The organism is Streptomyces sp. NPDC001381 (assembly GCF_042895685.1).
Lineage (GTDB): Bacteria > Actinomycetota > Actinomycetes > Streptomycetales > Streptomycetaceae > Streptomyces.
Genome location: NZ_JBIAWO010000009.1, coordinates 169,403 through 225,571 on the forward strand (window position 1 = coordinate 169,403; position 56,169 = coordinate 225,571).

Here is a 56,169-nt window from a genome sequence, read left to right on the forward strand (position 1 = left end):
TGCCGGCGCTCGGCGACGGTCCCGACGTCCAGCTGTGGCCGCATCTGCACGGCACCGACGCCATGTACCTGGCGCTCATCCGCCGGACCGGGTGACCGGCTCCGGTGCGCTCGGGGCCGGCGCCCGCCCGTCGTCCCGGGCCAGCCGGTGCGGCCACCACACCTTCGGACCCACGTCCAGGAACAGTGCCGGGACCAGCACCGACCGGACGACGAAGGTGTCCAGCAGGACGCCCAGCGCGACCGCGAAGCCGATCTCGGCGAAGGCGACCATGGGGAGCGTGCCGAGGGCGGCGAAAGTGCCCGCCAGCACCAGGCCGGCCGAGGTGATGACCGAGCCCGTCGTGGCGAGTCCCGTCACCACGCCCTTCCGGGTGCCCTGGCGGGCCGCCTCCTCGCGGATACGGGTGGTCAGGAAGATGTTGTAGTCGATGCCCAGGGCCACCAGGAACACGAAGACGAACAGGGGGAAGTCCGTCGACTCGCCCGCGTAGTCGAACAGGTGGCGGAAGGCCAGCGCGCTGATGCCCAGGGCCGACGCGAAGGACAGGATCACCGTCCCGACCAGCAGCAGCGGGGCGACGACGGCGCGCAGCAGGGCGCCGAGGATCAGCAGGACGACGGCCAGGACCAGCGGGATGATCAGCAGGTTGTCGTGCGTGGTCGCCCTGTCCATGTCCAGCAGGGCCGCCGTGCCGCCGCCGACCTTGGCGTCGGCGTCGGGCACCGCGTGCACGGCGTCCCGGACCCGCTCCACGGTCTGTTTGGCGGCCTCGCTGTCCGCCGGGGCGGCCATGGTGGCCTCGAACAGCACCTTGCCGTCGTAGAGGGGTTTCGTGCCCTGGGGGAGGCCGAGCGAGGTCGGCACGACGCCCTCGGTGGCGGCCACCACCTGGCCCACCTGCCGGGCCTGGGCCTGGTCGGACACGATGACCAGCGGGTCGCCGCTGCCCGCCGGGAAGTACTCCTCGGACACCTGCTGGCCGGTGATCGAGTCGGGTTTGCCGGTGAAGGCGTCCGCGTTGCTGATGCCCTCGGCGCGCAGCTGGATCAGGCCCAGGGAGCAGACGGCCAGGACGAGCGCGGTCACCGCCCAGATCATGCGCGGGTTGCGGGCGATGCCGCGGCCCGTGCGGGCCCAGACACCGCGCTCCGTCGGATCCGGCGTGCCGAAGTGCGGGATGACCGGCCAGAAGATCCAGCGGCCGCAGATCACCAGCAGGGCGGGGAAGAGGGTCATCATCGCGAGCAGGGCCACCGCCACGCCGATGGCCGCCACCGGACCCAGACCGGCGGTGGAGTTCATCTCGGCGGCCATCAGCACGAGCATGCTCAGGACCACCGTGGCGCCCGAGGCCAGCACCGCCGGGCCCGCCCGGTGCAGGGCCAGCGCCATCGCCTCGTGGCGGTCCTCGTGACGGCGCAGCTCCTCCCGGTAACGGGCCACGAGCAGCAGGGCGTAGTCGGTTCCCGCCCCGAACACCAGGACCGTGAGGATGCCGGCGCTCTGTCCGTTCACCGTCAGGCCCCCGTGCTCGGCCAGGAAGTAGATCAGGGCCTGGGCCGTGAACAGGGCGGCCACCACGCCGAGCAGGGGGACCAGCAGCAGGGTGGGACTGCGGTATGTGATCAGGAGCATGACGATGACGACGGCCATCGCCGACAGCAGCAGCGTCGAGTCGATGCCCTCGAACGCCTCGGAGAAGTCGGCGGACGTGCCGCCCGGCCCGGTGATGTGCACGGCCAGACCGGCCCCGCCCTTGCCGGTGACGTCCCGGATCGAGTCGACGGCCGGGGCGATCCGCTCCCAGCCCTTCTCGTCCATGGTGATCGGCACGTAGATCTGCGCGGCGCGCGGGTCCGCCTGGCGGTCGTAGACCGGGCCGCGGGTCTCGGCGCCCCGGATGCCGTGGTCCGTGAGCTGCTTGAGCCGACCCGCGTCCGCGGTGATCTGCGCGCGGTCCTGGGCCGTCAGGCCGCCGTCACGGGCGTAGACGACGACCGCCGGGATCTGTTCCGGCCGGAAGTCCTTGGAGATCTCCAGGACCTGCGTGGACTCGGCCGAGCCCGGCAGCCAGGAGGCCGCGTCGTTGTCCTGGGCGTCGGTCAGCTTCGAGGCGAAGGGCGCCACCAGGAACAGCACGACGAGCCACAGGGCCAGCACCAGCCACTTGGCACGCCGGCCGCAGACGAGATGCGCGATCCCTCGGTGCCCGTTCATACCCACCCCCGCGACAGCGCTCCACGGGCGCGGGGCTCCGACCCGCGCGGCCGCGCCGCGCGGGTGCGACCGGCCACCGACGGCCCGCACCGTTCGTACGACGGTATCCATCCGGGACCGGTGCGGCTAACCCCTGGAGGGCATGGCAGGCTTGGGTCATGGCCGTGCAGATCAACCCCAGCATTCTGTCCGCCGATTTCGCCCGCCTCGCGGACGAGGCGAAGTCGGTGGAAGGAGCCGACTGGCTCCATGTCGACGTCATGGACAACCATTTCGTCCCGAACCTCACGCTCGGTGTGCCGGTCGTAGAGTCCCTGGCCCGTGCGACGGAGACTCCGCTGGACTGCCATCTGATGATCGAGGCCCCCGATCGCTGGGCCCCGCAGTACGTCGAGGCGGGTGCCTCGTCCGTCACCTTCCATGTCGAGGCGGCCGCCGCGCCGGTGCGACTCGCCCGCGAGATCCGCGCCAAGGGCGCCCGCGCCTCCATGGCGCTCAAGCCCGCGACGCCCATCGAGCCGTACGAGGACCTGCTGCCCGAACTCGACATGCTGCTGATCATGACGGTCGAGCCGGGCTTCGGGGGCCAGGCGTTCCTCGACATCATGCTCCCGAAGATCCGCCGCACCCGCGAGTTGATCAGCAAGCACGGCCTCCAGCTGTGGCTCCAGGTCGACGGCGGTGTCTCGGCCTCGACGATCGAGCGGTGCGCGGAGGCCGGCGCGGACGTGTTCGTCGCCGGTTCCGCCGTCTACGGCGCCGAGGACCCCGCCGAGGCGGTCCGCGCCCTGCGCGCCCAGGCGGAGGCGACGACCGCGCAGGCGAGCTGGGCCTGCGCCCACTGAACCGCCCGCCTTCTGAACAGGGGGCGGACGGCATACGTAGCCCACGGAATACGCGGCCCACGCGGCCACGGGGCCACAGGTACGTGAACGGCTCTCATCAGGGCTGATCAAGTGCGCCGGATCTGCAAGGATGAACGGCGTATCCAGAGTGTGAACAGCAGTGAGGAGATCGCCGTGTCGGGTATGTCGGCGGGCCGGTCAGCCATGCGGATGGGACCCGCAGAGCTGGTGCAGGCGGCGGCCATGGCCCGCCGCTTCTACCTCGAGGGCAAGTCCAAGATCCAGATCGCGGAGGAGTTCGGCGTCAGCCGCTTCAAGGTGGCCCGGGTCCTGGAGACCGCTCTCGAACGGGATCTCGTACGGATCGAGATCCGCGTGCCGGCCGAGCTGGACGCGGAGCGCTCCGACGCGCTCCGCGCCCGGTACGGCCTCAGGCACGCCGTGGTGGTCGAGTCCCCGGCCGAGGCCGAGGACTCGCCCGACCCCGAGAACCTGGGAGAAGTGGCCGCCGACCTGCTCGGCGAGCTCGTGAACGAAGGGGACGTCCTGGGCCTGGCCTGGGGCCGCTCCACCATCCACATGGCGGCGGCGCTGGACCGGCTGCCGCCGTGCACGGTGGTGCAGCTGACCGGCGTGTACGACGCCGGCACCGCCGAACGCGGCTCGGTCGAGGCCGTCCGCCGCGCCGCCCAGGTCTCCGGCGGCGACGCGCACCCCATCTACGCGCCGATGCTGCTGCCGGACGCGGCCACCGCGGCCGCGCTGCGCAACCAGACCGGGATCGCCCGGGCCTTCGAGTACTTCGACAAGGTCACGGTCGCCTGTGTCTCCATCGGCTCCTGGGAGCCCGGCATCTCGACGGTGCACGACATGCTCAGCGACGAGGAGCGGGCCCACTACGCCTCGCTCGGCGTCGCCGCCGAGATGTCCGCGCACCTCTTCGACGCCGAGGGCCGCCGGGTCGGGCGCGACCTGGGCGAGCGGTGCATCACGGTCAAGGCCGACCAGCTCCGCCGTATCCCCGAGGTCGTCGCGATCGCGGGCGGGCAGCGCAAGGCCGCCGCGATCGACGCGGTGCTGCGGTCCGGGCTCGTCACCAGCCTGGTGACGGACACCTCCGCGGCCGACTACCTGATGACGGCCGGCCCGACCCCGAAGCCGGCCCTCAACCGGGCGGACCCGGACGGGATCTGAGGGAAGACCAGAAGGGGGGCGGTCGGCACGGCCGTCCCCCTCACGCCGTAACGACGACTCGCTCAGGACGGTGCCCGGATGACCGAGCATGTGCTCACGCTGGACCTCGACGGGGTCATGGACAAGGCGGCGCTGATGGACCGCTGTGTCCGGGACCTGGAGTTGCCCGACTGGTTCGGCCGCAACTGGGACGCCCTCGCGGACAGTCTCACCGACCTGCCGGACGGACCCGAGGCGGGACCGGTGCTGGTCGTCGTACGGAACTGGCAGCCGTACGCGAAGGTGCGGCCGGAGGAGTGGGAGATCGCGCAGGAGGTCTTCTCGTCGGCCGCGAACCACGTGCCGGCGCTCTCCGTCGTGCTCGCTCTCGGAGGATCCTCCTAACAGCCCTGTGAGCTGCTTGGATGTTCTGTCCGGCCACTGCGTCGCGGTCGTCATGGGAGAATGAAGTACGTGCTCTTCCCCCTGGCTGACCTGTCAGGGGGTCACCTCTGATCGACTGGGATGTGCAGCACGTGCGTTTCCTCAACGACATCCAGCCCGCCTACGACCTGACCTACGACGACGTCTTCATGGTGCCGAGCCGCAGCGCGGTCGGATCGCGTCAGGACGTGGACCTCTCCTCCCCGGACGGCACGGGCACCACGATTCCGCTGGTCGTCGCCAACATGACGGCCGTCGCCGGCCGCCGGATGGCCGAGACCGTGGCCCGGCGCGGCGGACTCGTCGTGATCCCGCAGGACATCCCGATCGACGTCGTGACCGACGTCGTCAGCTGGGTCAAGAGCCGTGACCTGGTCCTGGACACCCCGATCGTGCTCGCCCCGCACCAGACCGTCGCCGACGCCCTCTCACTGCTGCCCAAGCGCGCGCACAACGCGGGCGTCGTCGTCGACGAGGACTTCCGGCCGGTCGGTGTCGTCACCGACCGGGACCTCAGCGGAGTCGACCGCTTCACGCAGCTCGAGGTCGTCATGTCCCGAGACCTGCTGCTCCTCGACGCCGACATCGACCCGCGCGAGGCCTTCAACACCCTCGACGCGGCCAACCGCCGGTACGCCCCGGCCGTCCACAAGGACGGCAAGCTCGCCGGCATCCTGACCCGCAAGGGCGCCCTGCGCGCCACGCTGTACACGCCGGCCACCGACGCGCGGGGCAAGCTGCGCATCGCCGCCGCCGTCGGCATCAACGGCGACGTGGCGGGCAAGGCCAAGCAGCTGCTGGACGCGGGCGTCGACACGCTCGTCATCGACACGGCACACGGCCACCAGGAGTCGATGATCAACGCCATCCGGACCGTGCGGGCACTGGACCCGAGGGTGCCGATCGCCGCCGGCAACATCGTCGCCGCCGAGGGCGTCAAGGACCTCGTCGAGGCGGGTGCCGACATCATCAAGGTGGGCGTCGGCCCCGGCGCCATGTGCACCACCCGCATGATGACCGGCGTCGGCCGCCCGCAGTTCTCGGCGGTCCTGGAGTGCGCCGCCGAGGCCAGGAAGTACGGCAAGCACGTCTGGGCCGACGGCGGTGTCCGGCACCCCCGTGACGTCGCCATGGCGCTGGCCGCGGGCGCGTCCAACGTGATGGTCGGCTCCTGGTTCGCGGGCACCTACGAGTCGCCGGGCGACCTCCAGCACGACGCGGACGGCCGCCCGTACAAGGAGTCCTTCGGCATGGCCTCCGCGCGCGCCGTGCGCAACCGCACGTCGGAGGAGTCGGCCTACGACCGCGCCCGCAAGGCGCTGTTCGAGGAGGGCATCTCCACCTCCCGGATGTTCCTCGACCCGGCCCGGCCGGGCGTCGAGGACCTGATCGACTCGATCATCGCGGGCGTCCGCTCCTCGTGCACCTACGCCGGCGCGGGCTCCCTCGAGGAGTTCGCCGAGAAGGCCGTCGTGGGCATCCAGAGCGCGGCCGGATACGCGGAGGGCAAGCCCTTGCACGCCAGCTGGTAGCCCATCGGCCGAACCGGGCGGGGCCGTCCGTCCGCCGCGGGCCGCCGCGGGCCGGCGAGGGCCGGCCGCGCACTTCCCGCGCCCTTTCGAGGGTGCGTTAAGACGGCCTGCAACGAAAAGCGCGCCTTCGTGCCGTGAACGCAACGATCTTGCGTGGGTGCGCAAGGTTGCAACATTACGACCGCTACGTCCCTGCTCATAGGGTCGTGCGCTGTACGTGGCGTGGCGGGGACCCCGCTCGGTGGGTTCCTGTCTGCGCAGGTGTGCCCGCCGGTCCCCCTCGCGTCGAGAGGCACCGACGAAGGAGTCAGCGCGTGCTCGACCAAAGCGCACCCCCGAAAGACCGCACCCAGGCCGCCCCGCCGTCCCAGGGGCTCGGCGCGCGCCTCATGCGGCGCAAGCCCGTGGAACACCTGGTCGCCGAGGGCGGCCAGGGTGAGGGAGGGGCGCTGAGGCGTTCCCTCGGGCTGTGGCAGCTCACCATGATCAGCATCGGGGCGACGCTCGGCACGGGCATCTTCGTCGTCCTCGGCGAGGCCGTCCCCAAGGCCGGCCCCGCCGTCACACTCTCGTTCGTGATCGCCGGTCTCACGGCGCTCTTCTCGGCCCTGTCCTACGCCGAGCTGGCCGGCACCATCCCGGTCGCCGGATCCTCGTACTCGTACGCGTACGCAACGATGGGTGAACTGATCGCCTGGGTCTGCGGCTGGTGTCTGGTCCTGGAGTACGGCGTCTCGGTCGCCGCCGTGGCGGTCGGCTGGGGCGAGTACCTCAACGAGCTGCTCGACGGGACCCTGGGCGTCACCATCCCGGACGCCCTGTCGGCACCGCCCGGCGACGGGGGCGTCTTCAACCTCCCGGCCCTGATCGTCGTCATGCTCGCGATGGCCTTCCTGCTGGGCGGGGCCCGGGAGTCCGCGCGCGCCAACACCGTGATGGTGGCCGTCAAGATCGCCGCACTGGTGCTGTTCTGCGCCATCGGCGTCCAGGGCTTCCGCTCCGGCAACTACGAGAACTTCATGCCGCTGGGCATGGCGGGCGTCAGCGCGGCCGGCGCCACGCTGTTCTTCTCGTACATCGGCTTCGACGCCGCGTCCACGGCCGGCGAGGAGGCGAAGGACGCGCAGCGCGATCTGCCGCGGGCCATCATGCTCTCGCTCGTCATCGTCACCGCGCTGTACGTCCTCGTCGCGGCCGTGGCCGTCGGCGCCAAGCCCTGGCAGCGGTTCGGGGACTCCGAGGCCGCACTGGCGCAGATCATGCGCGAGGTGACCGGACAGGGCTTCTGGGGAACCCTGCTCGCCTTCTGCGCGGTCATCGCCATCGCGAGCGTCGTCCTGACCGTGCTGTACGGCCAGACCCGCATCCTCTTCGCCATGTCCCGGGACGGGCTGGTGCCCAAGGTGTTCGCCAAGGTCCACCCGAAGACCGGTACGCCCCGCGCCAACACGCTGATCGTCTCCCTGTTCTGCGGCGTCCTCGCCGCGGCCATCCCGCTGGGCCAGCTGGCCGACGCCACCAGCATCGGCACGCTGTTCGCCTTCGCGCTGGTCAACGTGGCCGTCGTGGTGCTGCGCCGGACCCGTCCGGAGATGCCCCGCACCTTCCGGGTGCCGCTCTCACCGGTCCTGCCGGCCCTGGGCTTCGGCTTCTGCGTGTGGATGATGGGCAGCCTCTCGGCCGTCACCTGGGTGGTCTTCGGAGTCTGGATGGCCGTCGGCCTCGTGTTCTACTTCGTGTACGGCCACCGCCGCTCCCGACTCGCCACCCCCGCACCAGCTGAGAAGTGATCAACCGACCGTGCTGAACGATCTCGACGAACGCATCGTGCACGCCCTCGCCGAGGACGCCCGCCGCTCCTACGCGGACATCGGGCACCTGGTCGGCCTGTCCGCGCCCGCCGTGAAGCGGCGCGTGGACCGGCTGCGGGCCACCGGAGCCATCACCGGATTCACCGTACGGGTGGATCCGGCGGCCCTCGGCTGGGAGACCGAGGGGTTCGTCGAGATCTACTGCCGGCGCAACACCTCCCCGGAGACCATCCAGCGGGGCCTGGAGCGCTACCAGGAGGTCGTGGCCGCCTCCACCGTCACCGGGGACGCCGACGCGGTCGCCCAGGTCTTCGCCGCGGACATGCGCCACTTCGAACGCGTCCTGGAACGCATCGCGGGCGAGCCCTTCGTGGAACGGACGAAGTCGGTGCTGGTGCTGTCCCCGCTGCTGAGGCGCTTCTCCTCGGGCTCTCCCACCTGACCCGCCCCACGCGGCGGCCGGCGAGGCCGGCTCCTCCCTCCAGGGCACCGCGACGGCCGCCGCAATTCGCTGGGCAGCGGGGCAGGCGCTGTCTACCATCGGTGGCATGACCTGGCGACATTGATCCACGACCGGCCCCGGTACTCGTCGACTGACCGCCACGCTGTACGCGTACGCGTTCCTCGACGAGTTCGTGCTGCTCTACCCGGTGTACGCGCTGCTCTTCGCGGACACCGGGCTGTCCGTCGGGCAGATCTCCTCGCTCTTCGTGCTGTGGTCCCTGACCGGCGTCCTGCTGGAGGTGCCCTCCGGCGCCTGGGCCGACGCCGTCTCCCGACGGGTACTGCTGTGGCTCGGCCCGCTGCTGGGCGCCGCGGGCTTCGCCCTGTGGGTGCTCGTCCCCTCGTACGCGTCCTTCGCGGCCGGCTTCGTCCTGTGGGGCGCGCGCGGCGCGCTGGGCTCCGGTGCGCTGGAGGCCCTGGTCTACGAGGAGCTGCGGCGGCTCGGCGCCGAGGGCCGGTACGCCCGGGTGATGGGCCGCGCCCACGCCGTCGGGCAGGCCGCCGCGATGGCCGCCATGGGCCTGGCGGGCCCGGTCTTCGCGTACGGCGGTCATCCGGCCGTCGGCGCGGCCAGCGTGCTGGCCTGTCTGCTCTGCGCCGCGACCGCGACGCGCTTCCCCGAGCACCGCGCCCCCGCCACCGGGGGCGAGGGCGGGGACGAGGACGACGGCACCGGCTGGGCCGCGACCCTGCGGGCCGGACTCGGCGAGGCCCGCCGGGACCGCTCGGTCCGCGGTGCCCTGCTGCTCGTGCCGGCCGTCGCCGCGGTCTGGGGCGCTCTCGACGAGTACACCTCGCTGCTGGCCCGGGACACCGGAATCCCGGACGCGGCCGTCCCCTACCTGCTGATGCTGATCTGGGCCGGCGTCACGGCCGGCAGCCTGCTGGCCGGGCCCGCCGAGCGGCTGGGCCGGACCGGGTTCGCCGCGCTGCTCACGGCGTCCGCGCTCGCCCTCGCGGCCGGCGCCCTGACCCGGACGCCCGCCGGGTTCGCTCTCGTCGCCCTCGCCTTCGGCGGCTTCCAGCTGGCCACCGTGCTGGCCGACGTCCGCCTCCAGCACCGCATCCAGGAGGGCGGCCGGGCCACCCTCACCTCGGTCGCGAGCCTGGGCACGGAGGCGGTGACCATCGGCGTCTACGGCACCTACGCCCTCCTCGCCGCCACGGGCGGCCACGCCCTGGCCTTCGCGCTGTGCGCGGTGCCGTACCTGGTCACGGCGACGGCCGTGGCCCGGGGAGGGAAACGGGGATGAGGCGGAAGAAAGCGGGGGCGGAAGAGCCGGGGGCGGGGGCGGAAGGGAGCGGGGGTGAGGGTGCGCAACGAATCGCCGCCGGACGCCCGTGGCACGCAACGATCCGCTCATCGGCGCGCAACGGCTCCTTCTTGTCCGGCCCGCGCGGCCGACCGTACCTTCTAGGAGACCCCGAACCCCCTCGTACCGGTGAGGATCCCGCATGCGCACAGCCCTGCTCCAGAGCTCCGGCCGCCCCGGCTCGGTCGTCGAGAACCTCAAGGTCCTCGACGAGGCCGCGGGCCGCGCCGCCGCCGCCGGCGCCGGGCTGCTCGTCGCGCCGGAGATGTTCCTCACCGGGTACGCGATCGGCGACGACATCGCCCGGCTCGCCGAGCCCGCCGACGGCGACTCCGCGGACGCGGTCGCCGAGCTGGCCGCCCGGCACGGGGTGGCGCTCGTCTACGGCTACCCGGAGCGGTCCGGCGAGACGGTCCACAACTCCGCGCAGCTGATCTCCGCCGACGGGACCCGTCTCGCCAACTACCGCAAGACCCACCTCTTCGGCTGCTTCGAGCGCGACCACTTCACGCCGGGGGAGCAGCCGGTCGTCCAGGCCGAGCTGGGCGGCCTCACCGTCGGCCTCATGATCTGCTACGACGTCGAGTTCCCGGAGAACGTCCGGGCCCACGCCCTGGCCGGCACGGACCTCCTCGTCGTCCCGACCGCGCAGATGCACCCCTTCCAGTTCGTCGCCGAGTCGGTGATCCCGGTGCGCGCCTTCGAGAGCCAGATGTACGTCGCCTACGTCAACCGGGTCGGCCAGGAGGGCGAGTTCGAGTTCGTCGGGCTCTCCACGCTCGCCGGTCCCGACGGGGTCGCCCGCGCCCGGGCGGGACGCGGTGAGGAACTGGTCCTCGCCGACGCCGACCCGGTCCTGCTCGCCGCCTCCCGCGAGGCCAACCCGTACCTGAAGGACCGCCGCCCCGGCCTCTACGGGTCCCTGGTCTGAACCCCCGCCCTTCCCTGACGCAGTTTTCTTTGTCGCAAGGAGTCCGTACCCCATGACGTCCACGGTGCCCAACGCCGTCGAGCACGCAGACGAGCAGCAGCCGCCGATCACCATGTTCGGCCCGGACTTCCCGTACGCGTACGACGACTTCCTCGCCCATCCGGCGGGGCTCGGCCAGATTCCGGCGACCGAGCACGGCAGCGAGGTCGCCGTCATCGGCGGCGGACTGTCGGGCATCGTCGCCGCCTACGAGCTCATGAAGATGGGCCTCAAGCCGGTCGTGTACGAGGCCGACCGGATCGGCGGGCGGCTGCGGACCGTCGGCTTCGACGGCTGCGACCCCTCCCTCACCGCCGAGATGGGCGCGATGCGCTTCCCGCCCTCCTCCACGGCCCTCCAGCACTACATCGACCTGGTGGGCCTGGAGACCCGGCCCTTCCCCAACCCCCTTGCGGAGGCGACCCCTTCGACGGTCGTCGACCTCAAGGGCGAGTCGTACTACGCCGAGACGATCGACGACCTGCCGCAGGTCTACCGCGATGTCGCCGAGGCCTGGAACAAGTGCCTCGAAGAAGGCGCCGACTTCTCGGACATGAACCGCGCGATGCGCGAGCGGGACGTGCCGCGCATCCGCGAGATCTGGGCGAGGCTCGTCGAGAAGCTCGACAACCAGACCTTCTACGGCTTCCTCTGCGACTCCGAGGCGTTCAAGTCCTTCCGGCACCGCGAGATCTTCGGCCAGGTCGGCTTCGGCACGGGCGGCTGGGACACGGACTTCCCGAACTCCATCCTGGAGATCCTGCGTGTCGTCTACACCGAGGCCGACGACCACCACCGCGGCATCGTCGGCGGCAGCCAGCAGCTCCCGCTGCGGCTCTGGGAGCGCGAGCCGGAGAAGATCGTCCACTGGGCCCGGGGCACCTCGCTCGCGAGCCTGCACGAGGGCGGCGAGCCCCGCCCGGCCGTGACCCGGCTGCACCGCACCGCGGGCAACCGGATCACGGTGACGGACGCGAACGGCGACATCCGCACGTACCAGGCGGCGATCTTCACCGCCCAGTCCTGGATGCTGCTCTCCAAGATCGCCTGCGACGACTCGCTCTTCCCGATCGACCACTGGACGGCGATCGAGCGCACCCACTACATGGAGTCCAGCAAGCTCTTCGTGCCCGTGGACCGGCCGTTCTGGCTGGACAAGGACGAGGAGACGGGCCGCGACGTCATGTCGATGACGCTCACCGACCGCATGACCCGCGGCACGTACCTCCTGGACGACGGTCCGGACAAGCCGGCCGTCATCTGCCTCTCGTACACGTGGTGCGACGACAGCCTGAAGTGGCTGCCGCTGTCCGCGAACGAGCGGATGGAGGTCATGCTGAAGTCGCTCGGCGAGATCTATCCGAACGTCGACATCAGGAAGCACGTCATCGGCAACCCGGTGACCGTCTCCTGGGAGAACGAGCCCTACTTCATGGGCGCGTTCAAGGCCAACCTGCCCGGCCACTACCGCTACCAGCGGCGTCTGTTCACCCACTTCATGCAGGACCGGCTGCCCGCCGACAAGCGGGGCATCTTCCTGGCCGGCGACGACATCTCCTGGACGGCGGGCTGGGCCGAGGGCGCCGTGCAGACCGCGCTGAACGCCGTCTGGGGCGTCATGCACCACTTCGGCGGCGCGACGGACGCGACCAACCCGGGCCCGGGCGACGTGTACGACGAGATCGCGCCGGTGGAACTGCCGGAGGACTGACGGCGCTCACAGCGGTGTGAGCAGCATGCGGCCCGCGAAGCCGACCGCCGTGTCGAGGCGTTCGGTGAACTCCTCGGCGACGTCCGGGAGCCGGCGCAGGGCCCACAGCGCCCGGGCCGCCGTCCAGGTGGCGTCCCGGGCGCGCTCCAGACTCCACGAGCCGAGCAGATGGGTGAGCGGATCGGCGAGCTGGAGCAGGTCGGGGCCCGGCATCAGCTCCTCGCGGATGCGTTCCTCCAGCGCGACCAGGAGGTCGCCCACCCGGTCGTACTCGTCCTCCAGGTCGGCCGGTTCGCAGCCGAGGCCACGACAGGCGTCCACGACGGCGAGCGCCAGGTCGTGCCCGATGTGCGCGTTGATGCCCGCGAGCGCGAACTGCAGCGGACGTACGCCGGGATGGCGGCGCATCTGGAACAGCGGGCGCCAGCAGGCCGGGGGGCGCCGGTCGGCCGTGGCCGCGTCCACCGCGGCCAGGTAGCGGTCCGCGAACAGGACGTCCAGCGTGCGCGCGGCCCCCGCGTCCGTGAACCCGCCCGTGTCGATCCGCCGGCCGACCTCCCGGGTCACGGCAAGGTAGACCCGGTTGAAGACCGCCACCCCGTCGTGGGGCGGCAGGACCGCGTCGAGGGCGCGCATCCGGGCGAGCACGTCGGGCACGTCCGTGTCGAGAGCCCGGTGCGGGGCCATGTCTACGGTAGGGGTGAACTGTTCCCATTGCGGCATGGGGGAAGGGTCCCAGCCCTGGGCCGGCCCGCGCGCCGGCGAGCCCGGCGCTTCCCCGGAACGGGGGAACGGGCCTGTCACGCGGGAAGGGGACAGCACGGTGTCGGGGTCACACGAGCGGCGGGTCACACGGCGCGGTGTCCGGGTCGCGGCCGCCTCGGCGGCCGTCGCGCTGGGCATCGCCGCCGCGGCGACGGCCGTGTTCGGCGGGGGAGACGGCGGACCGGAGGACCCGAGGCGGGCCGGGGCGCGGGAGAGCGCGTCGGTCGTGTCCGCGGCGCCCTCTCCGGCGCCGTCGAGCGGCCCGGCGACCCCGAGCGCCCCGCCGTCGCGGCCCGTGCCCACCGAGTCCCCGCGCCTCTACCGCCATCCCGACTCCCAGGTCCTCGAATGGGTCCGCACCCATCCCGGCGACCCGCGCCGCCCCGTCATCGAGTCCCGGATCGCGAGCCGGCCGACGGCCGTGTGGTTCACCGAGTACGCGCCCGGCACGGTCACCTCACGGGTCCGCGCGGTCACCTCGGCCGCCGCGGCGCAGGACCGGGTGCCCGTCCTCGTGGCGTACGCGATCCCGGACCGCGACTGCGGCGGCGCCTCCGAGGGCGGGGCACCCGACCTGGACGCCTACGACGGCTGGATCGACCGGTTCGCCGCGGGACTCGGCTCCGGCGAGACCGTCGTCATCCTGGAGCCCGACTCGATCGCCCAGGCCGGGTGTCTCCCCGAGGCCCGGCGGGCCGACCGCTTCGCCTCGCTGGCCCGCGCCGGGCGCGTCCTGAAGGCGGCGAACCCCCGGGCCCGCGTCTACTACGACGCAGGCCACTCCGGCTGGAACGCCCCGGAGAAGCAGGCGGCGCTCCTGCGGCAGGCGGGCGCCGCCTCGGCCGACGGCGTCTTCAGCAATGTCTCCAACTTCCGCGGCACGGCCGACGAGAGCGCCTACGACCGGCGCGTCCTGGACGCCCTCGGCGGTCCGCCGGACCTCGGCGCGGTCATCGACACCAGCCGCAACGGGAACGGGGCGCCCCGCGAGGGCGAGTGGTGCGACCCCGCCGGGCGGAGGATCGGCCGCGCACCCACCTTCGCCACCGGCGAGGCGCGCATCGACGCCTACCTGTGGGTGAAGCCGCCCGGGGAGTCCGACGGCTGCCGGGGCGCGGCGGGCGAGTTCAGCCCCTCCTACGCCTACGAGCTCGCCTCGTCGTAGGAGCTGGTGCCCTCGTCCAGGAGCGGTTCCTGCGGCTTGAGGTGGCCCGGGGCGAGGACGCGCAGGGTGTGGTAGCCGGTGACGACGACCAGCGTGCCCAGCGCGATACCGCTGAGCGAGAACGTGTCGGTGAACTTCATCGTCACGTTGCCGACGCCGATGATGATGCCGGCGGCGGCCGGGACCAGGTTCAGCGGGTTGCGCAGGTCGACGCCCGCGTTGAGCCAGATCTGGGCGCCGAGCAGGCCGATCATGCCGTAGAGGATGACGGTGATGCCGCCGAGGACGCCGCCCGGGATCGCGGCCACCACCGCGCCGAACTTGGGGCACAGGCCGAACAGGAGCGCGAAGCCGGCCGCGGCCCAGTAGGCGGCCGTGGAGTAGACGCGGGTCGCGGCCATCACGCCGATGTTCTCGGAGTAGGTGGTGTTGGGCGGGCCGCCCACCGCGGTGGACAGCACCGAGCCGAGGCCGTCGGCCGAGATCGCCGTACCGAGCTTGTCGTCCAGCGGGTCACCGGTCATCTCGCCGACCGCCTTGACGTGTCCGGCGTTCTCCGCGACCAGGGCGATGACGACGGGCAGCGCGACCAGGATCGCCGACCACTGGAAGGCCGGGCCGTGGAAGTCCGGCAGCCCGACCCAGTCGGCCCGTCCGACACCGGAGAGGTCGAGCCGCCAGTGGTCGGTGACCTTGCCGCTCGCGTCGGCCGAGTGGATCCGGCCGAAGATCCGGTCGAAGGCCCAGGAGACGCCGTAACCGAAGACCAGCCCGAGGAAGATCGCGATCCGGGACCAGAAACCGCGCAGACAGACCACCGCCAGAGCGGTGAACAGCATCACCAGCAGGGCCGTCCACTGGTCCTGCGGCCAGTACGTGGAGGCGGTCACCGGGGCGAGGTTGAAGCCGATCAGCATCACGACCGCGCCGGTCACGACCGGCGGCATCGCCACGTGGACGATCCGCGCCCCGAACCGCTGCACGGCCACCCCGACCAGGAACAACGCGACGCCCACGACGAGCACCGCGCCGGTGACGGTCGCGCTCGTGCCGCCCTGCGCCCGGATGACCGCCGCCACGCCCACGAAGGAGAGCGAGCAGCCGAGGTAGCTGGGCACCCGGCCACGGGTCGCGAGCAGGAAGATCACGGTCGCGACGCCGGACATCATGATGGCGAGGTTGGGATCGAGGCCCATCAGGACGGGTGCGACGAAGGACGCCCCGAACATCGCCACCACGTGCTGGGCGCCGAGGCCGGCCGTACGGGGCCAGGAGAGCCGTTCGTCGGGGCGGACCACCGCGCCGGGCGCCGGGGTGCGTCCGTCGCCGTGCAGTTTCCAGCGGACGCCGAGATCCATGGTGTGGGTTTCGCTTTCGTGCGGGTGCGGGTGTTCTTGGGGGTTGGGGGGTTCCTGGTGGGGGTTACCTCTGTCCGGATCATTCTCATGTGAGTGGAGAGGGTGAGCGACCGCTTAGGATAGGTGTCGTTGCCCCATACACCCAGGAGTCCCGCCCGTGACCGCCGAAGCCCCGATCGCCCCCGCCCTGTCGTACGGCCGGCTGATCCCCGTCACCGTCCACTTCGACGACCTGGACGCGCTCGGGCTGCTGCACAACGCCCGCTACCCGCTGATGGTGGAGCGTGCCTGGACCGAGCTGTGCCGGGAGTACGGCGTCCGCTTCGAGGGCGACTGGGCGACGGCCGGCGACGCCTGCAACGCGGTCAGGGAACTGCGCGTCAGCTACGAGGCGCCGGTCACCCGGCCGGGTGCGTACGCCGTCCACCTCTGGGTGGAACGGCTCGGCACCACCGGCCTGACGTACGGCTTCCGGTTCTGCTCGCAGGACGGGACGGTCACGTACGCGCGGGGCACCCGGGTCCTCGTCCGGCTGGACGCGGCGACCATGCGCCCCGCGCCCTGGAGCGAGACCCTCAGGGCCGCGGGTCGGGAACTGCTGCGGCCCGCGGACTGACCTCCGCGCTCCGGCGGCCGCCGGTCCGCAGCACCCCCGCGAACACCACGAGCCCGAACGCGAGCACCGTCACCACGGCGAACGACACCATCAGGCTGGTCGCCTGCGCCACCCCGCCGATCAGGCTCGGGGCGACCAGCCCGGACGTGTAGGTGATCGTCGCGACGCCCGCGATGGCCTGACTGGGGTTCGGCCCGCTGTGCCCGGCCGCCGCGAAGCACAGCGGGACGACGACGGCGATCCCCAGGCCCAGCAGCCCGAACCCGGCCATCGCGACCGCGGGATTCCCGGCGAGCACGATCGACAGCCCGCCCAGCGTGGCGAGAAGGCCGCCCGCCCGGACGGTGCGCACCGCGCCGAAGCGGTTCACCACCGCGTCGCCCGCGATCCGGGCCGCCGCCATCGTGAACATGAAGCCGGTCGTGCAGGCCGCGGCCAGCCCGGCCGACGTCTCCAGCTGGTCGCGCAGATAGACCGCCGACCAGTCCAGGCTCGCGCCCTCCGCGAACACCGCGCAGAACCCGACCGCGCCGATCAGCAGCGCCGAGCGCGGGGGCAGCGCGAACCTCGGGGGCGGCTCCTCGTCCTCGGTGGGCCGCAGGTCCAGCACCCAGTGACAGGCCAGCAGGCCCAGCACGGTGAGGACACCCGCCGCCAGCGCGTGGTGCACGCGTGCGTCGGCGCCCAGGTGCGCGGCGAGCGTGCCGCCCGCCGAGCCGATCAGCGCGCCCGCGCTCCACATGCCGTGCAACCCGGACATGATCGACCTGCCGAGCTGCCGCTCCACCTCCACACCGAGCGCGTTCATCGCCACGTCGGCCGTGCCGGAGGTCGCGCCGTACGTGAACATCGCCAGGCACAGGGTGAGGAGGTTGGGCGCGAGCGCGGGCAGGACCAGCGACAGCGTCCACAGTGCGAGCAGACCGCGCAGGGCCGTACGGCTGCCGTGGCGGTGGGTGATCCGGCCGGCCAGCGGCATCGCGCACGAGGCGCCCAACGCCGTGAAGGCCAGGGCGAAGCCGAGCTGTCCGGCGCTCACTCCGGCGTGGTCCTGGATCCACGGCACACGGGTGGCGAAGGAGCCGGTGACCGCGCCGTGCACGGTGAACACGGCGGCCACGGCGTACCGGGCGCGCCGTACCTCCGTCGGTGCCTGGACCACCTGGCTCATTCTCCCGCCTCCCACGGTTCGGCACCGCCCCGCCGCGATGCCGTCGCAAACTATCAGGAACCCTGCCTGATAAAAAGAGAGTGTTCGGCCGGTCCCGACCGTCCGGCCGTGGGAGGATTCCCCGCATGCCCGCATCCCCGAGCACCGCCCGGGCCCTCAACGACCGGCTCGCCCTGCGGCTGTTGCAGGACGAAGGCCCGTTGACGGCAAGGCGGTTGAAGCAGCTCACCGGCCTGTCCCGGCCGACGGTCGCCGACCTGGTCGAGCGCCTGGCGGCCGCCGGGCTGATCGAGGTCGTGGGAGAGGCGGGGGAGCAGCGGCGCGGACCCAACGCCAAGGTGTACGGCCTGGTCGCCGACCGCGCCCACCTGGCGGCGCTGGACGTGCGCACCGAGGGCGTCGCCGTGCGCGTGTCCGATCTGGTGGGCCGGGTGCTGGCGGAGGCCTCCGTGCCGATCGCCGGCGACGCCGGCACCGGCCCCGCCGTCGAACAGGCGGTGACGCTGGTCGAGCAGGCCGTCAAGGAGGCCGGCGCCGACCGGCTGCACACCGTGGGCATCGGCGCGCCCGGACTGATCGACCCCGCTCTCGGCGAGCTGCGGAACACCACGGGCCTGCCCGAGTGGCACCGCCGCCTGGTGGCCGCACTCCAGGAACGGTTCCCGTACGCGCGCGTGAGCGTCGAGAACGAGACCAACCTCGCCGCCCTCGCCGAACAGCGTGAGGGCGGCGCCCGGGACCGCGCCACCTTCGTCCTGCTCTGGCTCGGCCACGGCACCGGCGCCGCCGTCGTCCTCGACGGCACCCTGCGCCGCGGCGCCTCCGGCGGCACGGGCGAGATCGGCTTCCTGCCGGTGCCGGGCACGACCGGCCTGCCGTCGGCCACGGACTGCGAGGGAGGCTTCCACTCGCTGGCCGGCTCGGCGGCGATCGTGGCCCTGGCGGGCCGGTACGGTCTGACCGCCGTGGCGGAGGGGGACGAGCCGCCTGCGGCGGCGGTGGTGCGGGAGGCGGTACGGGCGACGGGGGCGCGGGACGAGGCTGAGGGCCAGGGCGAGGGTCAGGCCTCGCCCGCCGGCCGGTTCCTGGAGGCCCTCGCCGACCGCCTCGCCCTCGGTGCCGCCTCCGTCGTCGCCGTTCTCGACCCCGGGTGCGTGGTCCTCGGGGGCGAGGTCGGGCAGGCGGGCGGAGAGGAACTGGCCGGGCGGGTCGCGCGGCGGCTCCGGCGCATGACGCCCCTGCCCACCGAGGTCCGGCCGGGCGTCCTGGGCGGCGGCGGTGTCCTGCGCGGAGCACTGCTCACGGCCCGCGAGTCCGCCCAGGAAGACCTGTTCGGGGCGCCCTGACGAGGGGACGAAGGGGCACGCGTGGGCGGTCACGGTCCGGTACGCGCGCCGGCGTTCACAGTCCGGTACGCGCGCGTGCGTTCCGGTTCGGTACGCGCGCGCGTGCGTTCACCGAAGGTATGCGCGTGCCTCGGGCACCCTCACCGGGCGGTGCGCGCGCGGGCCGCCAGGTACTCCTCGAACGTCCTCTTCCCCACCGCCCGCTCCGGCGCCAGGTGACCGCCCGCGCGGAACGCCCGGTAGGCCGCGCCCCACAGCGGCACGTTCACCACCCGGCGCCGCTTGCCGCTCGCCCTCAGATACGCGCGGGCCAGCGACTCGAAGGTACGGACCTCGGGCCCCGCCATGTCCTCGGCGCGCCCCGCCGGCGGGCCGGCCGCCAGCTCCGCGAGCCGGTCGGCGACCTCGGCCACCTCCACCGGCTGGTCGCCGACCCCGGCCGGCAGGAACATCACCGGCACCCTGGCCAGACCCTCGAACAACTGGAGCAGCAGATCGTGGAACTGGGTCGCGCGCAGCACGGTCCAGCCCAGCCCCGACTCCTCCACCAGCTTCTCCACGGCCAGCTTCGCCCGGTAGTAGCCGAACGGCACCCGGTCCACCCCGACGATCGAGATGTAGACCAGGTGCCGTACCCCCGCCTTCCGGGCCGCCTCGATCAGATGCGCCGCCGCCCGCTCGTCGCCCCCGCGCGGGGTGCTCGCGCAGTGCACGACCGTGTCCACACCGGCCAGGGCCTCCTCCAGCCCCGGCCCGCCCTCCCGCAGGTCGACGGCGTACGGCCGGCTGTGCCGGCTCAGCACCCGCACCTCGTGGCCGTCCGCGCGCAGCCGCTCCGTGACGAGCCGGCCGAGGGTTCCGGTGCCACCGGTCACCAGGATCGTGGTCATGCTGTTCAGCCCCTTCGGACGCCGGACGCTCCCGGGTGGAACGTCCTCGTCAGCCGAGACCGGGCAGCCCCCGCGGAATGTGACAGTCCCGCGCGATCACCCGAGCTGACGCCGCACGAAGTCCAGCTTCTCCGGGTTCACCACGGCCCGCACATCCGTGATCCCGTCGTCGCCGCAGTCGAAGGCGAGCGCGGCCAGCAGCGTGTCGCCGTCCCAGCCGAGGACGCCCGGGGCGCCGTTGAGCTCGACGACGGTGAGCGTGACCCCGGCGGCGAAGCCCTTGAACGCGCCGGCCAGGAACCGCAGGACCTTGTCGCGGCCCTCGATCGGCCGCCGTGCCGCGGTGACCCTGCCGCCGCCGTCGCTCCACCACGTCACCTCGGCCGAGAGCGTCCGCTCCAGGGCGGCCAGGTCACCGTCCCGGGCCGCGCTGAGAAAGGAGGCCACCAGTTCCTCGCGCCGCCGGGGGGCGACGTCGAAGCGCCCCTTCCCGACCGCCACCCGCTGCTCCGCCCGGCGGTACAGCTGACGGCAGTTGGCCTCGCTCAGGTCGAGCGCCTCGGAGATCTCCCGGTGGCTGTAGGCGAACGCCTCCCGCAGCACGTACACCGCGCGTTCGGTCGGGGTCAGCCGCTCCAGCAGGACCAGCATCGCGAGCGAGACGGCGTCCCGCTGCTCGGCCGACTCCAGCGGGCCGAGCGTGCCGTCGGAGGTGACGACCGGCTCCGGCAGCCAGGGCCCGGCATAGCTCTCGCGCCGCGCCCGCGCGGAGGTCAGCCGGGTCAGGCAGAGGTTGGTGACGGTCTTCGCGAGCCAGGCCGCCGGGTAGGTGATCGCGGCCCGGTCCGCCCCGCTGAACCGCAGATACGCGTCCTGGACCGTGTCCTCGGCCTCCTCGGCCGAGCCCAGCATCCGGTACGCGAGCCCGAACAGCCGGGGACGGTGGGTCTCGAACTCGTCTGCGGTCGCGGTCGTCGTCATGGGGTCACCCTGCCAGAACCCCGAGGTGGGAGCGGTGGGACCCCGGCATGGGGAGGCCCGGCGACGGGCAAGGGCCGTCGTCACCGCCGCCGGACCGCACCCGTCGACCCTAAGAGGACTAGACCAATAGGTCAATAGGTCTGGATCAAGCGTCAGATCCGCTCCGGATGCGGCGAGTTGGGACCCCGGCCCGCCTGACAAGTCCAGTGACACGCTCTGTGAGCCACTCCACACGCTTCGCCCGTATGGACGACGATCCGGCGTGGCACACTGGCCCTGTACCTAAAGCAGCGCACTCCGGGGTCGGTGAAAGTCCGAACCGGCGGTTACAGTCCGCGACCCGGTCACGTCCAGTGACCGGTTGACCAGGTGAAATTCCTGGACCGACGGTTAAAGTCCGGATGGGAGGCAGTGCGCGGCGGGCGGGCATTCGTGCGCGCCGCCGTATGTGTACTCGTCCAGGCGGACGAGTCTGTCGGCGTCGCCCCCGGTGTCCCCGCTCGTGTCCGCTGTCGTCATCGACAGGCCCCGGAGTCCGTGCCCTAGTGAGGCAGGAGGACCCGGGAAGTGTTCACCGGAATCGTCGAAGAGCTGGGTGAGGTCACCGCCGTCGAGGACCTCGGCGACGCCGCCCGCTTCCGGCTGCGCGGCCCTGTCGTGACCGACGGCGCGAAGCACGGCGACTCCATCGCCGTGAACGGGGTCTGTCTCACCGTCGTGGAGCACGAGGGCGACGAGTTCACCGCCGACGTCATGGCGGAGACCCTCGTCCGCTCCAGCCTGCGCACCCTGACCGTCGGCTCCCGCGTCAACCTCGAACGCCCCACCGCCGTCGGCGCCCGCCTCGGCGGCCACATCGTGCAGGGCCATGTCGACGGCACCGGCGAGGTGTTGGAGCGCAAGCCGTCCGAGAACTGGGAGATCGTCAAGATCTCGCTCCCCGCCGACCTCGCCCGGTACGTCGTCGAGAAGGGCTCCATCACCGTCGACGGCATCAGCCTCACGGTCGTCGAGGCCGGTTCCGCTCACTTCACCGTCAGCCTCATCCCCACCACGCTCGCCCTGACCACGCTCGGCCTCAAGCAGCCCGGCGACCCGGTCAACCTCGAGGTGGACATCGTCGCCAAGTACGTCGAGCGCCTGCTGGCCACGACGACCGGTCAGGGAGCGGCGCAGTGAACTGGCTGAACTCCGAGGCCTTCGTCGCCTTCGACCAGCACATCATCTGGTCGGACATGATCGGCAACATCCTCGGCCTGATCACCCTCGCCCTGGGCTGGCGGCGCTCGCTGCTGACCTGGCCGGTCCAGTTCCTCTCCGGACTCGTGCTCTTCGTCGCCTTCTACGGTCATCTCGCGGGCAGCGCCGGCAAGCAGGTCGTCGTCATGGCCGTCGCCCTGTACGGCTGGTGGCAGTGGAACCGCGACAAGGACCGGTCGGCGGACGGCCACATCGTCCCGCGCTTCGCCAGCCTGCCCGAGCGCGCCGCGATGCTCGGTGCCGCCGCCGTCGGCACGGTCGCCGTGGCCCTGCTCTTCAAGGCCTACCCGTCCCTGTCCTGGGACCCCTGGCCGGACGCCTACATCTTCGTCGGCACCGTCGTCGCCATGTACGCCCAGGCGCGCGGCATGGTCGAGTTCTGGATCGCCTGGCTCCTCGTCGACCTCGTCGGCGTCCCCCTCAACTTCGCCAACGGTTACGCCTTCTCCGGCTTCGTCTACGTCATCTACGGCGCGCTCGTCCTGTGGGGCATGCGCGACTGGTGGCTGCGCTCCCGCAAGGACGCGCGGCCCGCACTGGAAGGAGCGCCGGCATGAGCACGGCACCGATCCTCTACAGCACCGACGGCATCGAGGACTTCGCGCTCGACCCCGTGGAGCAGGCCATCGCCGACATCGCGGCCGGCCGCCCGATCGTGGTCGTCGACGACGAGGACCGCGAGAACGAGGGCGACCTCGTCATCGCCGCCGAGAAGGTCACCCCCGAGATCATCGCCTTCATGATGAGCGAGTGCCGCGGCCTGATCTGCGCCCCCATGGAGAGCGACGAGCTGGACCGGCTGAAGCTCCCGCAGATGGTCGACGACAACACCGAGTCGATGCAGACCGCCTTCACGGTCTCCGTCGACGCCTCCGCCGCCCACGGCGTCACCACCGGCATCTCCGCGGCCGACCGCGCCACCACCCTCCGGCTGCTGGCGAGCGGCGACGCGGAACCGGCGGACTTCGTCCGCCCGGGCCACGTCTTCCCCCTCCGCGCCAAGCCGGGCGGGGTCCTCACCCGCAACGGCCACACCGAGGCCGCCGTCGACCTCGCCCGCCTCGCGGGACTGCGCCCGGCCGGCGCGATCGTCGAGATCGCCGGCGAGGACGGCCGGATGCTCCGCCTGCCCGAACTGATCCCGTTCGCCCGCAAGCACGGCCTGACGATCATCTCCATCGAGGACCTCGTCGACTACCGCCGCAGCGCCGAGCCGACGGTCCGCCGCGAGGCCGAGACCCGGCTGCCCACCGTGCACGGCACCTTCACCGCGTACGGCTACCGCTCCACCGTCGACGGCGTCGAACACGTCGCCCTCGTCCACGGCGAGATCGGCGACGGCGAGGACGTCCTGGTCCGGGTCCACTCCGAATGCCTCACCGGGGACATCTTCGCCTCCCAGCGCTGCGACTGCGGCCCCCAGCTCGACGCGTCCCTGGAACGCATCCAGGCCGAGGGCCGGGGCGTGGTCGTCTACCTGCGCGGACACGAGGGCCGGGGCATCGGCCTGCTGTCCAAGCTCAGGGCGTACGAGCTCCAGGAGCAGGGGCACGACACCCTCGACGCCAACCTGGAGCTGGGCCTGCCCGCCGACGCCCGCGACTACGGGGCCGGCGCGCAGATCCTCGCCGACCTGGGCGTGCGCAGCGTCCGGCTGATGACCAACAACCCCGAGAAGACCGACGCGCTCGTCCGGCACGGCATCGAGGTCTCGGCCCGCGAGCCGATGCCCGTCGAGGCGGGCGAGCACAACATCCGCTACCTGCGCACCAAGCGGGACCGGATGGGACACGACCTGCCCTGGCTGGACACGGCCCCCGTGTCCCCCTGCGGCAACCAGTAAGAACAGCACGACGGTTCAAGAGGAGAGACGTGAGCGGCAAGGGCGCACCGGAACTGTCCGTACGCAATGTGGGTGACCTGCGGGTCGCCGTCATCGCGGCACAGTGGCACGAGAAGGTGATGGACGGTCTGGTGGACGGCGCCCTGCGCGCCCTGCACGACCTGGGCATCGACGAGCCGACCCTGCTGCGGGTCCCCGGCAGCTGGGAGCTCCCGGTCGTCGCCAAGGTCCTCGCGGGCCGCGGCTACGACGCGATCGTGGCCCTCGGCGTCGTCATCCGCGGCGGCACCCCCCACTTCGAGTACGTGTGCCAGGGCGTCACCCAGGGGCTGACCCAGGTGTCGGTCGAGACCGGCGTCCCTGTCGGCTTCGGCGTCCTCACCTGCGACACCGAGGAGCAGGCCCTGGACCGGGCCGGCCTGGAGGGCTCGGGCGAGGACAAGGGGCACGAGGCGGTGACGGCCGCGGTGGCGACCGCCGCCACCCTCCGCTCAGTATCTGAACCCTGGCGGTAGGCCCACCGGCACTACGGCTAGGGTGGGCAGCACCATGTCCAAGAAGACGTTCGAGGAGCTCTTCACCGAGCTCCAGCAGAAGGCCGCCACCGGCGACCCCGCCACTTCCCGCACCGCCGAACTGGTCGGGAAGGGCGTCCATGCCATCGGCAAGAAGGTCGTCGAAGAGGCCGCCGAGGTCTGGATGGCCGCCGAGTACGAGGGCAAGGAAGCGGCCGCCGAGGAGATCTCGCAGCTGCTCTACCACGTCCAGGTGATGATGGTCGCGCGTGGAATCTCGCTCGACGACGTGTACGCCCACCTGTAGAACCCCGTCCCAGACACCACCCCACATCACGCAAAGGAAGCCGACCTCATGCTGCGCATCGCCGTCCCCAACAAGGGTTCCCTGTCAGGCCCTGCGGCGGACATGCTGCATGAGGCCGGCTACCAGCAGCGCCGCGAGTCCAAGGAACTGCGGATCGTCGACCCGGAGAACGAGGTCGAGTTCTTCTACCTCCGCCCCCGCGACATCGCGATCTACGTCTCCTCCGGCCGCCTCGACATCGGCATCACCGGCCGTGACCTGCTGATCGACTCGGGCGCCGACGCCGAGGAGATCCTCCCGCTCGGCTTCGCCCGCTCCACCTTCCGCTTCGCCTCCAAGCCGGGCACCGCCCACACCCTCGAGGACCTCAAGGGCCGGACCGTCGCCACCTCCTACGAGGGCATCGTCGCCAAGCACCTCGCCGAGCAGGGCGTCGACGCCTCCGTCGTGCACCTCGACGGCGCCGTCGAGACCGCCATCGAGCTGGGCGTCGCCGAGGTCATCGCCGACGTCGTCGAGACCGGCACCTCGCTGCGCAACGCCGGCCTGGAGGTCTTCGGCGACCCCATCATGAAGTCCGAGGCCATCGTGATCCGCCGCACCGGCGCGGACACCGAGGAGGCCGCGGAGCCCAAGGTGCAGCAGTTCCTGCGCCGCCTCCAGGGCGTCCTGGTCGCCCGGACCTACGTGATGATGGACTACGACTGCCGCGTCGAGCAGCTGGAGAAGGCCGTCGCGCTCACCCCGGGCCTGGAGTCGCCCACCGTCTCCCCGCTGCACAACGAGGGCTGGGTCGCCGTGCGCGCCATGGTCCCCGCCAAGGAGGCCCAGCGGATCATGGACGACCTGTACGACATCGGCGCCCGCGCCATCCTGACCACGGCCATCCACGCCTGCCGCCTCTGAGCCCCCGAGACAAGCCCCGAGAGATCCACGCGACGATGTCCGACCTGCCCACCCTTCCCGTCACCTTCCGGCCGGGCCGCACCCGAGCGGTGCTGCTCACGGCCGGGGTGGCGATCTTCCTCGTCATCTCCGGCGTCGCGATGCTGCTGGAGAAGCTCGGCCCGGGGGAGCGGCTCAGCTTCGTCGTCACCGGTGGCCTGATCTTCTGGGTCCTGGCCCAGCTCGCCCGGGTGCGGGTCGTCGCCGACGACTCCGGTGTCACCGTGGTGAACATCGCGAGCCGTCGGCGCCTGGACTGGGCGGAGATCATCCAGGTGAACCTCCGTCCGGGCGACCCCTGGGTGTTCCTCGACCTCACCGACGGCACCAGCCTGCCCGCGCTCGGCATCCAGCCCGGCATCGACAAGCAGCAGGCCATCACGGACGCGCGGACCCTGCGTGCGCTCGCCGAGGCCCGTACCCTGCGGGACCCCGATGCGTCCACAGGGCAAGATCAGAGCTGACTCGGGGCCGTCCACCCTGCCGCTGGACCCCCTGTCTTGATTAATCTGGTGACGGAGGCGTTCCCTTCGTTCCTCCGCCCCTGTCGCGCCCTGCCGGGTGCACAGGGGTTCCTGCTACCCGAGGAGTGACCCTCACCGGCGATGGACGGTTCGTCCTGTAGTACCTGCGCCGCCCCCATCCGACATGCTTCGGAGGCGGCGGCATCATGACCACCCCCCTGCTGCTCCTGGCAGCCGCGTTCGTGCTCATCCTGGCCAACGGCTTCTTCGTCGCCGCCGAGTTCGGCCTCGTCACGGTCGAACGCCCGGACGCGGAGAAGGCCGCCGCCGAGGGCGACAAGCGAGCCCGTACGGTCGTGGAGTCGCTCAAGGAGCTGTCCTTCCAGCTCTCCGGCACCCAGCTCGGCATCACCATCACCTCGCTCGTCGTCGGCATGCTCGCCGAACCGGCGCTCGCGGAGCTGCTGCACACCCCGTTCACCGCGATCGGCATCCCCGAGGGCGCCGTCTCCGGTGTCGCCGTGGTCGTCGGCATGCTGCTGGCGTCCGCCGTCCAGATGGTGGTCGGCGAACTCGTGCCGAAGAACTGGGCGGTGTCCAAGCCCCTGCAGGTCGCGCGCTTCGTCGCCGGCCCGCAGCACGCCTTCTCCCGCCTGTTCCGGCCGGTGATCGCGGGCCTCAACACGGTCGCCAACCGGCTGGTGCGCGCCCTGGGAGTCGAGCCCACCGAGGAGCTGGCCTCCGCCCGCACCCCGGGCGAACTCGTCTCCCTGGCCCGCCACTCCGCCCAGGCCGGCGCCCTCGAACAGGACACGGCCGACCTGTTCGTCCGGACGCTGTCCCTGGCCGAGCTGACCGCGCAGCACGTCATGACCCCGCGCGTGAAGGTGAGCGCCCTGCAGTCCTCGGCCACCGCCGAGGACGTGGTCAACCTGACCCGGGCGACCGGCCTGTCCCGTTTCCCCGTCTACCGCGAGAAGATCGACGAGATCGTCGGCATGGCCCATCTCAAGGACGCCCTGGCCGTCCCCGTCCGGGACCGCCTGCGCACCCCGGTCGCCCGTATCGCCCGTCCGGCGCTGCTGGTCCCCGAGACGCTGCCCGTCCAGCCCCTGCTGGCCCGGCTGCGCAGCGAACAGCCCATCGCCGTCGTCGTCGACGAGTACGGCGGCACGGCCGGTGTGATCACCCTGGAGGACATCGTCGAGGAGATCGTCGGCGAGGTCCGCGACGAGCACGACGGCCAGGACACCCCCGAACTGGCCGCCGCGCCGCCCGAGGAGGGCAGGCCCGCCTGGGACGTCGACGGCAGCTGCCGGGTCGACACCCTCCGCCGGATAGGACTGGAGGCGCCCGAGGGGCCGTACGAGACGGTCGCCGGCCTCGTCGCCGACCTGCTCGGCCGCATCCCCGCCGTCGGCGACCGGGCGGAACTGCCCGGCTGGCGGCTGTCGGTGCGCCGGGTCGGCCACTACCGTGCCGAGCGCGTCCGGCTGGTGCGAACCGGCCAGGTCGTGGAGGTCACCCGGTGAGTGTCCTCCAACTCGTCTTCGCCGCCCTGCTCGTGCTGGCGAACGGCTTCTTCGTGGGCGCCGAGTTCGCCCTCGTCTCCGTCCGCCGCAGCCAGATCGAGCCCCTGGGCACTGCACGCGCCCGCCAGGTCCTCTACGGCCTGGAGCGCCTGCCGCAGATGATGGCCGCCGCCCAGTTCGGCATCACCGTCTGCTCCCTCACCCTGGGCGCGGTCGCCGAACCGACCGTCGCCCAGCTGCTGGAACCGCTCTTCGAGTGGATCCACCTGCCGCACGGCATGATTCACCCGCTCGGCTATGTCATAGCTCTGGCCGCGGTGGTCTTCTTCCACCTCGTCATCGGCGAGATGGTCCCGAAGAACCTCGCCATGGCGGCCCCGGAGAAGGCCGCGCTGTGGCTCAGCCCCGGCCTGGTCGCCTTCGCCCGGCTGTGCCGGCCCATCACCGTCGGCCTCGGCGCCTGCGCCCGGGGCATCCTGCGGCTCTTCCGGGTCGAGCCCAGGGACGAGGTCGAGGCCGTGGTCACCAGCGAGCAGCTCAACCGTCTGCTGGAGGACTCCGGCCAGGCGGGCCTGCTCGACCCCGAGGAGCAGGAGCGTCTGGAGGACGCGCTGGAACTGGGGTCCCGCCCGGTGACGGACGTCCTGCTGAGGCGCGAGTCACTGGTCACGGTCAGCCCCTCGGTCACGCCCGGCGAGATCGTCGAGCTCACCGCCCGCACCGGCTACTCCCGCTTCCCCGTCGCCGCGGAGAACGGCGCCTTCATGGGCTATCTGCATGTGAAGGACGTCCTCGACGTGGAGGACTCCGAACGGGCGGTACCCCAGCAGGTGTGGCGCCCCATGACGACCCTGCGCTCCGACCTCCCCCTGGACGACGCCCTGACGGTGATGCGGCGCGCGGCCACCCACCTCGCCCAGGTCGCGGACGCCTCCGGCAAGGTCCTGGGCCTGGCCGCCCTGGAGGACGTCCTGGAACTCCTGGTCGGCGAGGTCACCGACCCGGCCCACCGGGAGGTGCCGGAGGTCCGGCTGACGGAACCGAGGGCGAGCGGGGAACCGGAGGAGGCCATGGCCGGCTAGGGCAGGTGCGGTGCCGCTGCGATGTCCGCGACTGCGGGCAGTCGTGCCTCCTCCAGTGCCCTGCGAGCCTGGGGGACTTTCAGGGGCGGCACGGGCGGGCGCAGCGGCACCCCGCAAGCGCGGGCGAGTGAACCCGCCCCCCGCCCAGCCTCCGCCCCCGGGCGCCTCACATCGCCGACGGATCCTGCGGCCCGCGTCCCGACAGCACCTCTCCGTACGCCTGCATCAGGTCCGGCAGGCGCAGGGTCGACAGGTCGTCCCGGGTCAGCCCGCCCGGATACGTGGACAGCCGCAGATCCCGGTACGCGCAGCTCTTCTCGTACAGGGTCCGCAGGAACCGCCCGTTGCCCAGCTCGTCGATCCATCCCTGGTCGACGACGTGCCCGGCGATCGAGCGCAGTTCGTCCAGCGCCTCCTCGTCCCACACGTCGCCGTTCTCCGCGGCGAGCACCTCGCCGATGGAGGTGAGTTCCAGGGGGCGGTAGGAGGGGAAGTCGACGCGGGTCGTGAAGCGGGAGGACAGCCCGGGGTTCGCGGCGAGCAGCCGGTCCATGCCCTCCGGGTAGCCGGCCAGGATCACCACCAGGTGGTCCCGGTTGTCCTCGGCCCGCTTCAGCAGCACCTGCAGCGCCTCGTCGCCGTACGCGTCCCCCTTGCCGTAGCCGGAGTTGGAGAGCGAGTACGCCTCGTCCACGAAGAGGACGCCGCCGAGGGCGGAGTCGATGAGTTCATTGGCCTTGACCGCCGTCTGGCCCAGATACTCGCCGACGAGGTCGGCCCGCTGGGCCTCCACCAGATGGTCGCCGCCGAGCAGACCGAGGGCGTAGAAGACGCGGCCGAGGATGCGGGCCACGGTGGTCTTGCCGGTGCCGGAGGGGCCGGAGAAGACGAAGTGCCGTTTGGGCGGCTGGACGGGAAGTCCCTGCCCGGCCCGCAGCCGGGCCATGTTCAGCTGGGCCGACAGCGCCTTGACCTGGCGCTTCACCGGTTCCAGCCCCACCATGCGCTCCAGCTCGGCGAGCGCCTCCTCGAGTAAGACGGGGTCGGTGGGCCCGGCCGGCAGCGGCGACGGTCCGACCGTCTTCGCGCGGACGGCGGGGTCGGTGACCGAGGCCAGCGGAACCGCCGGCGGCAGATCGGCGGGCTCGGTGAGCTTCAGGTCCCGGCCCTCGGTGCCGAACAGTGGATCGAGCGCGTCCGGTCCGTCCCCCACGTCCTGTCCCACGCCGCTGAGCGTGATCGCCGCGAGGTCGACGGGATCGTCGTAGCCGTCGCCCTCGGCGATCGCGGCGAGCCGGGCGGAGGTGTCCATGAAGGCGGGGTCGACCCGGTGCACCGCCCGGTACAGGGGGAGCGCGGCGGCCGAACGGCCGGTGCCCTCGTGGGCCCGGGCCAGCCAGTACCGCAGTTCCTTGCGCTGCGGCTGCTCGCTGCGACAGCGCATCAGGGCGGCGGAGAGCAGCGGTTCGGCCTGGCCGTACATCTCCAGCCGGACCCTGGCCATCCCGCCGAACAGTCCGGCCTCGATCCCGAGGAGCGGGTCGTTCAGCAGCGGGTCGGTGTGCCGGACGAGCTGTTCCCAGTCCTTGACGAGGTAGGCGCGGCAGGCGTGCAGAAAGCGGACCTGGTGATCGGTGTCGACGGGCGGGAGCCCGGCGAGCGCCCGGTCCAGCTCGGGCACATGCCGGCCGTCCAGCCAGTGCGAGGCGTGCGCGAGCAGCAGGTCGCGCGGGCTCTCGAGCACGGGCTGCACCCACCAGCCCAGCCAGTACCAGGAGTTGAGCGTACGGCGATGCCGGGCGCGCTGTTCGCCGAAGCGGTCCCGGTGCCGGAACATCCGCAGCAGCGCGGTCGTCGTGTCCACGCGCAGCGCGTGCAGTCCCAGCCAGCCGTCGGCCATCCCGGGATCGATCCGTACCGCGGTGCGGAACTCCTCTTCCGCCTGCGGATACGCGCCCATGGTGTAGGCGTCCACGCCTCGTAGCCAGGCGAGGTCGGCCGGAGCCTCGGGGCCCCGCGTGCCGAAGTCCATCACGTCCCCCACAAACCGTGCCCCCGTCGGTTTGCCACCGGGCCGTCGCCCGCCGGCTGCCTTGGTCGAACCGCTGTGCCGCGGACCGGAGTTGCAAGGTGCGCGAAGCAGCTGTCCGTAGGTCGCACCGAGGGCATCGTACCTGCGGAAGCAGTGCCCGCCGAAGGGTGCCGCACGGGCCGTTCGACGAGGTGGGAGCGGATGGGGCGGATCCCGGACGGTGACCCTCGGTGAGCGGCCGGCACCACGGAGCGTCCACACATCGGGGGCGCGGAGCGGGGGAGGGCAGAACGAAGCCCCCGATCACGGGGGAACAACCGGGGGCTTCGCGACTGGGGGCGGCCGCGATGGCCGCACATGGGAAACGTAAGTCCTGTCCCGGCCGTCGGTCAAGCGAAGTCGAAGCACTTGGCGAAGTTCGAGCGGAGGGCTCTTCACACGTTCACCACAGTGCGGGTGGTCCCTCACGGTGGGTGACATCCGGGTGTCCGCCGGCATCACCCAGGGGTCCCGGCAGCACCTCGTATCCCTCGCTCAACTCCCTTACCAGCAGCCCGGCATGGGGTCTCGACGGGTCCTCCGCGAAGTGCCGCTCCTCCGCCCGGACCCAGCCGTCCCAGAACTCCCGCTGCTCCTCCCCGTCCCGGGACCGGCCGCGCGCCCAGGCCTCCTCGCGCGGTGTCTCCAGCCACAGCAGACAGGCCAGGTGCGGCCGCAGGGCGCGGCGGCCCGCGCCGACCCCCTCGATCAGGACGACGGGGGCCGCGGGCAGGGGCCGGGGCGGGCCGAAGCGGCGCTCACGCCAGTCGTAGGGGGCGTAGCGCGCGCTCTCGCCACGGCGGAACGGCTCGATCACCTCGGTCAGCAGCCGCCCGGTCCACGCGAACAGTTCCTCGTGGCTGGCGATGTCGTCGAGGTGCAGCACCGGCGCACCGCCGAGCGCCCCGGCCAGCCGGCCGGCGAACGTGGACTTGCCCGAGCCCGCGTGCCCGTCGATCCCGATCAGACGGACCGGGCCGCAGGACGGGGGGAGACGGCGGAGCCGGGAGGCGAGCTGGTGGATGACGGGTCCTGGGGGCGGGTGCGGGGGCGGGTACTCGTGGTGGCGGGAGTGCGAGGGCGCGCGGCGCGAAAGTCTAGTGGGACACCCCGTGCGACACGAAGGGCACCTCCGGGGAGGGAGATGCTGGTGAGCGGGGCCGCCTGCGTCCATAGTGGGCGCACAGCCGTGCACCGGACACCCTGGGGGTCCTTCGCCCATGAGCAGCGCCGACCAGTCCTCCCGCGGAGTCGAACAGCCCTCCCGCAGAGCGCTCCTCGCCGTGACCGTCGCCGCCGCGCTCGCCGGCGGCGCGGGTCCGGCGACGGCCACCGCCGCCGGGGACGCCGGCGAGAGCCCGGACACCGGGTCCGCCCCCGCCCGGCCCGTCGACCACCGCGCCTGGTTCACGTACGCCGACTGGACGGGCGGCACCGCCCGGGGCACCCGCGCCGTGGCGGCCACCCGGCCGGGCCTGGTCCTCGGCACGCCGCTCGGCACCGTCGACTACGCCGACCCGCACACCAGGACCACGGCCCGCTGGGAGTACGCCACCTGGACCTCCCCCGTCCAGCGGCTCGCCGTCCCCGCCACCGAGGTGATCGCCTCCTGGAACGCGAAGACCCCGGCCGGCACCTGGCTCCAGACCGAACTGAAGGCGACCTACTCCGACGGCACGGACACCCCCTGGTACGTCATGGGCCGCTGGGCGTCGGGCGACCAGGACATCAAGCGGACCTCGGTCGACGGCCAGGGCGACGGCAGGAGCACCGTCCAGACCGACACCCTCGCGATCGACGACGCCGCGGCGGGCCCGCGCCTCGCCTCGTACCGGATCCGGCTGACCCTGTACCGCCGTCCCGGCACGACGCTCACCCCGACCGTGTGGCGGCTGGGCGTGACGGGATCCGCCGTCCCTGACCGCTTCACCGTCCCGGCCTCGGTGCCGGGCCTCGCGCGCGAACTGCCGGTGCCGCGCTACTCGCAGGAGATCCACAAGGGCCAGTACCCGGAGTACGACAACGGCGGCGAGGCCTGGTGCAGCCCGACCTCCTCGCAGATGGTCATCGAATACTGGGGCGGCCGGCTGACCGCCGGGCAGCTCGCCTGGGTGAACCCGGCCTACGCGGACCCGCAGGTGTGCCACGCGGCCCGCCACACGTACGACCACCAGTACCGCGGCTGCGGCAACTGGCCGTTCAACGCCGCCTACGCGGCCACCTTCAAGGACCTGCAGGGCGTGGTCACCCGCCTCACCTCCCTCACCGACCTGGAGACCCTGATCGCGGCCGGCATCCCGGCCATGACGTCCCAGTCCTTCCTCAAGGAGGAGCTCACGGGGGCGGGCTACGGCACCGCGGGACACCTGATGACCGTGATCGGCTTCACGGCCGCCGGCGACGTGATCGCCAACGACCCGTACTCGGCGGACGACGCCTCGGTGCGGCGCGTGTACCGGCGGCGGCAGTTCGAGAACGTCTGGCTCAGGACCCGGCGCAAGAACGCCGAGGGCAAGGTCGTCTCCGGGACCGGGGGTGTGTGCTACCTCTACTTCCCGGTCCGTCCCGGCGCCCTCCAGCGGGCGGCGCTGACGTCGGTGGGCGTGCGCGTGTGAGCAAGGTCTCGGCCGCAAAAGCCCTGACCGGTGGCAAAGTGGGCAGAAAGGTCCGCCTGCCCGCCCGCCGCGCGCCCCGTGCCGCCCGACCCCAGCGAGACATCATGACCGCACACGCAGCCACCGCCACCCGTGCCCGTACCGGCGGCCCCCGGGACGACGGCCCGAGGATCGCCGAGCATGTCCTGGGCTGGATCCTCGTCGCCGTCGTCGCGATGTTCGTGACACAGCTGGGACTGCTGTGACCCCTGCTGCACCTGTTGCTGACGTGACCTGACCCCCGGTTCGACCTGACATACTGACGTCGTCCCGCAGACCGACGGAGACCAGGGTCGAATTGAATATCAGCCAACAGCGCGACGCCGCCCGTCCCCGGGCGAGGGGAACCGAGCGCTCACTGGCGCGTCGCGCCGAACTCATCACCATCGGGCGCAGGTTGTTCGCCGACACGTCCTACGACGCGCTCTCGATGGACGACATCGCCCGGCAGGCGCACGTCGCCAAGGGGCTGATCTACTACTACTTCCAGTCGAAGCGCGGTTACTACCTGGCCATCGTCCAGGACTCCGTCGCCGACCTGGTCTCCTTCGCGGCGAGCGGTCTCGAACTGCCCCAGGTCGACCGGGTCCAGCGCACGATCGACGGCTATCTGCGCTACGCCGAGCACAACCAGGCGGCCTTCCGCACGATCGTCAGCGGGGGCGTCGGCTTCGACACCGAGGTGCACGCCATCCGGGACGGGGTCCGCGCGGCGATCGTCGCGACCCTCGCCGAGGGCGCCTACGGCGACGGCGCCATCCCGCCCCTGCCCCGCATGGCCCTGCTCTCCTGGGTGTGCAGCGTCGAAGGGGCCACCCTCGACTGGATCGACCGCCCCGAGCTCTCCCGCGAGGTCATGTGCGACCTGCTGGTGAAGACCCTGGGCGGCGCCCTGCGCGCCATCGAGGAGATCGACCCCGCCTTCCCGGCGCCCAAGCCGGCCCGCCGGGACTGAGCGCCCGCGAGGGGCGAGGGGCCGTGGTCCCCCGCCCCGGTCACCGGGCGGCCGGGCCGGTGGCCCGCGTCAGCCGATCGCGTCGATCAGCTCACCGTCCGCCGTGTCCCCGCTCAGCTCCCAGAAGAACGTGCCGCCCAGGTGCTGGGCGTCCTTGTACCTCATCTTCCCCTCGATGGTCTTCGGGGTGTCGTAACTCCACCAGTCGCTGCCGCACTTGGCGTACGCGGTGCCGCCGACCGTGCCGGTCGCCGGGCACTTGTCCTTGAGGACCTTGTAGTCCTCGTTGCCGTCCTCCCACGTCCCGGCCGCGGGTCCGGTGGCCGTGCCGCCCGGCTTCGCCTGGGCGACACCGGTCCAGCCGCGCCCGTAGAAGCCGATGCCGAGCAGCAGTTTCCGGGACGGGATGCCCAGGCTCTTGAGCTTGGCGATCGTGTCGGCGGTGTCGTAGCCCTTCGTCGGAATCCCGGGGTAGGAACGCAGCGGCGAGTGCGGGGCCGTGGGGCCGGTGGCGGCCCAGGCGCCGAAGTAGTCGTACGTCATCGGGTTGTACCAGTCGACGTACCGGGCCGCGCCCGCGTAGTCCGCCGCCTCGATCTTGCCGCCGTCCGTGGCGTCCGCCGTGATGGCCGCCGTGATCAGTTCGCGCTTGCCGAACTTCTCGCGCAGGGCCTTCATGACGTCCCGGAACGCCTCGCGGCCGCTGGTGTCGCAGGTGAGGCCACAGGCGTTGGGGTACTCCCAGTCGATGTCGACACCGTCGAAGACGTCCGCCCACCGGGAGTTCTCGACCAGGTCGTAGCAGGACCGGGCGAAGGCCGCCGGGTCCTTGGCCGCCTCGCCGAAGCCGCCCGACCAGCTCCAGCCGCCGAACGACCAGAGGACCTTGAGGTCCGGGTGCAGCTTCTTCAGCTTGCGCAGCTGGTTGAAGTTGCCGCTGAGAGGCTGGTCGGCGGTGTCGGCGACGCCGTCCACGGACTCCTCGGCGGTGAACGGCTTGTCGGTGTCCGCCCAGGAGTCGCCGAGGGCGCACTTGCCGTCGGTGACGTTGCCGAAGGCGTAGTTGATGTGGGTGAGCCTGTCCGCGGAGCCGGACGTCTCGATGTTCTTGACGTAGTACTGGCGGCCGTAGATGCCCCAGTCGGTGAAGTAGCCCACGACCTTGGAGCCGGCGCTCGTCCCGGCCGGGCCGGGCTCGCCGGCGGTGGCGGTGCCCGCGCCGGCGAGCAGGGCGGCGCCGAGGACGGCGCAGCAGCCGGCGGACAGGAGCGTCCGGAACCGGCTGCGGGGGTGGAGCGGGGTGTGCATCGGGTGTCTCCTCGCAGGGACAGGGAGGGGATCGCACGCCGATCGGCATGAACGCGGGGAGGCGTTGGACCGAAACGGTAGGAGGACTAGACCAGTTCGGTCAATGGTTTGGACCAATCCTGCGGGTGTCCGGCCGTGCGGCGAAGGCGTCCCGCGGGCATACTCACAGCGCGAAGCCGCTGGTCGGCCACTGAGGAGGCGCCCCATGCCCGAGCGCGCGCCGGCGCCGGTGGAACGGGCCCTGCCCACGGACGAGGCCCGGGAACTCCTGGCGCTCGTCCGTGACATCGCCCGGCGAGAGATCGCCCCGACGGCCGCCGAGGAGGAGGACGCGGGGCACTTCCCGCGCGAGCTGTTCACCCTTCTGTCCGTATCGGGGCTGCTCGGTCTGCCGTACGACTCCCGGTACGGCGGCGGCGACCAGCCCTACGAGGTCTACCTCCAGGTGCTGGAGGAACTCGCCGCGGCCCGGCTCACCGTCGGGCTCGGTGTCAGCGTCCACACCCTGGCGACCTACCCGCTCGCCGTCCACGGCACCGAGGAGCAGCGGGCCGCGCATCTGCCGGGCGTCCTCGGCGGCGGGCTGCTCGGCGCGTACTGCCTGTCCGAACCGTCCTCCGGCTCGGACGCGGCCGCGCTGCGCACCAGGGCCGTGCGGGACGGGGAGGAGTGGGTGATCAGCGGCACCAAGGCCTGGACCACCCACGGCGGGATCGCCGACTTCTACACCGTCATGGCGCGCACCGGCGGCGAAGGAGCGGGCGGGATCACCGTGTTCCTGGTGCCCGGCGACGCCGACGGCCTCACCGCCGCGCCCCCGGAGAAGAAGATGGGGCTGAAGGGCTCACCCACGGCCCAGCTCCACTTCGACGGCGTACGGATCCCCGACGCGCGCCGCCTCGGCGACGAGGGTCGGGGTTTCGCGATCGCCCTGGCCGCGCTGGACTCCGGGCGGCTCGGCATCGCCGCCTGCGCGGTCGGCCTCGCTCAGGCGTCCCTGGACGAGGCGGTCGCCTACGCGACCCAGCGACGGCAGTTCGGGCGGCGCCTCGCGGACTTCCAGGGGCTGCGCTTCCTGCTCGCCGACATGGCGACCCGGGTCGAGTCGGGCCGCGCCCTGTATCTGGCGGCGGCGCGGCTGCGGGACGCCGGCCGGCCGTTCGCCCGGCAGGCGGCGATGGCGAAACTCCACTGCACCGACGCCGCGATGCAGGTCACCACCGACGCCGTCCAGGTGCTCGGCGGATACGGCTACACCGCCGACTTCCCCGTCGAACGCCATCTGCGCGAGGCCAAGGCCCTGCAGATCGTCGAGGGCACGAACCAGATCCAGCGGATGGTCATCGCCCGTCATCTGCTGGGCCCGGCTCACTGAACTGCCCCGGCCGCACCTGCGGCGCGGCCAGCCGCACCCACTCCGGGTCGTGCCGCCCGGGCAGGGTGCGGCCCCGGTCCGCCCATGTGCGGATCAGTTCCCGGTAGATGGGCGGGTCCGGCGGGGCCGGCGCGGCCGGAGCGGTCCGGGGAACCGATTCTTCGCCTCTGTGTTCCGCGCCTCCGGCATCCGCGCCGCCCGCCTCCGCGGGCGCGGCGACGAGGAGCCGGCGGTGGCGTCGGCGCACCGCGGTGTACGTAGGGGCCATACCGGGGCAACGCGGGGGCGGGACGCCAGGTCACGGCTCGTCCCGTCGAGCGTGTGTTCCCACAGGTCCCGGCCCGGTCCCGGCCGGTTCCGGCCGGTCCCGTATCCGGTCGCCGCCGTCCCGGCTGACGTATCGTCAAATCCGTTCCGGTCAGGCGTGCTTCCGTGCGCCGGCCGTCCCGGCCGGCCCTGGACGCACTGATCCTGCACCACGGCGGCCTGCGAGCCATGGTGCAGGGCAGCTACAGGGAGACGGGCTCCGAAGCCGAGCGACGAGGCTCAGGCGGCCTGGCGCCGCATCGCCGGTACGCGCATCGGGCGTGAGCCCGGGCCGCCGACGTGCGAGAAGGGCTGCATGCGCCAGTCGAGCCCCTGAGGGAGCGTCAGCAGGAGGGCGGTGTCCTGCTCCTGGGGCGCGTAGGACTCGTCCGCCGGCCGGGCCTCGGACGCCGTACGTCCCGTGCCGGCGCAGACCGTGAGCCCGAACGGGTTCCACGGCGAGGCGCACAGCGCGTGCTCCGGCAGGACCTCCTCGTCCGCCAGCAGCGCGATGGGCTGCGCGCAGTCCGGGCAGACGACCCGGTACATCTCGAAGGTGTCGTACGCGTCGAACTCGTCGGCGGCCTCGGGCTCGTCGGGTTCGACGCCCTCCGGCTCGGGCTCGACGACCGACTGGAGCCGCTTGGGCGCGGTGCGACCAGGGCGCTTAAGACTCTGCATGGGATTCTCCCCCTCGGGCTGGGCCGTGAAGGCACTGCGGCCTCGACCACAGCAAGCACTTCCCAGCCCGTCTCGGCGGTAATCACGAGGACATCACGAAGCCTTGACAGGGGCTGTGGTCTTCGTCACATGCCATCCGCAGGTGCCCCGCACGCGCCACCGGAACGCTCAGCCGGCTCACAGACGGCTCCCGGCAACTCCGGGACACATCACGAACCGGGTATGACCTGGGCTGCATCGGTATACGAGGAGATCACACGCACTGTAGGTTCTTGCGCCATGGAGGAGCTGGACCGGCAGATCGTGCAGCTGCTCGTCAAGGACGGGCGGATGAGTTACACCGACCTGGGCAAGGCCACGGGCCTGTCCACGTCGGCCGTGCACCAGCGGGTGCGCCGGCTGGAGCAGCGCGGCGTCATCCGGGGCTACGCGGCCGTCGTCGACCCCGAGGCCGTCGGCCTGCCCCTGACCGCCTTCATCTCGGTGAAACCGTTCGACCCCAGCGCCCCCGACGACATCGCCGACCGGCTGGCCGGTGTGCCCGAGATCGAGGCCTGCCACAGCGTCGCCGGGGACGAGAACTACATCCTCAAGGTGCGTGTGGCGACCCCGCACGAGCTGGAGGAGCTGCTGAGCCGGCTGCGGGCCCTCGCGGGGGTGTCGACGCGCACGACCGTCGTCCTGTCGACTCCGTACGAGGCGCGGCCGCCCCGGATCTGACTCCACCTGCGTGCGGGGCGCTCCGCGCGAGGCGCGAGACTGTTCCCCATGAGTGAGCGCACCCCCGAGCCGAAGACCGTCCTGCTCCGCCGCGGAGAGGTCCACAGCCCCGCCGACCCGTTCGCGACCGCGATGGTCGTCGAGCGCGGCCAGGTCGCCTGGGTCGGCTCGGAGGGCGCCGCCGACGCCTTCGCGGACGGCGTCGACGAGGTGGTCGACCTGGACGGCGCCCTCGTCACCCCGGCGTTCACCGACGCCCACGTCCACACCACGGCCACGGGCCTCGCCCTGACCGGCCTCGACCTCTCGGCCGCCCCCTCCCTGCCGGCGGCCCTGCGCCTCGTACGCGACTTCGCCGCCGCCCGGCCGCAGGACAAGGTGCTGCTCGGGCACGGCTGGGACGCCTCCCGCTGGCCCGAGGGGCGCCCCCCGCGGCGGGACGAACTGGACGAGGCCACCGGCGGCCGGCCGCTCTACCTCAGCCGTATCGACGTCCACTCGGCCGTGGTCACCACCGCGCTGCTGGAGCTGGCACCCCGGGCCCGCACCGAGCCCGGCTTCCAGGACGGGGAGCCGCTCACCCGCGACGCCCATCACACCGTCCGCGCCGCCGCGTTCGCAGCCGTGACGCCCGCCCAGCGTGCCGAGGCACAGCGGGCCGCCCTCGCGCACGCCGCCTCGCTCGGCATCGGCTCCGTCCACGAGTGCGCCGGACCCGCGATCTCCTCCGAGGACGACTTCACGGACCTGCTGCGGCTCGCCGCCGAGGAGACGGGGCCGCGGGTCGTCGGCTACTGGGCCGAACGCGACGTCGACAAGGCCCGGGAGCTGGGCGCGCTCGGCGCCGCCGGGGACCTGTTCGTCGACGGGGCCCTCGGCTCCCACACCGCCTGTCTGCACGCCCCCTACACCGACGCGGCCCACACCGGCACCGCCTACCTCACCGCCGCCGACGTCGCCACGCACGTGGCCGCCTGCACCGAGGCGGGCCTCCAGGCGGGCTTCCACGCGATCGGGGACGCCGCCGTGACCGCCGTGGTCGAAGGTGTGCGGGCCGCGGCGGAGAAGACCGGCCCGGCCCGCGTCCGCGCCGCCCGTCACCGCGTCGAGCACGCCGAGATGATGACGCCCGAGACCGTCGCGGCCTTCGCCGAACTGGGTCTGACCGCCTCCGTGCAGCCTGCCTTCGACGCCCTGTGGGGCGGCGAGGACGGCATGTACGCCCAGCGCCTGGGCGCCGAACGGGCCGCCACCCTGAACCCCTTCGCGGCCCTGCTGCGGGCCGGTGTCCCGCTCGCGTTCGGCTCCGACAGCCCGGTCACCCCCCTCGATCCCTGGGGCACGGTCCGCGCGGCGGCCTTCCACCGCACCCCCGGCCACCGCGTCTCCGTCCGCGCCGCCTTCACCGCCCACACCCGCGGCGGCTGGCGGGCGATCGGCCGTGACGACGCGGGCGTGCTCGTGCCGGGCGCACCGGCGGACTACGCGGTCTGGCGCACCGACGAACTGATCGTCCAGGCCCCCGACGACCGGGTCGCCCGCTGGTCCACCGACCCTCGTTCCGGCACCCCCGGGCTGCCCGATCTCACCCCCGGCACCGACCTGCCCGTGTGCCTGCGCACGGTGGTCGCGGGACGGACGGTGTTCGTACGGCCGGGCGAGTGATCTCCGGGGCCGGTGCGGGGAAGATCACCCGTCCGCACGCGGAGGCGCGGCCGGTGCCGTCTCGCCGCTGACCAGGGCATTGACGGGAAAACCGCAGGTCGAACGGCTGTTGACAGCCGACGGCGGGGGGCCGGTAGGTTCGGCCGGGTCCACCACCGGACGCCCCGCCGCAGAACGTCCGCGCACGCGCGGCGGCGCCGCTGGGTCAGGGACGGTGTGCCGCACCGGGGCACCGTCGCTGGCAGCCAGGCCCAGCGCCCGCGCCGCAGCGAGTGAACGTTCCGTCCGGCCGGGGAGGTGTGACCCGGGTGGGGCCCGGGTGCTCAGTAGACAACGGCTTTCGGTCGACCCGCAGCCAGCGGGCCCCAGGTCGGCCCGAAGGGCGCCGGGCCCCCATCCGCAGCACGCTTCGGCCCACCCGGGCGGGGTACGTACGTACATACGAGGCCAAAAGCTTGTTCTTACCCCGCTCTTGTGGAACCGACACCACCATTCGAACGTCCAGTCACGTCATCGCAGGCGGTGACCACTATGGTGGTGGCCTGCGTACGGACACGAAGGGGCAGCAGTGAACGACGGCGACGGGACCCTCGCGGCACAGGACCGGGGGAGACAGTTCGGTCCGCTGGGCACGGCCCTGGTGATCATCCCCACCTACAACGAGGCGGAGAACATCAGGAGCATCGTCGGCCGGGTGCGCAAGGCCGTCCCCGAGGCCCACGTCCTCGTGGCCGACGACAACAGCCCCGACGGCACCGGCAAGCTCGCCGACGAACTGGCCGCCGCCGACGACCAGGTCCAGGTGCTGCACCGCAAGGGCAAGGAAGGCCTCGGCGCCGCCTATCTCGCCGGCTTCCACTGGGGCCTGGAGAACGGCTACGGCGTCCTGATCGAGATGGACGCCGACGGCTCCCACCAGCCCGAGGAACTGCCCCGGCTGCTCACCGCGCTCAAGGGTGCCGACCTGGTCCTGGGCTCCCGCTGGGTGCCGGGCGGCCGGGTCGTGAACTGGCCCAAGTCGCGCGAGGTCATCTCCCGCGGCGGCAGTCTCTACTCCCGCCTCGCCCTCGACCTGCCCCTGCGTGACATCACCGGCGGCTACCGCGCCTTCCGGCGGGAGACCCTGGAGGGCCTCGGCCTCGACGAGGTCGCCTCCCAGGGCTACTGCTTCCAGGTCGACCTGGCCCGCCGCGCCGTCAAGGCCGGCTTCCATGTCGTCGAGGTCCCCATCACCTTCGTCGAGCGCGAACTCGGCGACTCCAAGATGAGCCGCGACATCCTCGTCGAGGCGCTGTGGCGGGTCACGGCGTGGGGCGTGGGGGAGCGAGTGGGCAAGATCACCGGACGGAGCGCGGAGCAGCATCCCGGACGGCCGCAGGCCCAGCCGCCCGCCGAGCCGCGGGCCCAGGCACCCGTCGAGCCGCGGGCCCAGGCACCCGTCGAGCCGCGGGCCCAGGCACCCGCCGAGCCCCACGGCAACGGCTGATCGTCCCCTTATGCCGCTCTGAGCCGGGTCCGGGCACACTGGAAGCATGACGACCGGCGCACCGATCCCTTCGTACCCCGCTTCCGCCTCTCCCCCCGCCCGGCCCCGGCGCTCGCGTCTGCGGACGTTCCTGCCGCTGGGGCTCGCCGCGTGGCTGGTCCTGGAGATCTGGCTGCTGACCGCCGTCGCGGGCGCGACGAACGGGCTCGTGGTCTTCCTGCTCCTCGCCGCCGGTGTCGTGCTCGGCTCGGTGGTCGTCAAGCGGGCGGGCCGACGGGCCTTCCGCAATTTGAACGAGGCGCTCCAGCGGGGCGGCCCGCCCTCGCAGGGCTCCGGCAACGGCCTGATGATGCTCGGCGGCCTGCTGCTGATGATCCCGGGCCTGATGTCCGACGCCGTCGGCCTGCTGTTGCTGCTCCCGCCGGTCCAGAAGGCGGTGAGCCGCTCCGCCGAGCGGACGGTCGAGCGCAAGCTCCGTGAGGCCACCCCGGGCAGCCTGGGCGACGCCTTCCAGCAGGCCCGCATCCACCGGCCGGACGGCAAGGTGGTGCAGGGCGAGGTCATCAGGGACGAACAGCCGTAACGGTCCCGGCGCCGGCCGGCTGTTCCAGCCCGTCCGGCGTCCGGCCGCGCCTCCCACAGCCGGTCGCCGCGCCCCCGCACGCACAGTCGGTCGCTCAGCACAAAGACCGCGGGCGCCGTACGCATGTCGCGTACGGCGCCCGCGGTCATTGGCGTGCGCTGTTGAAGCCGGCCCCAGCCCCGCGGGGCTACGCGGACTTGCGGCTGTCGCGGGGATGCACCGCCAGGTTCATCGCCCCGGACCGCAGAACGGCGAGCCGCTCCTCGAGGACCTCTTCGAGTTCCTCGCGGGTCCGCCGCTCCATCAACATGTCCCAATGCGTACGCGCGGGCTTGGCCTTCTTCTCCTCAGGGCCGTCGCCGTCCACAAGGAGTGCAGGGGCTCCGCAGACCTTGCACTCCCACTCCGGCGGGATCTCCGCCTCGACCGAGAAGGGCATCTCGAAGCGGTGCCCCTTCTCGCATGCGTACTCCACGGCCTGGCGCGGGGCCAGGTCGATGCCGCGGTCCGTCTCGTAGCTGGTCACCACGAGGCGCGTGCCGCGAAGAGCTCGCTCACTCATGAATCGTGCCTCCCGGGCTTGTCGCCCACAGGACAGGTGTCGCTGTCGTCGTCATCCGGTCAACGTCCGGTCGGCGGTAAAGATTCCCGTTCCGAGTCCCGTTCCGGGTCATGCGTCGCCGTCGTAGCCGCAGCCTTGTCAACCAGTGCAGTACCCACCGGCGCCCGGTTTGTCACATCTGCAAGGAGATGTCACCCAGCGTTTCGGCATCTTTGACGCGCAGTAACGGTACGCCTGGCAGGCCAAACGCGTACACTACCGCCCTTTCGCCTCCAGCGCTAAATCCGCTCGGGCACGGGGTTCCCGACGGCGCCGATCGCCCGCCGCACCGGGACCCGCGCGAGCAGCGCGAACCCGATGACGAAGAAGGCCACCAGGGAGATGATCGCGTCCCGGTAGCTTCCGGTCAGCTGGTACGTGACGCCGAACAGCAGCGGCCCCAGCCAGCTCATCCCGCGATCGCTCATCTCGTACGCGGAGAAGTACTCGGCCTCCTTGCCGGGCGGGACCAGGTGGGAGAACAGGGAGCGGGAGAGGGCCTGGCTGCCGCCGAGGACCAGCCCGATCGCGGCCGCGAGCAGGAAGAAGCCGAGCGGCGCCCCGGCCGGCAGGAAGTAGCCGGCGCCCAGGGTGAGCGTCCAGGCCACCAGCGAGCCGAGGATCGTGTGCTTCGCCCCGTATCTGCGGGCGAGCCGCCCCATCCCCAGGGCGCCGGCGACGGCCAGCACCTGCACCAGCAGCACGGCGCCGATGAGCGTGGACTGGCTGAGCCCGAGCTCCTCGGCGCCGTAGACCGACGCCTGGGAGATCACGGTCTGGATGCCGTCGTTGTAGACGAGGTACGCGAGGAGGAAGGCGAGGGTGAGCGGGTGGCGGCGCATGTCGCGGACCGTCGACACGAGCTGGCGCAGCCCCGGAGCCGTCGCCTCCCCCACCGCGGCCGGCCGGCCGCGGTCGCGCAGCCGCAGCAACGGGATGATCGTGAAGCCGCCCCACCACAGCCCCGCGGAGGCCAGACAGATCCGCACGGCCGTCGACGCCGAGACGCCGAAGGAGTCGTGCGCGAGATACAGGACCAGGTTCGCGACCAGCACCAGGGAGCCCGCCGCGTACCCGAAGGCCCAGCCGCGCGAGGAGACCGCGTCGCGTTCCTCGGGCGGGGCGATCTGCGGCAGGTAGGAGTTGTAGAGCATCATCGCGACCGACTGGGCCGCGTTCGCCACGACCAGCAGCACCCCGCCGAGCAGATAGCGGTCACCGGCCAGGAAGAACATGCCGGCGGTGGCCGCGGCGCCCAGGTAGGCGGCGGCGCCCAGCAGCGGCTTCTTGCGTCCGGTGCGGTCGGCGGCCGCGCCCACCAGGGGCATCACCAGGACGGCCACGATCACCGACAGCGACACCGAGTACGCGAAGAACGAGCCCGCGCGGACCGGTATGCCGAGGGGATGGACGTAGCCGCCGGCGTCCGCCGCCTCCTTGGCGACCGAGGTCAGATACGGCCCGAGGAACACGGTGAGCACGCTCGTCGAGTAGACGGAGCACGCCCAGTCGTAGAAGTACCAGCCGCGCTGCTCGCGCCGCCGCCCCGCGGCCTCGTCGGACGCCGCCGTCCGCACGGTCTCGGTGCCCACCCGCACCCTCGCTTCCCCTGGTGCGAAGGCTTCGACGGCGGTGTCCGGCCGCTCAGGCCCAGACGCCCCGCTCCTCCATGACCTTGCGCAACGTGTCGATGTGATCGGTCATGATGCCATCCACTCCCAGGTCCAGGAGCCGGTGCATCCGATCGCCGTCGTTGACCGTCCACACGTGCACCTGCAACCCGCGCGCGTGGGCGGTCCGTACGAAGCGGGGGTCCACGACCTGGATGCCCGACTGGGTCTCCGGCACCTGCGCGGCCACCGCCGACCGGCGCAGCGCCGCGGGCACCCCCCAGGACCGCAGCCGCAGGTTGAGCACCCCCCGGGTGCCGTACGACGTCGCCAGGCGCGGCCCGGCCAGCCGCTGGGCGCGCACCACCCGCGCCTCGGAGAACGAGCCGACGCAGACCCGGTCCCAGGCGCCCGTGCGCGCGATGAGGCCCAGCAGCGGGTGCAGCGCGGGCTCGGCCTTGATGTCGACGTTCCAGCGCACCTCGGGGAAGGTCTCCAGCAGCTCCTCGAACAGCGGCACGGACTCCTTGCCCGCCACGCGCGCGTGCCGTACGTCCGCCCACGGCAGGTCGGCGATGCGGCCGGCGCCGTCGGTCACCCGGTCCAGCGTCGCGTCGTGGAAGGCGACGAGCCTGCCGTCCCGGGTGGCGTGCACATCGGTCTCGATGTAGCGGTACCCCGTCCCCACCGCGCGCCGGAACTGCGACACGGTGTTCTCCATGCCGTCCGCGGCCCCGCCGCGGTGCGCGAACGGGATGGGTCCCGGATGGTCGAGGTAGGGGTGGCGTACAGGTGCGGTCACCTGCGCAGTATCGCTCCCCGGGGTGTCCCCGTGGCAACGACCGTGCTGCCGCCGGATGCCGGCGGAACGGCGAACACCCGCAGGAAGAACTGCGCGAGCGGACCGATCGACACCGCGTAGAGCAGCGTGCCGACGCCGACGGTGCCCCCGAGGACGAAGCCGGTCACCACGACCGCCAGCTCGATCGTCGTCCGCAGGGTGCGGATCGAGCGGCCGGTGCGCCGGTGCAGTCCGGTCATCAGTCCGTCACGCGGCCCCGGCCCGAAGGCGGCGGCGATGTAGAGGCCGGTGGCCGCGCCGTTGAGCACGACGCCCGTCACCAGAAGGGGAACACGCACGGCCAGCGCGTGCGCCTCGGGAACCGCCGCGAGGGCGCCGTCCATCGCGATGCCGATGACGAAGACGTTGGAGACCGTGCCGAGGCCCGGGCGCTGACGCAGCGGGATCCACAGCAGCAGCACGACCGCACCCACGATGATCAGCACGACGCCGATCGTCAGGCCGGTGCGCTCGGCCAGGCCCTGGTGCAGCACGTTCCAGGGTTCCAGGCCGAGGCCCGCCTTGACGAGCAGAGCCGAACTGAACCCGTAGAGCACGAGCCCCCCGTACAACTGGACCAGCCGCCGTATGAGATGTCCCCTGGCCTGCACGTGGTGCCCCCCTGTGGTGGTAGTGGCCTGACCCGTGCCACTCTGTGGCTTGGAAGGAATCGCCATCCATGGCCAATTCGGGGAAGGTGGACTGGTAACCATGGCGCAGTGGACCTCCGCGGTGGGGGCCGCCCAGCTCGCGCGGCTGCTCACGTCCCAGCAGGACCGTCCGGCGGGCCCGGGCACGCGCCGCCCGCCCGCCTACCGCGCGCTCGCCGACGGCATCCGGCTGCTGGTGCTCGAGGGTCGTGTCCCGGTGGCCGCCCGGCTGCCCGCCGAGCGCGAACTGGCCCTGGCCCTCTCCGTGAGCCGCACGACGGTCGCCGCCGCCTACGAGGCGCTGCGGGCCGAGGGCTTCCTGGAGTCCCGGCGCGGTGCCGGCAGCTGGACGGCCGTCCCGGCGGGCAATCCGCTGCCCGCGCGCGGCCTGGAACCGCTGCCGCCCGAGGCTCTCGGTTCGATGATCGACCTGGGCTGCGCGGCCCTCCCGGCACCGGAGCCGTGGCTCACCCGCGCCGTCCAGGGCGCGCTGGAGGAACTGCCTCCCTACGCCCACACGCACGGCGACTACCCGGCGGGCCTGCCCGCGCTGCGCTCGATGATCGCCGAGCGGTACACCGCGCGCGGGATTCCGACGATGCCCGAGCAGATCATGGTGACGACCGGCGCCATGGGCGCCATCGACGCCATCTGCCATCTCTTCGGCGGGCGCGGCGAGCGCATCGCCGTCGAGTCGCCCTCCTACGCCAACATCCTCCAGCTCATGCGCGAGGCGGGTGCCCGGCTGGTGCCCGTCGCCATGGCCGAGGGGCTCGCCGGCTGGGACATGGACCGCTGGCGTCAGGTGCTGCGCGAGGCGGCGCCGCGCATCGCGTACGTCGTCGCCGACTTCCACAACCCCACCGGCGCGCTGGCCGACGAGGACCAGCGGCGGCGGCTGGTGGAGGCCGCCCGGTCCGCCGGGACCGTGCTGATCGCCGACGAGACGATGACCGAGCTGTGGCTCGACGACGACGTCGAGATGCCGCGGCCCGTGTGCGGGTTCGACCCCGCCGGGTCGACGGTGATCACGGTCGGTTCGGCGAGCAAGGCCTTCTGGGCGGGGATGCGCATCGGCTGGGTGCGCGCGGCCCCGGACGTCATCCGCAGCCTGGTCGCCGCCCGCGCCTACGCCGACCTGGGAACCCCCGTGCTGGAGCAGCTCGCGGTGAACTGGCTGTTCAGCACCGGGGGCTGGGAGCAGGCCGTCGAACTGCGCCGGGCGCAGGCCCGGGAGAACCGGGACGAGCTGGTCGCGGCGGTGCGGCGGGAGCTGCCGGACTGGGAGTTCTCCGTGCCGAAGGGCGGGCTGACCCTGTGGGTGCGGGCCGGGGGGCTGTCCGGGTCGCGGCTCGCCGAGGCGGGGGAGCGGGTCGGGGTGCGGGTGCCCTCCGGACCGCGCTTCGGGGTCGACGGCGCCTTCGAGGGGTATGTGCGGCTGCCGTTCACCGTGGGGGGAGCGGTGGCGGAGGAGGCGGCCGCCCGGCTGGCCGCGGCGGCCCGGATCGTGGAGAGCGGGGGGACGGTGGGCACCGAAGGGCCGCGTACGTTCGTCGCGTAGCGCGCGTGGGCGGCGGGCGGGTGGGACCGGGAAGGTCCACCCGCCCGCCGTGGTGGTTCCGGCGCACCCGGCCGGCGCTACTCCGCGACCGCCACCTCCACCGGCACCGGAAGCGACTCCGTCTCCGCGTCCGCCGGGGTGCTCCGCGGCGGCAGCAGCTCCAGCACCGCCTGCCGCTGCGCGTCGCTCGTGGCGTCGTCGTACGGATCCGGTGTGGCCGGCACCTGGAGCCGGTGCACCGGACCCGACCCCAGCCGGGCGTACCCGCGTCCCGGCGGGACCTGGTCGACGGGCGTGGTGTGCGGGGGAGCGCCGAGGACGGAGGCCAGCCGGCCGGCCGAGGCGGGCCCGAGCACGACCCGCGCGCGGGTGTGCTGCAGTACGGCGTCGCTCAGCAGGTCCAGGCAGTCGAACTGCTCGGCCACGACCACCGTGACCGAGGCCGCCCGGCCGTGCCGCAGCGGGACCTGAAGGAGTGCCTGGGGATCGGTGCGGCCGTCCGCCTCCGCCAGCGGGGTGAAGGCGGTGGGGCGGTCGAGGAGGATCCACAGCGGACGCCTGGTGTCGTCCGGTGGGGTCTGTCCCGCCTGGCGGGCCTGGTTCGCCGCGATCAGCCGGCGCTCGGTCTCCTGCGCCGCCCACTCCAGGCTGGTCAGCGCCCCCGCCAGCCCGACCTCGACACCCAGGACGCCGTCCCGGCCGGTGAGGCAGGCGTACTCGCCGGTGCCGCCGCCCTCGACGACCAGGACGTCGCCGTACCGGAGGGCCTGGAGCGCGAGGGAACGCAGCAGGGTCGAGGTGCCGGTGCCGGGCTGCCCGACCACGAGCAGATGCGGCTCGGTGGAGCGGGCACCGGTGCGCCAGACGACCGGCGGGACGTCACGCTGTTCCTCTCCGTGGGTGAGAGGGAGCGTGCGCTGGACGCGGGTGGGGTCGGTGAAGCCCAGGACGGTCTCGCCGGGCGCGGTGACGAAGCGCTGCGCGGTGATGTCGGTGGGCAGCGGGGCGAGGACGCCGACCGTCAGCTCGTTGCCCTCCTCGTCCCAGGTGAAGAGGTACTCACGGCCGCGGCCCGACTTGGCGGTGAGCAGCTGCTCGACCCGCGCGCGGGGCTCGGTCTCGCCGTCCGGGAAGTAGGCCGGGTAGCGGATCACGAGATGCGTGACGCGGCCCGAGCCGTCGAACTCGTACGCGGGGAAGGCCTTCTCCCACTCACCGCCGTGGGCGTAGAGGGGAGAGGGGTCGTCGGCCGTCGAGAAGTACGGGACCAGGGCCTCGTACAGCGACTGGAGCCGCTCGGCCTGCGACTCGTCGGGGCCGTCGGGAGCCGGTGGGGTGCGGTCCCGGCCCTGCCAGGCCGCCGCCGCCATCAGGGTGATGACGGCGAGCAGCGGGCCGTACGGCACGAGGGCCACGACCAGGATCACCGAGGCGGCCAGGAACAGCAGCGGCCCGCGCCTGTCCTTGGGGGTCTCGGCCCATCTGCGCCGCCCGGCCGAGGCCAGCCGGCGCAGCCCGCGGGTGATCGTGATCAGCGGATGGAGGACGTCGGTGGCGCTGTCGGCCGCCGTCCGGGCCAGCTCCCGGCTCCGGGCGATCTGCGCGCTGCCTGTGCTCAGGATGCGGGGGAGGGGGCGCCGGGCCACTGCTGTCTCCTGGAGGTGCGTACGGACGGGACGGGCGGCGTCAGAACTTGATGCCGCCGAGCAGGCCGGCCAGGCTCTCGCCGCCCGCCTTGATGCTCGGGGCGATGGCCGTGCTCGCCAGGTAGAAGCCGAACAGGGCCGAGACGCAGGCGTGCGAGGCCTTCAGTCCGTCCTTGCGGAAGAACAGGAAGACGATGATGCCGAGCAGGACGACGCCTGAGATGGACAGGATCATGGGGGATCTCCTGGTTCGTGGGGACAGTCACCATGAGTACTTCCAGGATCACAGGATGTATCCATACGATAAAAGGTGCAACTGGGTGAATTTCTATCGATTTCCCCCCTGTGGCGGAACGTCTTGGGGGCCGCCTGAGCAGGAGAATTGCGGCGAACGGGTCTCCTCGTGATCTTTGCCTCGGACGGGACCACCCATGTGTGCGGCGAGCCAGTACGCTGGCGATTCACCTGAACGGTTGTAGCGAGTTGTGAGCGAGAGGCGGTCCCGGCCGATGACTGAAGCCCCCGACCCCGAGGTCGTGGAGCTGGCGACCAAGATCTTCGATCTGGCCCGGCAGGGGCGGACCGAGGAGCTCGTGGCGTACGTCGACGCGGGCGTGCCGGCCGACCTCACCAACGACCGGGGCGACTGCCTGGTGATGCTCGCCGCCTACCACGGCCACGCCGACGCGGTCCGGGCCCTGCTGGCCCGCGGCGCCGACGCGGACCGGATCAACGACCGCGGACAGACGCCGCTCGCCGGTGCCGCCTTCAAGGGCGAGACCGAGGTGATCAAGGTCCTTCTCGAGGCGGGCGCCGACCCGTCCGCGGGCACCCCCTCGGCCGTCGACACGGCCCGGATGTTCGCCAGGACCGAGCTGCTGGAGCTGTTCGGCGCGGTACGGGCCGACGGCTCATGAACAGGTAATACGAAGTTCCTGACCAGGTAAATCAACGACCACGGGGGAGGCGGTACGGGGCCGCCGGAAATTTCGGTCGCGGCAGGCAGAACAGCCGGGTCATCATGACGACGTGATTCACGGACGCGATGGCTGGGCAGGTGTTGCCGCACCGCGCGGGCCGTGATGCGGTCCGCATGGGCCACCGACGAGAGGCAGAGGAAGATGGTCTACAGCAAGCAGGAAACGGCGGGCGCCCCGACGTGTTGTCACGCGGCCAGGTAGTGCACGTCCCCGGTTGCGTCGACGCTTGATGTGAGGCTGTTTCCCATGTTCGATCCGGTCATAGCGCCCAGCGGTACGCTGCTCGGCCTCCTGCAGAGGGGTCGCGGCGACGGCACGCTGCACGCGCTCACCGCCCCGCGCGCCGAAGCGCTCGCGGCACTCAACCACTGTGTCCTGCGCGATCCCCGCCACGACTGGCAGGTGGAGAACCGCTCCCTGTACTACGCCCGGCTCTTCCTCGACCTCAACGGCGACCTGGACGAGATCGAGGCGCATCTCTTCGACGTCGAGGACGCCTTCGACACCGAGGAGTCCCGCACGGGCCTCGCCCTGGCCGTGCTGGGCCACCTGGCCTCCTACGGCAGGCCGGACGCCCTCGAACTGCTGCGCAGATACGCCGCCACGGGCACCAACTGGGCCTGGGCCCTGGACGAACTCGCCCTGCGCGACGACGACGCCGGGCTGCGCGCCCTGGCCACGCCGGTGCTCGCACGGTTCGCGACCGACGCCGAGGGCGAGGCCGAGCTGGCCGCCGCCGTCCGCGACGCTTTCGAGCCACGGCCCTGGCGGCTGTGGGCCGAGGATCCCCGCGAGTACGTCTCCGCACGCGTGCGTGCCGCCCAGGAAGCCGGCTGCTTCGACCGCTGGCAACGCCAGATGAGCCCCAGCGGGCCCCGCCCCGGCTGGAGCGTGCGGGCCGTGTTCGAGTGGGCCCAGCAGGGCCTGGAACGCGGCGCGGCCCTGCACGTCCCCGCCGCCCGCTGTCTCACGGCCGTGGCCGGACCCGAGGACCGGCCGGAGATCGTGCAGGCCGCCAAGGACGGCGGCGAGGGCGCCCGGTGCACCGCCCTGCGCTATCTCGCCGACTGCAACGATCCCGACGCCCTGCTGCTGATCGAGCAGGCCGTGGCCACCGGCTCCACCGGTGTCGTCGAGGCCGCCGTGGACGCCTTCGAACGCATGCGCAGCATCGCCGCCGTCGACCGGGCCCGCGGCTGGGCCCACCGGCCCGACGCCCTCGGCGCCGCCGCGGGCCGCATGCTCGCCTGCCGGGGCGGCACGCGGGACAGCGACCTGGTCCTCGGCGCCCTGCGCGAGGCCGTGCGCGGCGAGGGCTGCGACGCGCCGACCCTGTGGACCCTCGTCGACGGCGCCGGACGCCTCGGCATCGTCTGCGCCGCGCCCGTACTGCGCCACATCTACCGCGAGACGGCCTCCTCGCACCTGCGGCAACGCTGCGCCCGCGCCCTCGCCGCCACCGACCCCTCCTTCGCCACCGGCTTCGCCGTCGAATGCCTGTGGGACTGCGAGGAGGCCACCCGCGAGATCGCCGCCCGGCACGCCGAGACCGGTGACGCCCGGGTCGTGGAGCGCCTGCGCAGGCTCGCCGCCGACCCGGCCGAGGAGGCGGAGGTCCAGACGGCCGTACGCAGCCGGATCGGACCGGACGCGGCGTCCGCCATGTAGCCGGGCACCAGCTCGGGCGGGAGCCGGATGGACCCTGGCCGGATCCGGATGCGGACCCTGGCGGGAACCCGGATACGGACCTGGCGGGAGCCGTGGGCGACCCGGGGGGACCCGGACTCGGCCGGAGGGGCACGTGCGCCCGCCGGGTGAACGCGGGACGACGCACGGGGCAGGCGGGCATGGACACCGTCTGACCTGCCAGGGCGTGGGTGCTGACCTGCGACGGCGAGGGCGGCGCGCCCCGTGCCGCGCACCGCGCGACGTGCGCCGGCGCACGCAGCGCAACGCTCATGGGACGTTTGTCGTCCGGAAAGATCCACGTTGACGCGGCCACGTCCAGAGCGGCGACAACACCGGTATGCGTGTCGTCATCGTGACCGAATCCTTTCCCCCCGACGTGAACGGCGTGGCCCACTGCGCGCTCCAGACCGCCCGGCACCTCGTAGATCGCGGTCACCTCCCGCTCGTCGTCGCACCGGCCACCGCCGCCGGTACCGGGCCGGACGCCCTGGCGCCGTGCCCCGTCGTCCGTGTCCCCTCCCTCCCGCTCCCGGGCTACCCCCAGGTCCGCGTCGCCCTCCCCAGCCGACGCGTCGCCGCGGCCATCGCCGAACACCGCGCCGACCTGGTCCACCTGGCCAGCCCGTTCGTCCTCGGCGTCCGCGGCATGGCGGCCGCCGCGAAGCTCGGCGTCCCCGCCGTCGCCGTCTACCAGACCGACCTGGCCGGATACGCCCGCACCTACATGGGCGCCGGTGAGGCCACGGCCTGGCGGCGCATCCGCACCGTCCACGCCGCCGCCGACCTCACCCTCGCCCCTTCCACCGCCGCCCGGCACGACCTGGAGACGCACGGCATACCCCGGGTCAAGCTGTGGCGGCGCGGGGTCGACACCCTCCGCTTCGGTCCCGGGCACCGCGACCCGGCCCTGCGCCGCGAACTCGCCCCGAACGGCGAACTGATCGTCGGATACGTCGGCCGGCTCGCCCCCGAGAAGCAGGTCGAACTGCTGTCCGGGGTGTGCGGTCTGGAGGGCGTGCGGGTCGTGGTGGTGGGCGACGGCCCCAGCCGCGCCCACCTGGACGAGGCGCTGCCCGGTGCGGTCTTCCTCGGCCGGCGCACGGGGGACGACCTCGCCCGGATCTTCGCCTCGCTGGACGTCTTCGTGCACACGGGCCCCTTCGAGACGTTCTGCCAGACCGTCCAGGAGGCCATGGCCAGCGGTGTGCCGGTGGTGGCGCCGGCCGCGGGCGGCCCGCTGGACCTGGTGGCCCACGGGCGCACCGGCCTGCTGGTCCCGCCGCGCGACGCGACCGCCGTACGGGAGGCGGTGGCGGCCCTGGCAGCCGATCCCGCGTTGCGGGCGCTGTACGGCGACGCCGGGCGCGCCACGGTCGAGGGACGCACCTGGGCCGCCGTCGGCGATCAGCTCATCGGGCACTACGGGGACGTGCTGGCCGCGCGCGGCCTGGTGGTGGCGGCATGAGCGCGGGGTCGAGGCCGGGGGCGGGAGCCGGGGCAGGGTTCGGATCCGCGTGCGGGACCGGGTCCGGGACCGCGTCCGGGTCCCGGTCCGGGACCGGGTCCGCGTCCGGGTCTGGGTCGGGGCCGGGCTCGGGGTCCGGGCCGAGGTCTGGGTCTGGGTCGGGCTCGGGGTCTGGGTCGAGGTCTGGGTCGGGGTCTGGCTCGGCGTCGGGGTCGCTGAGGATCGTGCGCCTGGCCAACTTCGTGGCCCCCGCCTCGGGCGGACTGCGCACCGCGCTGCGCGAACTCGGCAAGGGCTACCGCGAGGCGGGCCACGCGCCCGTCCTGATCGTGCCGGGCGAGCGGGCGAGCGACCGGGAGACCGAGCAGGGCCGGGTGATCACGCTGCCCGGGCCGCTGCTGCCCGGCACCGGCGGCTACCGCGTCCTCACCGGCAAACGGCGCCTCGCCCGCCTTCTCGAGGATCTCGCGCCCGACCGCCTGGAGGTCTCGGACCGTACGACGCTGCGCTGGACCGGCAAGTGGGCGCGGCGCGCCCGCGTCCCCGCCGTGATGGTCTCCCACGAGACCGCCGACGGCGTGCTGCGCACCTGGGGCGTGCCGGAGGCGGCCGCCCGGCGGACCGCCGACGCGCTCAACATCCGTACCGCGCACACGTACGCGCGTGTGGTGTGCACCACCGAGTTCGCCGAGCGGGAGTTCGTGCGGATCGGGGCACGGAACGTGGTGCGCGCCCCGCTCGGCGTCGACCTCGTCGAGCGGCATCCCGCGCTGTCCGACGCGGGGCTGCGGGCCCGGTACGCGCGCGAGGACGAGGTCCTGCTGGTCACCTGCACGCGGCTGTCCGTGGAGAAGCGGCCAGGTACGGCGCTCGACGCCCTCGCGGAACTGGTGGCGCGGGGGGTGCGGGCGGTGCTGGTGGTCGCCGGGGACGGACCGCTGCGGCCGCGGCTGGAGCAGCGGGCCCGGGAGCGGGGGCTGCCGGTGACCTTCCTGGGCCACGTGTCCGACCGGGGTGCCCTCGGCGCGCTGCAGGCCTCCGCCGACGTGTGCCTGGCGCCGGGGCCTGCGGAAACGTTCGGGCTGGCCGCGCTGGAGGCGATGGCCTGCGGGACGCCGGTGGTGGTGAGCGCCTCCTCGGCACTGCCCGAGGTGATCGGCACGGCGGGGGCCGTCGCGGCCGACCGCGGGACCGCTTTCGCGGACGCGGTCGAGAAGCTTCTGGCCCGTTCCCGGGAGGAGCGCCGGGGGGAGGCACGCGCCCGTGCGGAGTGCTTCGGGTGGGGAGCGGCGGTGGAGGCGTTTCTCGCGGCGCACGATGCGGCGATGCCGTGCCGTCCCGTCGGGGGCGGAGGGACGGCGGGGGAGCGCGGAGACGTGAGCGGTGCGTCGGGACGGGCGCGTTCTGACGCGAGCGGTGGGACGGGACGGGCACGTTCTGACGTGGGCTTTGCGACGGGACGGACTCGTTCCGACGACTGCGCAGCGTCGGGCCGCGGGCGTTCCGACGCGGGCGGCGCGACGGCAGCGGAGCGTCCTGACGACGGCGTCGCGACGGTACCGGTACGTCCCTTCGTGCCCGGAGGTCTGGGATGAGACGGGTCCGTTTCGTCGCCCTGGGCGACTCCCTCACCGAGGGCGTGGGTGACCCGGCGGGTGACGGCCTCCGTGGCTGGGCCGCGCTGCTGGCCGGCGGGCTCGCCGGGCCGGGGGACGAGGGGTGCCCGGCACCCGTGGAGTTCACCAACCTCGCGGTCAGCGGGGCCCAGACCCGGGACGTGCTGGAACGGCAGCTCCCGGCCGGACTGGCGCTGCGGCCGGATGTCGTCTCCGTCGTCGTGGGCGTGAACGACACGCTGCGCTGCACGTTCGACATCCACGCCGTCGCCGCCCGGCTCGACACGGTGTACGGCGCCTTCGCCGAGCGGGGCGCGGTCCTGCTCACCGCGTGCCTGCCCGATCCGGGCGCCATGCTCGGCCTGCCCGGAGCCCTGGCCCGTCCGCTGGCCCGCCGGCAGCGCGCCGTCAACGCCGTGGTCCACGCGCTGTCCGACCGGTACGGAGCCGTCCATCTCCACGCGGCGGAGGGCGCCTGGCTGACGGACCGCGCGATGTGGAGCGCGGACCGGCTGCACCCGGGCGAGCGGGGGCACCGGCAACTGGCCGTGCGCTTCCACGCCCTGCTGGCGGAGGCGGGCCTGGCCACCGGACCCGCGCCCGCGCCCGAGCCCGAGTTCCCGGCGCCGACGACCTCGGCGAGCCTGTGGTGGCTGGCGACGGCGGGCACCGGCTGGGTGGCCCGGCGCTGCACCGACCTGCTGCCCCAGCTGCTCAGCCTGGCCGTCGACGAGATGCGCCACCGGGCCCGGGGGACGAGCGCCCGGCTCGACCTGCGGGCGGCAGCGGCGGTCTCCGCGGCGCTGGCCGCGCTGTCGGCGACGGAACCACAGCCGGGCGCCGCCCAGGAGACCCCGGGCGCCTGCGTCACCCCGGCCGCCCGCGAGGTCGTGGCCCTTCTGCGGGGCGTGGCCTGACTGACGCCCGGGCGGCGCACGACGGC

Annotated in this window: 52 protein-coding genes and 1 riboswitch (1 of these 53 running past the window's edge); of the genes, 36 read left to right on the forward strand and 16 right to left on the reverse strand. The window is 72.8% G+C overall.

Annotated elements, in window-relative coordinates; translation table 11 throughout:
* Window positions 1-95, forward strand: the end of a protein-coding gene (locus ACFY2L_RS31455) for an RsmB/NOP family class I SAM-dependent RNA methyltransferase (RefSeq protein WP_390824055.1). Its footprint begins 1,333 nt before the window's first position; 95 of the gene's 1,428 nt are visible here — the last part of the coding sequence; its start codon lies off the left edge, out of view; its stop codon occupies window positions 93-95.
* On the opposite strand, the gene ACFY2L_RS31460 is transcribed toward ACFY2L_RS31455, so the two are convergent.
* Window positions 76-2,220, reverse strand: a complete 2,145-nt coding sequence (locus tag ACFY2L_RS31460) for an MMPL family transporter (RefSeq protein ID WP_390824056.1) — start codon at window positions 2,218-2,220, stop codon at window positions 76-78. The two genes, ACFY2L_RS31455 and ACFY2L_RS31460, sit on opposite strands and share 20 nt — an antisense overlap.
* A 158-nt stretch (window positions 2,221-2,378) precedes the next feature.
* Between ACFY2L_RS31460 and rpe the strand changes: the two genes are divergently transcribed.
* From rpe to ACFY2L_RS31505, 9 genes are all read left to right on the forward strand, one after another.
* The gene (gene rpe / locus ACFY2L_RS31465) at window positions 2,379-3,065 is read left to right on the forward strand and encodes a ribulose-phosphate 3-epimerase (RefSeq protein ID WP_390662358.1); all 687 of its coding nucleotides are present in this window, start codon (window positions 2,379-2,381) and stop codon (window positions 3,063-3,065) included.
* A gap of 150 nt (window positions 3,066-3,215) precedes the next feature.
* Window positions 3,216-4,259 carry a sugar-binding transcriptional regulator gene (locus ACFY2L_RS31470; protein WP_133916351.1) on the forward strand — a complete coding sequence of 348 codons (1,044 nt, stop codon included), beginning with the start codon at window positions 3,216-3,218 and terminating at the stop codon, window positions 4,257-4,259.
* 78 nt (window positions 4,260-4,337) lie between these two features.
* On the forward strand, window positions 4,338-4,643 hold the full coding sequence (locus ACFY2L_RS31475; RefSeq protein WP_390662359.1) for a barstar family protein: 306 nt from the start codon (window positions 4,338-4,340) through the stop codon (window positions 4,641-4,643).
* Between the two features lie 131 nt (window positions 4,644-4,774).
* Window positions 4,775-6,214: a GuaB1 family IMP dehydrogenase-related protein gene (locus tag ACFY2L_RS31480; protein ID WP_390824090.1), complete on the forward strand. Its 1,440-nt coding sequence runs from the start codon at window positions 4,775-4,777 to the stop codon at window positions 6,212-6,214.
* A gap of 314 nt (window positions 6,215-6,528) precedes the next feature.
* Window positions 6,529-8,004 carry an amino acid permease gene (locus ACFY2L_RS31485; RefSeq protein WP_390824057.1) on the forward strand — a complete coding sequence of 492 codons (1,476 nt, stop codon included), beginning with the start codon at window positions 6,529-6,531 and terminating at the stop codon, window positions 8,002-8,004.
* 10 nt (window positions 8,005-8,014) lie between these two features.
* Window positions 8,015-8,467 carry an Lrp/AsnC family transcriptional regulator gene (locus ACFY2L_RS31490; RefSeq protein ID WP_390662361.1) on the forward strand — a complete coding sequence of 151 codons (453 nt, stop codon included), beginning with the start codon at window positions 8,015-8,017 and terminating at the stop codon, window positions 8,465-8,467.
* Window positions 8,468-8,618: 151 nt separating this feature from the next.
* Window positions 8,619-9,782 (forward strand): MFS transporter, encoded by a 1,164-nt coding sequence (locus ACFY2L_RS31495; protein WP_390824091.1) that lies wholly within the window; start codon window positions 8,619-8,621, stop codon window positions 9,780-9,782.
* 202 nt (window positions 9,783-9,984) lie between these two features.
* On the forward strand, window positions 9,985-10,773 hold the full coding sequence (locus ACFY2L_RS31500) for a carbon-nitrogen hydrolase family protein (protein ID WP_390662362.1): 789 nt from the start codon (window positions 9,985-9,987) through the stop codon (window positions 10,771-10,773).
* Between the two features lie 52 nt (window positions 10,774-10,825).
* Window positions 10,826-12,523 carry a flavin monoamine oxidase family protein gene (locus ACFY2L_RS31505; RefSeq protein ID WP_390824058.1) on the forward strand — a complete coding sequence of 566 codons (1,698 nt, stop codon included), beginning with the start codon at window positions 10,826-10,828 and terminating at the stop codon, window positions 12,521-12,523.
* Window positions 12,524-12,529: 6 nt separating this feature from the next.
* On the opposite strand, the gene ACFY2L_RS31510 is transcribed toward ACFY2L_RS31505, so the two are convergent.
* Entirely contained in the window at window positions 12,530-13,210 is a 681-nt protein-coding gene (locus ACFY2L_RS31510; protein ID WP_390824092.1) for a DUF5995 family protein, read from the reverse strand.
* Between the two features lie 136 nt (window positions 13,211-13,346).
* Between ACFY2L_RS31510 and ACFY2L_RS31515 the strand changes: the two genes are divergently transcribed.
* Window positions 13,347-14,453: a glycoside hydrolase family 6 protein gene (locus tag ACFY2L_RS31515; RefSeq protein WP_390824059.1), complete on the forward strand. Its 1,107-nt coding sequence runs from the start codon at window positions 13,347-13,349 to the stop codon at window positions 14,451-14,453.
* On the opposite strand, the gene ACFY2L_RS31520 is transcribed toward ACFY2L_RS31515, so the two are convergent.
* Complete coding sequence (locus ACFY2L_RS31520; protein WP_390662366.1) at window positions 14,432-15,811, reverse strand: uracil-xanthine permease family protein; 1,380 nt, start codon at window positions 15,809-15,811, stop codon at window positions 14,432-14,434. The two genes, ACFY2L_RS31515 and ACFY2L_RS31520, sit on opposite strands and share 22 nt — an antisense overlap.
* Before the next feature lie 157 nt (window positions 15,812-15,968).
* Here ACFY2L_RS31520 and ACFY2L_RS31525 point away from each other — a divergent pair, with 157 nt between their 5' ends.
* Window positions 15,969-16,427, forward strand: coding sequence for an acyl-CoA thioesterase (locus tag ACFY2L_RS31525; protein WP_390662367.1), 459 nt, complete (start codon window positions 15,969-15,971; stop codon window positions 16,425-16,427).
* On the opposite strand, the gene ACFY2L_RS31530 is transcribed toward ACFY2L_RS31525, so the two are convergent.
* Complete coding sequence (locus tag ACFY2L_RS31530; RefSeq protein ID WP_390824060.1) at window positions 16,387-17,598, reverse strand: MFS transporter; 1,212 nt, start codon at window positions 17,596-17,598, stop codon at window positions 16,387-16,389. The two genes, ACFY2L_RS31525 and ACFY2L_RS31530, sit on opposite strands and share 41 nt — an antisense overlap.
* A 125-nt stretch (window positions 17,599-17,723) precedes the next feature.
* Between ACFY2L_RS31530 and ACFY2L_RS31535 the strand changes: the two genes are divergently transcribed.
* Window positions 17,724-18,944: an ROK family transcriptional regulator gene (locus ACFY2L_RS31535; protein ID WP_390662369.1), complete on the forward strand. Its 1,221-nt coding sequence runs from the start codon at window positions 17,724-17,726 to the stop codon at window positions 18,942-18,944.
* Window positions 18,945-19,084: 140 nt separating this feature from the next.
* Here the strand turns inward: ACFY2L_RS31535 and ACFY2L_RS31540 are convergent, their stop codons facing one another.
* Window positions 19,085-19,834, reverse strand: a complete 750-nt coding sequence (locus ACFY2L_RS31540) for an SDR family oxidoreductase (protein ID WP_390824061.1) — start codon at window positions 19,832-19,834, stop codon at window positions 19,085-19,087.
* A 96-nt stretch (window positions 19,835-19,930) separates the two neighbouring features.
* Window positions 19,931-20,815: an RNA polymerase sigma-70 factor gene (locus ACFY2L_RS31545; protein WP_390824062.1), complete on the reverse strand. Its 885-nt coding sequence runs from the start codon at window positions 20,813-20,815 to the stop codon at window positions 19,931-19,933.
* Between the two features lie 288 nt (window positions 20,816-21,103).
* Window positions 21,104-21,234, forward strand: a riboswitch (FMN riboswitch).
* A gap of 148 nt (window positions 21,235-21,382) precedes the next feature.
* On the opposite strand from ACFY2L_RS31545, the gene ACFY2L_RS31550 reads away from it, so the two are divergent.
* The 9 genes from ACFY2L_RS31550 (at window position 21,383) to ACFY2L_RS31590 (ending at window position 28,763) form a co-directional block, all read left to right on the forward strand.
* On the forward strand, window positions 21,383-21,994 hold the full coding sequence (locus tag ACFY2L_RS31550; RefSeq protein ID WP_390662372.1) for a riboflavin synthase: 612 nt from the start codon (window positions 21,383-21,385) through the stop codon (window positions 21,992-21,994).
* Window positions 21,991-22,632 (forward strand): nicotinamide riboside transporter PnuC, encoded by a 642-nt coding sequence (gene pnuC, locus ACFY2L_RS31555; RefSeq protein WP_390662373.1) that lies wholly within the window; start codon window positions 21,991-21,993, stop codon window positions 22,630-22,632. The genes ACFY2L_RS31550 and pnuC overlap by 4 nt, the downstream gene beginning before the upstream one ends.
* On the forward strand, window positions 22,629-23,918 hold the full coding sequence (locus ACFY2L_RS31560; protein WP_390662374.1) for a bifunctional 3,4-dihydroxy-2-butanone-4-phosphate synthase/GTP cyclohydrolase II: 1,290 nt from the start codon (window positions 22,629-22,631) through the stop codon (window positions 23,916-23,918). Before pnuC ends, ACFY2L_RS31560 begins: the two co-directional genes overlap by 4 nt.
* A 29-nt stretch (window positions 23,919-23,947) precedes the next feature.
* Window positions 23,948-24,433: a 6,7-dimethyl-8-ribityllumazine synthase gene (gene ribH / locus ACFY2L_RS31565; protein ID WP_390662375.1), complete on the forward strand. Its 486-nt coding sequence runs from the start codon at window positions 23,948-23,950 to the stop codon at window positions 24,431-24,433.
* Between the two features lie 34 nt (window positions 24,434-24,467).
* Complete coding sequence (locus ACFY2L_RS31570; RefSeq protein WP_086760055.1) at window positions 24,468-24,740, forward strand: phosphoribosyl-ATP diphosphatase; 273 nt, start codon at window positions 24,468-24,470, stop codon at window positions 24,738-24,740.
* Window positions 24,741-24,788: 48 nt separating this feature from the next.
* Window positions 24,789-25,646 (forward strand): ATP phosphoribosyltransferase, encoded by an 858-nt coding sequence (gene hisG, locus ACFY2L_RS31575; RefSeq protein ID WP_390662376.1) that lies wholly within the window; start codon window positions 24,789-24,791, stop codon window positions 25,644-25,646.
* Between the two features lie 35 nt (window positions 25,647-25,681).
* Window positions 25,682-26,149 (forward strand): PH domain-containing protein, encoded by a 468-nt coding sequence (locus ACFY2L_RS31580; protein WP_390824063.1) that lies wholly within the window; start codon window positions 25,682-25,684, stop codon window positions 26,147-26,149.
* A 206-nt stretch (window positions 26,150-26,355) separates the two neighbouring features.
* Window positions 26,356-27,681, forward strand: a complete 1,326-nt coding sequence (locus ACFY2L_RS31585) for a hemolysin family protein (protein WP_390824064.1) — start codon at window positions 26,356-26,358, stop codon at window positions 27,679-27,681.
* Complete coding sequence (locus ACFY2L_RS31590) at window positions 27,678-28,763, forward strand: hemolysin family protein (RefSeq protein WP_390824065.1); 1,086 nt, start codon at window positions 27,678-27,680, stop codon at window positions 28,761-28,763. The genes ACFY2L_RS31585 and ACFY2L_RS31590 overlap by 4 nt, the downstream gene beginning before the upstream one ends.
* Window positions 28,764-28,929: 166 nt before the next feature.
* Here the strand turns inward: ACFY2L_RS31590 and ACFY2L_RS31595 are convergent, their stop codons facing one another.
* Together ACFY2L_RS31595 and ACFY2L_RS31600 are read right to left on the reverse strand one after the other, a co-directional pair.
* Complete coding sequence (locus ACFY2L_RS31595) at window positions 28,930-30,795, reverse strand: AAA family ATPase (protein WP_390662380.1); 1,866 nt, start codon at window positions 30,793-30,795, stop codon at window positions 28,930-28,932.
* Window positions 30,796-31,237: 442 nt separating this feature from the next.
* Window positions 31,238-31,858, reverse strand: a complete 621-nt coding sequence (locus ACFY2L_RS31600; protein WP_390824093.1) for a uridine kinase — start codon at window positions 31,856-31,858, stop codon at window positions 31,238-31,240.
* A 196-nt stretch (window positions 31,859-32,054) separates the two neighbouring features.
* Between ACFY2L_RS31600 and ACFY2L_RS31605 the strand changes: the two genes are divergently transcribed.
* From ACFY2L_RS31605 to ACFY2L_RS31615, 3 genes are all read left to right on the forward strand, one after another.
* Entirely contained in the window at window positions 32,055-33,449 is a 1,395-nt protein-coding gene (locus tag ACFY2L_RS31605; protein WP_390824066.1) for a peptidase C39 family protein, read from the forward strand.
* Window positions 33,450-33,553: 104 nt separating this feature from the next.
* Complete coding sequence (locus ACFY2L_RS31610) at window positions 33,554-33,694, forward strand: SCO1431 family membrane protein (RefSeq protein WP_390824067.1); 141 nt, start codon at window positions 33,554-33,556, stop codon at window positions 33,692-33,694.
* A 92-nt stretch (window positions 33,695-33,786) separates the two neighbouring features.
* On the forward strand, window positions 33,787-34,443 hold the full coding sequence (locus ACFY2L_RS31615) for a TetR/AcrR family transcriptional regulator (RefSeq protein ID WP_390824068.1): 657 nt from the start codon (window positions 33,787-33,789) through the stop codon (window positions 34,441-34,443).
* Window positions 34,444-34,512: 69 nt separating this feature from the next.
* Here the strand turns inward: ACFY2L_RS31615 and ACFY2L_RS31620 are convergent, their stop codons facing one another.
* On the reverse strand, window positions 34,513-35,751 hold the full coding sequence (locus tag ACFY2L_RS31620) for a glycoside hydrolase family 18 protein (protein ID WP_390662384.1): 1,239 nt from the start codon (window positions 35,749-35,751) through the stop codon (window positions 34,513-34,515).
* Between the two features lie 205 nt (window positions 35,752-35,956).
* Between ACFY2L_RS31620 and ACFY2L_RS31625 the strand changes: the two genes are divergently transcribed.
* Window positions 35,957-37,126: an acyl-CoA dehydrogenase family protein gene (locus ACFY2L_RS31625; protein ID WP_390824069.1), complete on the forward strand. Its 1,170-nt coding sequence runs from the start codon at window positions 35,957-35,959 to the stop codon at window positions 37,124-37,126.
* A gap of 546 nt (window positions 37,127-37,672) precedes the next feature.
* On the opposite strand, the gene ACFY2L_RS31630 is transcribed toward ACFY2L_RS31625, so the two are convergent.
* Window positions 37,673-38,113 (reverse strand): hypothetical protein, encoded by a 441-nt coding sequence (locus ACFY2L_RS31630; protein ID WP_390662386.1) that lies wholly within the window; start codon window positions 38,111-38,113, stop codon window positions 37,673-37,675.
* Between the two features lie 279 nt (window positions 38,114-38,392).
* On the opposite strand from ACFY2L_RS31630, the gene ACFY2L_RS31635 reads away from it, so the two are divergent.
* The 4 genes from ACFY2L_RS31635 (at window position 38,393) to fxsA (ending at window position 42,567) form a co-directional block, all read left to right on the forward strand.
* Window positions 38,393-38,833: an Lrp/AsnC family transcriptional regulator gene (locus tag ACFY2L_RS31635; RefSeq protein WP_390662387.1), complete on the forward strand. Its 441-nt coding sequence runs from the start codon at window positions 38,393-38,395 to the stop codon at window positions 38,831-38,833.
* Window positions 38,834-38,881: 48 nt separating this feature from the next.
* Window positions 38,882-40,498: an amidohydrolase gene (locus tag ACFY2L_RS31640; RefSeq protein WP_390824070.1), complete on the forward strand. Its 1,617-nt coding sequence runs from the start codon at window positions 38,882-38,884 to the stop codon at window positions 40,496-40,498.
* A 568-nt stretch (window positions 40,499-41,066) separates the two neighbouring features.
* Window positions 41,067-41,984 (forward strand): glycosyltransferase, encoded by a 918-nt coding sequence (locus tag ACFY2L_RS31645; RefSeq protein ID WP_390824071.1) that lies wholly within the window; start codon window positions 41,067-41,069, stop codon window positions 41,982-41,984.
* Between the two features lie 46 nt (window positions 41,985-42,030).
* On the forward strand, window positions 42,031-42,567 hold the full coding sequence (gene fxsA / locus ACFY2L_RS31650) for an FxsA family membrane protein (protein ID WP_390662390.1): 537 nt from the start codon (window positions 42,031-42,033) through the stop codon (window positions 42,565-42,567).
* A 187-nt stretch (window positions 42,568-42,754) separates the two neighbouring features.
* Here the strand turns inward: fxsA and ACFY2L_RS31655 are convergent, their stop codons facing one another.
* From ACFY2L_RS31655 to ACFY2L_RS31670, 4 genes are all read right to left on the reverse strand, one after another.
* A complete protein-coding gene (locus tag ACFY2L_RS31655; RefSeq protein ID WP_020128921.1) occupies window positions 42,755-43,129 on the reverse strand; it encodes an RNA polymerase-binding protein RbpA in 375 nt (124 codons plus the stop codon).
* 278 nt (window positions 43,130-43,407) lie between these two features.
* Window positions 43,408-44,760 carry an MFS transporter gene (locus ACFY2L_RS31660; protein WP_390824072.1) on the reverse strand — a complete coding sequence of 451 codons (1,353 nt, stop codon included), beginning with the start codon at window positions 44,758-44,760 and terminating at the stop codon, window positions 43,408-43,410.
* Between the two features lie 52 nt (window positions 44,761-44,812).
* A complete protein-coding gene (locus ACFY2L_RS31665) occupies window positions 44,813-45,580 on the reverse strand; it encodes a glycerophosphodiester phosphodiesterase (protein WP_390824073.1) in 768 nt (255 codons plus the stop codon).
* Window positions 45,577-46,296 carry a YitT family protein gene (locus tag ACFY2L_RS31670; RefSeq protein ID WP_390662393.1) on the reverse strand — a complete coding sequence of 240 codons (720 nt, stop codon included), beginning with the start codon at window positions 46,294-46,296 and terminating at the stop codon, window positions 45,577-45,579. The genes ACFY2L_RS31665 and ACFY2L_RS31670 overlap by 4 nt, the downstream gene beginning before the upstream one ends.
* 34 nt (window positions 46,297-46,330) lie before the next feature.
* Between ACFY2L_RS31670 and ACFY2L_RS31675 the strand changes: the two genes are divergently transcribed.
* Window positions 46,331-47,830 carry a PLP-dependent aminotransferase family protein gene (locus ACFY2L_RS31675; RefSeq protein WP_390662394.1) on the forward strand — a complete coding sequence of 500 codons (1,500 nt, stop codon included), beginning with the start codon at window positions 46,331-46,333 and terminating at the stop codon, window positions 47,828-47,830.
* A gap of 77 nt (window positions 47,831-47,907) precedes the next feature.
* Here ACFY2L_RS31675 and ACFY2L_RS31680 read toward each other — a convergent pair whose 3' ends face one another.
* Window positions 47,908-49,476, reverse strand: coding sequence for a hypothetical protein (locus tag ACFY2L_RS31680; protein ID WP_390824074.1), 1,569 nt, complete (start codon window positions 49,474-49,476; stop codon window positions 47,908-47,910).
* A gap of 40 nt (window positions 49,477-49,516) precedes the next feature.
* Entirely contained in the window at window positions 49,517-49,711 is a 195-nt protein-coding gene (locus ACFY2L_RS31685) for a hypothetical protein (protein ID WP_133916307.1), read from the reverse strand.
* A gap of 274 nt (window positions 49,712-49,985) precedes the next feature.
* Between ACFY2L_RS31685 and ACFY2L_RS31690 the strand changes: the two genes are divergently transcribed.
* From ACFY2L_RS31690 to ACFY2L_RS31710, 5 genes are all read left to right on the forward strand, one after another.
* Window positions 49,986-50,393 (forward strand): ankyrin repeat domain-containing protein, encoded by a 408-nt coding sequence (locus tag ACFY2L_RS31690; protein WP_390824075.1) that lies wholly within the window; start codon window positions 49,986-49,988, stop codon window positions 50,391-50,393.
* A 309-nt stretch (window positions 50,394-50,702) separates the two neighbouring features.
* Window positions 50,703-52,124 (forward strand): HEAT repeat domain-containing protein, encoded by a 1,422-nt coding sequence (locus ACFY2L_RS31695; protein WP_390824076.1) that lies wholly within the window; start codon window positions 50,703-50,705, stop codon window positions 52,122-52,124.
* 358 nt (window positions 52,125-52,482) lie between these two features.
* Window positions 52,483-53,610 carry a glycosyltransferase family 4 protein gene (locus ACFY2L_RS31700; RefSeq protein WP_390824077.1) on the forward strand — a complete coding sequence of 376 codons (1,128 nt, stop codon included), beginning with the start codon at window positions 52,483-52,485 and terminating at the stop codon, window positions 53,608-53,610.
* A gap of 215 nt (window positions 53,611-53,825) precedes the next feature.
* On the forward strand, window positions 53,826-55,205 hold the full coding sequence (locus ACFY2L_RS31705; RefSeq protein ID WP_390824094.1) for a glycosyltransferase: 1,380 nt from the start codon (window positions 53,826-53,828) through the stop codon (window positions 55,203-55,205).
* Entirely contained in the window at window positions 55,202-56,143 is a 942-nt protein-coding gene (locus ACFY2L_RS31710) for an SGNH/GDSL hydrolase family protein (RefSeq protein WP_390824078.1), read from the forward strand. Before ACFY2L_RS31705 ends, ACFY2L_RS31710 begins: the two co-directional genes overlap by 4 nt.
* Window positions 56,144-56,169 lie beyond the last annotated feature (26 nt).

Bases quoted from the DNA above. Each gene is read 5' to 3' on its own strand.
- ACFY2L_RS31520 (WP_390662366.1), bottom strand. From the start codon at position 15,811: ATGGATCTCGGCGTCCGCTGGAAACTGCACGGCGACGGACGCACCCCG.
- ACFY2L_RS31570 (WP_086760055.1), top strand. From the start codon at position 24,468: ATGTCCAAGAAGACGTTCGAGGAGCTCTTCACCGAGCTCCAGCAGAAG.
- ACFY2L_RS31560 (WP_390662374.1), top strand. From the start codon at position 22,629: ATGAGCACGGCACCGATCCTCTACAGCACCGACGGCATCGAGGACTTC.
- ACFY2L_RS31635 (WP_390662387.1), top strand. From the start codon at position 38,393: ATGGAGGAGCTGGACCGGCAGATCGTGCAGCTGCTCGTCAAGGACGGG.
- ACFY2L_RS31620 (WP_390662384.1), bottom strand. From the start codon at position 35,751: ATGCACACCCCGCTCCACCCCCGCAGCCGGTTCCGGACGCTCCTGTCC.
- ACFY2L_RS31585 (WP_390824064.1), top strand. From the start codon at position 26,356: ATGACCACCCCCCTGCTGCTCCTGGCAGCCGCGTTCGTGCTCATCCTG.
- fxsA (WP_390662390.1), top strand. From the start codon at position 42,031: ATGACGACCGGCGCACCGATCCCTTCGTACCCCGCTTCCGCCTCTCCC.
- ACFY2L_RS31700 (WP_390824077.1), top strand. From the start codon at position 52,483: ATGCGTGTCGTCATCGTGACCGAATCCTTTCCCCCCGACGTGAACGGC.
- ACFY2L_RS31610 (WP_390824067.1), top strand. From the start codon at position 33,554: ATGACCGCACACGCAGCCACCGCCACCCGTGCCCGTACCGGCGGCCCC.
- ACFY2L_RS31540 (WP_390824061.1), bottom strand. From the start codon at position 19,834: ATGACCACGATCCTGGTGACCGGTGGCACCGGAACCCTCGGCCGGCTC.
- ACFY2L_RS31535 (WP_390662369.1), top strand. From the start codon at position 17,724: ATGCCCGCATCCCCGAGCACCGCCCGGGCCCTCAACGACCGGCTCGCC.
- rpe (WP_390662358.1), top strand. From the start codon at position 2,379: ATGGCCGTGCAGATCAACCCCAGCATTCTGTCCGCCGATTTCGCCCGC.
- ACFY2L_RS31630 (WP_390662386.1), bottom strand. From the start codon at position 38,113: ATGCAGAGTCTTAAGCGCCCTGGTCGCACCGCGCCCAAGCGGCTCCAG.
- ACFY2L_RS31530 (WP_390824060.1), bottom strand. From the start codon at position 17,598: ATGAGCCAGGTGGTCCAGGCACCGACGGAGGTACGGCGCGCCCGGTAC.
- ACFY2L_RS31460 (WP_390824056.1), bottom strand. From the start codon at position 2,220: ATGAACGGGCACCGAGGGATCGCGCATCTCGTCTGCGGCCGGCGTGCC.
- ACFY2L_RS31675 (WP_390662394.1), top strand. From the start codon at position 46,331: ATGGCGCAGTGGACCTCCGCGGTGGGGGCCGCCCAGCTCGCGCGGCTG.
- ACFY2L_RS31695 (WP_390824076.1), top strand. From the start codon at position 50,703: ATGTTCGATCCGGTCATAGCGCCCAGCGGTACGCTGCTCGGCCTCCTG.
- ACFY2L_RS31475 (WP_390662359.1), top strand. From the start codon at position 4,338: ATGACCGAGCATGTGCTCACGCTGGACCTCGACGGGGTCATGGACAAG.
- ACFY2L_RS31685 (WP_133916307.1), bottom strand. From the start codon at position 49,711: ATGATCCTGTCCATCTCAGGCGTCGTCCTGCTCGGCATCATCGTCTTC.
- ACFY2L_RS31710 (WP_390824078.1), top strand. From the start codon at position 55,202: ATGAGACGGGTCCGTTTCGTCGCCCTGGGCGACTCCCTCACCGAGGGC.
- ACFY2L_RS31595 (WP_390662380.1), bottom strand. From the start codon at position 30,795: ATGGACTTCGGCACGCGGGGCCCCGAGGCTCCGGCCGACCTCGCCTGG.
- ACFY2L_RS31690 (WP_390824075.1), top strand. From the start codon at position 49,986: ATGACTGAAGCCCCCGACCCCGAGGTCGTGGAGCTGGCGACCAAGATC.
- ACFY2L_RS31505 (WP_390824058.1), top strand. From the start codon at position 10,826: ATGACGTCCACGGTGCCCAACGCCGTCGAGCACGCAGACGAGCAGCAG.
- ACFY2L_RS31655 (WP_020128921.1), bottom strand. From the start codon at position 43,129: ATGAGTGAGCGAGCTCTTCGCGGCACGCGCCTCGTGGTGACCAGCTAC.
- ACFY2L_RS31510 (WP_390824092.1), bottom strand. From the start codon at position 13,210: ATGGCCCCGCACCGGGCTCTCGACACGGACGTGCCCGACGTGCTCGCC.
- ACFY2L_RS31500 (WP_390662362.1), top strand. From the start codon at position 9,985: ATGCGCACAGCCCTGCTCCAGAGCTCCGGCCGCCCCGGCTCGGTCGTC.
- ACFY2L_RS31545 (WP_390824062.1), bottom strand. From the start codon at position 20,815: ATGACGACGACCGCGACCGCAGACGAGTTCGAGACCCACCGTCCCCGG.
- hisG (WP_390662376.1), top strand. From the start codon at position 24,789: ATGCTGCGCATCGCCGTCCCCAACAAGGGTTCCCTGTCAGGCCCTGCG.
- ACFY2L_RS31670 (WP_390662393.1), bottom strand. From the start codon at position 46,296: ATGGCGATTCCTTCCAAGCCACAGAGTGGCACGGGTCAGGCCACTACC.
- ACFY2L_RS31580 (WP_390824063.1), top strand. From the start codon at position 25,682: ATGTCCGACCTGCCCACCCTTCCCGTCACCTTCCGGCCGGGCCGCACC.
- ACFY2L_RS31625 (WP_390824069.1), top strand. From the start codon at position 35,957: ATGCCCGAGCGCGCGCCGGCGCCGGTGGAACGGGCCCTGCCCACGGAC.
- ACFY2L_RS31640 (WP_390824070.1), top strand. From the start codon at position 38,882: ATGAGTGAGCGCACCCCCGAGCCGAAGACCGTCCTGCTCCGCCGCGGA.
- ACFY2L_RS31605 (WP_390824066.1), top strand. From the start codon at position 32,055: ATGAGCAGCGCCGACCAGTCCTCCCGCGGAGTCGAACAGCCCTCCCGC.